The following is a 46,124-nucleotide window of genomic DNA, read 5'->3' as shown; positions in this document are numbered from 1 at the left end:
AACAACTACCTGTACCGGGTCGACATCGACGGCACCAACGGCAGCGTGATCGGCGACAACAAGACGTCGTCAGCGCCGTTCGTGAGCGGAGGCGTCATCTACTACCGGGGCACGAACAACAAGCTGTACCGGGTCAGGACCGACGGCTCCGACGGAGAGCTGCTCCACACCCCGCACCTCAGCTCCACTCCGTTCGTCGCTGACGACGTCGTCTACTTCCAGGGTGACGAGCTGGTTCCCGGAGACCGGCTGTACATGGTCAATCTCACATAGCCCGGGCACCTGGGACCGAGGCGTCACCGAGCACGCTGCCGGTGGGCGTCCGCCACCGGCTTCACGGTGAACGGGGCGCTCTGCTCCTGAGGTGACCAGCCCGGGGTGTCCGCCGGGGTCGATGGCGAGCTTCTCCGCCCGTCTCTCCGTAACGGGCGGCGCTGCGGCGGCTTCCCCTGCTCGGCGAGGACACGACGGGGCGGCTCGGGTCGGGGCTGCTGGCATCCGGCGTCCTCGCGACCGTCATCCGCATGATCCAGGCGGACCTGGCCACGTCCTGACGTCGCGGACGTGGCGGTCCCGAGGATTTCAGGCCTCAGGACGCCGCTCAGCCGGCATCGCTGCAGCCTCCTCGAGTGCGAAGGGTCACGCCAGGCAGCTGCTGCTGGACGGCGAGTCGGCGCCAGTCACGGTCGCGCCTGTGCCGCCGAGTGGCGCGCCCCTGCGACGGCCGCGGGGCCGCGGTAGCGGCGGCCCACCGGACGGGCCCACACCGCAGCGCGACCTCCGGGATCGGGCGACCCGCGCCGCTGCGACGCCCGCGCGGGCGACCCGCGGCGGGCCTATGGTCGCCGGATGAACCGGACCGACCGGCTGTACGCGCTGGTGGAGGAGCTCCGTGCCGTCGCACCGCGCCCGCGGAGCGCGACCTGGTTGGCGGCGCGGTTCGAGGTCAGCACGCGCACGATCGAGCGCGACATCAGCGCCCTGCAGCAGGCCGGCACGCCTGTCTGGGCCGAGCCGCGGCGTACCGGGGGCTACTGCCTGGACCGTGCCCGGACGCTGCCACCGGTCAACTTCAGCCCGGACGAGGCGGTCGCCGTCGCCGTCGCGCTGCACGGAGCCGTGGGGACCCCCTTCCACGCCGCCGGCAGCACCGCGCTGCGCAAGCTCCTCGCGGCCATGCGCGACGACGACGCGGCGGCGGCGCAGGACCTCGTCTCACGGGTGCACCTCGTGGGCGCCGACCCCGACGCGCCGGCCGTGCCGCCGCTGCTCACCGACGCGGTGTCCGCCCGGCGGGTCCTGCGGGTCCGGTACACCGACCGGGACGGCCGGTCCACCACGCGCGACGTCGAACCGGTGGGGTACGTCGGCTCGACGTCCGGCTGGTACCTGCTCGGCTGGTGCCGCCTGCGTGACGGGCTGCGGGCCTTCCGGCTCGACCGCGTCGATCGGGTCACCGCCACCGCGGAGACCGCGCCGCGCCGCACCGTGCACCCGGGGGACGTGCAGGTGCCGGAGGGCGACCTGCGCACGCTGACGTTCCTGTGATCGACGCGCGGCACCGGAACACCGACACCGGGGTGTCGCCGGGCAGGTCCACGGTGGTGCCGATCGCGCAGCCGCGCGACCACCACTCCCCGTCCGGAGGTCCCCGTGAACCTCGTCTCCGTCCGCCTCATCACTGCTGACGTGGCTCGCCTCGTCAGCTTCTACGAGCGGCTCACGGGCCTCGTCGCCGACCGCCCGTCGCCCGACTTCGCGGAGCTGCGCACCGTCGGCGGCACGATCGCCATCGGCAGCGTGCGCACCGTCGATCTCCTCGTCCCTGGTGCCGCGCGCCCTGCGGACAACCGCTCGGCCATCGTGGAGCTCCTGGTCGATGACGTCGACGCGGTGTTCGCGGCGCTGCCGGGCGGCTCGGTCGAGGTCGTCGCCCCGCCGACGACGATGCCCTGGGGCAATCGCTCGCTGCTCGTCCGCGACCCCGACGGGACCCTCGTGAACCTGTTCACGCCCGTGACGGCCGAGTCGGTCGCCCGGTTCGCCGGCACGGCGCGGTGACGGCGAACCTGCGACGCTCCCCCGCACTGCTCACCGCGGCCGACCGGCGCGCTCAGGCCCGCCGGCCGACGGCTCAGTCGCGCGGCAGCACGCCCAGCAGCGTGGAGGTGAGGGCGACCTCGAGCGCCTCGCGCAGGTCGAGGTGGAGCACGGCGAGGGACGGATCGGCGGCGTAGGCCGCGAGGACGCTCGGCGGCGGCGGGACGTACGACGACACGGCACCGGCCATGACGAGGCTCATGAGGCCGAACAGGCGGGCGTCGTCGCCGACCTCGGGCAGGTGCCGGCGGACGAGCCCGGCCAGGGTGTCGAGCAGCGCGAGCGACGCACGCTTGTGCCGCGTCACGACCTCCACCGAGACGTTGTGCTCGAGCACCCCGCCCTGGGCGCCGAAGAGGTCGCACAGCACGGGCCGTGCCGCCAGCGACGCGCTGATGACCTCGGCGAGCCGGTGCGCCCGGTCCTGCGGTGCCGCGTCCGCGTCGATGCCCGCGGCGAGGTCCTGCTCCAGGTCGCGCAGCCAGTCCGCCAGGAAGTCGTCCAGCAGCTCGAGGAGGATCGCCTCGCGGGAGTCGAAGTACCGCAGGACGTTGGACTTCGCGAGCCCCACGCGCCGGCTGAGCTCGTTGAGGGTCACGTCCGCCACGGGCATCTCGTCCAGCATCGCCGCGGCCGTGTCGAGGATCGCGCGGCGCCGGACCTGCCGCTGCTCCTCGCTTCGCGCACGCTGGAACGTCACGGTCCGAGCCTAACTTACGGACCGCCGGTCTCTTGACTAGCAGACCGGCGGTCCCTTACGTTCGCCACAAGAGACCGGCGGTACATTGAGGAGACCCCCATGGACGAGCGCTGGACCGACGAGCACGTCCCCGACCAGGGCGGCCGCGTGGCCGTCGTGACCGGCGCCACCTCCGGCCTGGGCTACGAGACCGCCCGCGTGCTCGCGCAGCACGGGGCGAGCGTCGTCCTGGCCGTCCGCGACGTGGAGAAGGGCAAGCAGGCGGCCTCCCGCATCGGCGGCGACGTCAGCGTCCAGGCGCTCGACCTGACGTCCCTCGCGTCCGTGCGGTCGGCCGCGGCCGACCTGCGCGCCGCGCACCCGCGCCTCGACCTGCTGATCAACAACGCCGGCGTCATGTACACCCCCCGGCAGACCACCGCCGACGGCTTCGAGCTGCACCTCGGCACCAACCACCTCGGGCACTTCGCCCTCACCGGCCTGCTGCTCGACCGGCTGCTGCCCACCCCCGGCTCGCGGGTGGTGACGGTCGCGAGCACCGCCCACCGCCTGCGCGCGGACATCCACTTCGACGACCTGCAGTGGGAGCGGTCGTACAGCCGGGTCGGTGCCTACGGGCAGTCGAAGCTCGCCAACCTCATGTTCACGTACGCGCTGCAGCGTCGGCTCGCGTCGCACGGCACCACCGTGGCGGTCGCGGCCCACCCGGGCATCTCCCGGACCGAGCTGCTGCGCGCCGCACCGGCGGCGATGCAGCTGATCGTCGGCCGCATCGCGGGGCCGTTCTTCCAGAGCGCCGCGATGGGTGCGCTGCCCACCGTGCGCGCCGCCACCGACCCGCACGTCGTCGGCGGCCAGTACTACGGCCCCGGCGGGCGGCGGGAGATCAGCGGCCACCCCACGGTGGTCTCCTCCAGCCCGCAGTCCCACGACGAGGCGGTCCAGGAGCGCCTGTGGACGGTGTCCGAGCAGCTCACGGGGGTGACCTTCCCCCGGGTGTGAGCCCGCGGGCCGGAACGGGCACGACGCGCGGCCCCGCCTCGTCGTCGACGTCGGGATTGTCCGACCGGGCAGACCGGGACATAGTGGGAGCGTGCCCACACCGATCTACGTCGAGACGCACATCCGCGCGAGCCTCGACCGGGTGTGGGAGCTCACGCAGGACACGCAGCAGCACCCCCGGTGGGACGGGCGGTTCAGCCGCATCACCCCGGTCGAGGCCCTGGCGACCGGCGGCTACCGGTTCCGTTACGAGCTGCGCCTGCCGCTGCACACGCTCGCCGGTACCGGCACGAGCCTGGGCGAGCGGCACCGCCCCGACGGCACCCGCACGTCCGCGCTGCGGTTCACCACCCCGGACCGGCTCTCCCCGCTCGGCCCCGGCCGCGGGTACTGGCGCTACGTCCCGACCGCCGACGGCGTGACCTTCGTGACCGGCTACGACTACGAGCCCGGATGGGGCCGGGTGCTGGACCGCCTCGTCGTGCGGCCGCTCGTCGGGTGGCTGACGGCCTGGAGCTTCGACCGGCTGCGCCTGTGGGCCGAGGACGGCGTCGAGCCCGAGCGCTGGCCGCTGTGGTCGGCGCTGGCGGTGTGGCGTCCGGACCGCCCGCGCGCGGGCCGCTGCCTGCGGACGCCCCGGCGGGCGTCGACCGACCGGGACGGACCACGCAGGACCGTGGCGACCGGCGCCCCCACCCCTGCGGCGCCGTCCGTCATGGACGACGCCCCCGCGACGCTCGACCAGCTGGAGGCACCGTGACGTCCGTCTTCGCCCAGGCCCTCGGTGCGGACTTCACGCGCCTGCACCCGATGATGCAGCGGCGGTTCGGCGTCGGGCTCGACGCCGGGTACGCGTGCGTCGGCCGCGGGGTCATGCAGGAGATCCGTCGCGGGCCGTGGTGGACTCTGCCGTTCCTGCAGCTCGGGGCCGTGCGCAACATCCTGGTCCCCGACGTCGGCCACGACGTGCCGTTCACCATCTCCAACTTCCCGTACCGCGACCCGTACGGCCGCGAGACGGTGACGTTCGTGCGCGAGTACCGCCTGCGCGGCCGGACCCGGCGGTTCGACGCCACGATGGTGCTCCACGAGGGCCGGGTCATCGACTACCTCGGGACGCACCAGCACCTGGCCGTCGACCTCGACCTGCGCGTCCTCGACGACGGCTCGCTGCACCTGACGACCCACGGCCAGCGGTTCTACGAGGGGCCCGTCGGGTTCCGCTTCCCGATGCTGCTCAGCGGTGAGGCCCGCCTCCACGAGTGGTTCGACGACGACGAGCAGCAGTTCCACGTCGACCTCGAGGTCCGCAACCGGCTGCTGGGGTTCCTGTTCGGCTACCGGGGCACGTTCACGTGCGAGTTCCCCGACGCCGTCGACGCACCCGGTGAGCTGCGGCCGGTGCGGCACGAGGTGCGGACCTGACGACGTGCTCGACGGCGCGACGTCCGCCCGCAGACCCTGCCCTGCAGGTACGGTCGCGGCGACGAGAGGAGCGCCACGTGGACGTGGACGGTGGCGCGGACGACGCCGAAGGCGTGCTGGACGCGGACCGCGTCGTCGTCGACTGCGGGCTCTACGTCGACGGCCGGCGCGCACCGGGCCGACTGCCGCTGGGGCGCGCCGGCGACGTGGCGCGCGAGAGCGGCGGCTTCGTCTGGCTGGGGCTCGAGGGCCCGACGGTCGCGGACGTCGCGGCGGTGGCGGGCGAGTTCGGGCTGCCGGCGCTCGCGGTCGAGGACGCGGTCAAGGCGCACCAGCGCCCGAAGCTCGAGGTGTACGGCGACGTGGTGTTCGTCGTGCTCAAGCCCGTGCGCTACGTCGACCACGACGAGGTGGTGGACGTCGGGGAGATCGCGCTGTTCCTCGGCGAGCACTTCGTCGTCACCGTGCGGCACGGGCAGGGTGACGTGCTGCGCCGCGTGCGCGAGGAGCTGGACCGCGGCGACGGCCCCGCTGCCGGGTTCGGGCCCGCCGGTGTGCTCTACCGGGCGGCGGACCTCGTCGTCGACGGCTACGAGTCGGCGCTGGGCGAGATCGACGTGGACGTCGACGACATCGAGGCACGCGTGTTCGGGCCGGGGCAGGTCAACCACGCCGAGCGCATCTACAAGCTCAAGCAGGAGGCGGCGGAGGTGCGCCGGGCGGTGCTGCCGCTCGGCCGCCCGCTGCAACGGCTGGTCGACGGCGACGTCCCGCACGTGCCGCCGTCGTCGGCCCCCTACTTCCGCGACGTGCAGGACCACCTGCTGCGGGCCGTGGACGCGGTGGAGGCGGTCGAGCGCCAGCTCGGCGACGTGCTGCAGGCCAACACCGCCCGGGTGACGGTGGCGCAGAGCGAGGTCGCACTGCGCCAGAACGGCGACATGCGCAAGATCTCCGCGTGGGCGGCCATCGCGCTGGTACCCACGGCGATCGCCGGTGTGTACGGCATGAACTTCGATTTCATCCCCGAGCTGCGGTGGCGGTACGGGTACTTCCTCGTGCTGGGGGTCATCGCCGCGGTGTGCGTCGGGCTCCACCGGTCGTTCCGCCGCAACGGCTGGCTCTGAGCGTTCGGGGGTGACGTCGTCGACGTCGGCCCGGGGGCGTGAGGCCCCCAGCACGCTCCTCCGCGGGCAGCCGCTGCCGGATCGGTGGGCGACCGCCAGGCGCACGCCGCGGGCCCGCGCCCTCACACGGATCTGCGCGTCACACCCGCTCCACCGGCATCCCCGGTCAGGGCAGCCGCCCGGTGCGCGACGGCGTGCGCTCCTCGTCGAGCAGCCGGTACACCGACACGTGCGACGCGGACTCGGCGGTGAACGCGGCGCCGCTCCAGTCCGCGTGCCGGCTCTCCAGCTCGAACCCGGCGAGCCGGCCCATGAGGTCGAGCTCTGCCGGCCACACGTACCGGTGCGGGCTGCGGAACAGCTGCGCGTCGCTGCCCTCACCGAACCGGACGTGGTGGGACACCACGCGCTGCTCGAGCACGTCGTATGTGTCGATGCCGAGGTACCCGGGCTCGTCGTGCCACACCGTCGCCCCCACACCGGGCGGGAGCACCCGCAGCTGCGGCACCCACAGCTCGATGACGAACCGCCCGCCGGGTGCCAGGTGCCGGGCGGCGTTGCGGAAGCACTCGACCTGCTCGCCCTGCGTGAGCAGGTTGGAGATGGTGTTGAACACCAGGTAGACGAGCGAGAACCGGCCCGGCGCCCGGACCGTCGCCATGTCGCCCATCACCACCGGGATCGTCGCCTCGTCGACCTTCGTGCGCAGCACGTCGACCATCGGCTGCGACAGCTCGATGCCCGTCACGGGCACCCCGCGCTCGGCCAGCGGCACGGCGACCCGGCCGGTGCCGATCGCGAGCTCGAGCGCGGCGCCGCCGTCCGCGAGCGCGACGAGCCGGTCGACCGTCGGCCCGAGTACCTCGGGCGCGAACATGCCGGTGCCCGGGGTGTCGTAGGACCCCGCGGTGTGGACGTCCCAGATCTGCTGCTCGTCTGCCACGCGTCGACCGTGGCACCGGTCGACGACGCGCGTCCACGGGTTTGTCGGCCAGGTCGGCAGGCGGGTCTGGACGGGCGGCAGCGCACGCACGAGACTCGACCGGACCGGTCGACGACCCAGGAAGGCGGACGACGTGGAGTACACCGCCTCGATCCGCAGCACCCCCGGCAGCCACGAGGTCACCGTCACCGCCGGTGGCCAGGACCGGGCGCTCGACCTCCCCGCGCGCGAGGGTGCGCCGGGCTCGGCCGTCAGCGGCGGTGAGCTGCTCTTCCTGGCACTCGCGACGTGCGCCACCAACGACGTCTACCGCGAGGCCGCCGCCCGGTCGCTTCCCGTGGTCGGGGTCGACGTCGAGGTGGCGGGGTGGTTCGACGCCCCCGGTGCGCGTGCGCGGGACGTGTCGTACCGCGTCTCCGTCGTCTCACCGGCCCCCGAGGAGCAGGTGCGCGAGCTCGTCGCCCACGTCGACGCGATCGCCGAGGTGCACCGCACGCTGCGTACCGGCACCACGGTGAGCCTCGAGGAGGTCCGGGTCAGCAGGCCGCCGGAACCGTCCTGACGGCCCAGTCGGGCTCACGCGCGGTCCCGATCGACGCAGCGCGGGACGGCGTCCTCGGCGGCGCCCCGCCCGACGCGCTGCTGGCGGGCCGTCCGGGCCGGTGCGATGCTCGGGTGACGGCGTGCGCGACCCCGTCCGGGGTGTGACGTCACCGCCCCGGGGGAGGCGCGCATGGCGCAGCGTCCGGGTGTGAGCACTCCCCCGTCGCCCACCCGGCCGGCGCCGGGGGCCTCCCCGACGGGCGACCCGCGCCAGGCCGGCACCGACCCGGCGCGGCGCCACCGGCGACGTCCCCGACCGCCGCACCCGGCAGGGCTCGCGATGGGGACGCTCTTCGCCGTGGTCGCGATGACGCCGTCCCTGCTGCCGCGCGACTGGCTCTACCAGGGGCTCGTGTCGGGGATCTCCGGCGCGCTCGGGTACGGGGTCGGCGTGGCGCTCGCCCGGGTCCTGCGGCTCGTGCCCGCGTGGCGCCGGCTCGTCGCCACGACACGCGGACGGGTCCCGCCGAGGCTCGCGTCCCGGCAGCTTCCGGCCGTCGTCGTGCTCTGCGCCGTGGCCGTGGTCGTCATGCTCGTGGTGGGGGCCGGTTGGCAGCGGGCGATGACGGCGGCCGTCGGCATGCCCCCGCCCTCGACCCTCGACTGGCTGCGAGCCGGGCCGCTGCTCGTGCTCGTCGCCGCGGCGTTCGTCCTGGCGGCGCGCGGGGTGTGGTGGGTGGCTCGCCGCGCCGACGCGCTCCTGGAACGGCGGCTGCACTGGCCGCACGCGGTGGCGTCCGTGGTGGCGACGGTGCTCGTGCTCGGCGGGGTCGTGCTCGTCAACGACGTGCTGCTGCACCGTGCGCTCGGGGCGGTGGACGCCGCGTTCGCCGTCCGCAACACCGACGACCACCCGGGTGTGGAACGCCCGTCGGCGGCCGAGCGCTCCGGCGCGCCGGGGTCGCTCGTGGCCTGGGAGTCCATCGGTCGGGAGGGTCGCCGCTTCGTCGCCGGGGGCCCGGGCACCGACGACCTGCGGACCGCCGTACCGGACGTCGCCCCGACGGCGCCCGTCCGCGTCTACGTCGGCATCGAGAACGCCGGCACCGCTGAGGAGCGCGCCGCGCTGGCGGTCGAGGAGCTCGAGCGCACCGGCGCGTTCGAGCGGCAGGTCCTGCTGCTGGTGACGACGACCGGGAGCGGGTGGGTCAACGAGGCCGCGGTCGCGCCGCTCGAGCTGATGTACGCCGGGAACACCGCGACGGTCGCCACCCAGTACTCGTACCTGCCGAGCTGGCTGTCCTTCCTCGTCGACCGCTCCCGGGCCAGCCAGGAGTCGCGCGCCCTGACCGAGGCCGTCGAGGCGCACCTCGCCGGGATGCCCGCGGACGAGCGCCCGCTGCTGCTCGCCTACGGGGAGAGCCTCGGCTCGTACGGCAGCGAGACGGCGTACACCTCCCTGGCGGACATCCGCGAGCGCACCGACGGGGTGCTGTGGGTGGGACCCCCGGACGCGAACCCCGTCTGGCACGCCCTGGTCGAGCGGCGGGACCCCGGGACGCCCGCCGTGGCGCCCGTCTACGCCAGCGGCCTGTTCGTCCGCTTCGCCGGCGACACCGCCCAGATCACCACGCCGACGACGCCGTGGGAGCCCCCGCGGGCCCTGTACCTGCAGCACGCCGACGACCCGGTGGTGTGGTGGAGCCCGGACGTGCTGCTGTCCGCGCCCGACCGGCTGCGCGAGCAACCCGCCGGCACGGACCGCCCGGCGATGCGGTGGTTCCCCGTCGTGACGTTCTGGCAGCTGACGTTCGACCTGCTCAACGCGAAGTCGGTGCCCGACGGGTACGGGCACAACTACGACGGGCTGGTCCTCGACGGGTGGGTGGGCGTGGTGCCGCCCGAGGGGTGGACGGCCGCCGACACGGAGCGGGTGCGCGCGGTCCTCGCCCCGCCGTGATCGGATGTCCGCCATGAAGCAGCACGCCCCCACCCTGCCGCCGTCGCACATCCGGATCGACGCATGAGCCGCGTCGTGGTGACCGGTGGCAGCGGGAAGCTCGGGCGTGCCGTCGTCGAGCACCTGGCGATGCACGGGTACGACGTGGTCAACGTCGACACCGCTGCCCCGCCGGAGGGCCAGAAGGCGCTCTTCACCCGGGTCGACCTCACCGACCTCGGCCAGGTGACCGAGGCGCTCACCGGCATCGACGACCGGTACGACGGCGTCGACGCGGTGGTCCACCTCGCGGCGATCCCCGCGCCGGGCCTGCGCCCCAGCGGTGCGACGTTCGCGAACAACGTCGTCGCCACCCACCACGTGTTCAGCGCCGCCCGCCGTGCCGGCATCAAGAACGTGGTCTGGGCGTCGAGCGAGACCGTCCTCGGCCTGCCCTTCGAGACCCCGCCGCCGTACGTCCCGGTCGACGAGGAGTACGCGGTCCGCCCGGAGAGCACGTACTCCCTCGGCAAGGCGGTCGAGGAGGAGATGGCCCGGCACTTCACGCGCTGGGACCCGGACCTCAAGCTGATCGGTCTGCGGTTCTCCAACGTGATGGAGCCGGGCGACTACGCCGCGTTCCCGGGGTTCGCGGCCGACCCGCGCAGCCGGATCTGGAACCTGTGGGGCTACATCGACGCCCGCGACGGCGCCCTCGCGGTCCGCCTCGCGCTCGAGAGCGACCTGCGGGGCTTCGAGGCGTTCATCATCGCGTCGACCGACACGGTGCTGGAGCGGCCGTCGGCCGAGCTGGTCGCCGAGTACTTCCCGGACGTCCCCGTGAAGCGCCCGATCGAGGGCCGCGAGACGCTCCTGTCCATCGACAAGGCCCGTCGCCTGCTGGGGTACGACCCGCAGCACACGTGGCGCGACGAGGTCTGAGGCGCTGCGGGAGGCGACGGTGATCACGGTCGTCCTGTTCGACCTGGACGGGGTCGTCCGGCACTTCGACGAGCGCGCCGTCGCCGAGATCGAGGCCTCCCACTCCCTCGCGGCGGGATCCATCGCGGCGTTCGCGTTCTCGGAACCGCACCTCACCGAGGTCACCACCGGGCGCATCACCCGAGCGGAGTGGGTGCGGCGCATCGGCGACCACGTCGGGAACCACGTCGCGGCTCGCGCCTGGGGCACCGCACCGTCTCGCATCGACGACGACGTGGTGCAGCTGGCGGCCGAGCTCCGTTCGCGCGGTCTGACGACGGCGATCCTGACCAACGGCACCGACACGATCCCCGCCGAGCTGCGCGCGCTCGACCTCCCTCCGGCCTTCGGCACGGTCTTCAGCTCCGCCGAGATCGGCCACGCCAAACCGAGCCCTGCGGCCTTCCACCACGTGCTCGAGGCCCTGCGGGTCAGCGCCGACGAGGTGTTCTTCACCGACGACACGCCCAGGAACCTCACGGCAGCGGCGGACCTCGGGATCGTCACGCACCACTTCACGGGTGTTCCTGGACTTCGCGCCGCGCTCGCGGAGGCCGGCATCGTGAACTCCTCGTTCTCGTCGAGCTGAACGTGGCGACCAGACGTCTCGACCGGAGGTCGCCCCCACGGGCGCCGCGTCGCCACCGGCCGGCCGCAGCTCGACGGTCGCCACCTGGAGCACCGCACCCCTGTCGGCTCGCGTCTGGACCTGCACCTGCGCTCACCGCTGACGCCCCCTGATCACGTGGAGACGATCCGCAGCTGCGCGATTCTCAGAGGACCTTGAATCTCGGCGCACACACTCGGTAGTGCAAAGTTCCACCACCTCCAGAGATCGACGTCACCGCCGACGTCGTCATGCGTCGGCGCGGTGGTCCGCTCTCAGCCTCGCGAGAAGGAGCCCGACGATGGTGCGCACGATCATCTCGACCCTGGCGGCATCCGCCCTGCTGGCCCTGAGCCTGTTCGCCGCGGCACAGCCGGCACAGGCCGCCGCTCCCGGCGGGGAGCTGCGGAACAAGGACACCGGACTGTGCGTCGACCGCCGGGAGCACCCCGAGCGGCCGGTGGCGGCGTTCACCACGAGGTGCGACGGCTCGGCCACGCAGCGCTGGGTCTACTCGGCCGCGGACCAGACCATCCGCACCCCGGACGGCCGGTGCCTGGCCACGGGCAGCTCGTCGGGGATCTTCGTCACGGCCTGCGACAGCGGCCTGCTGGTGCGCTGGGGACAGACGTCCGACGGCCGCATCCACCAGCTCGACTGGGGCATCGGCTGCATCGAGGACTTCCGCACGGAGACGCTCACCTGGGGTGGCTGCAGCAACAGCCGCAACGAGGTCTGGTCGTCGCTCGTGACCGTCTGACCCTCGAGGGGCGAGTGCGCGGCACCGGGGCGGATCGCCACGGTGCCGCGCCGCGCGGGGGTAGCCGGCCAGGCCGTCGATGCCGTCGAGCAGCGGGATCGGCCGAACACCCACTCCTCGACGGGCACCGCCGTTCTCGACAGGCCGACGACGAGCTTCGTCGGATCTGCCCGGACCGCGGCGATGCCGGGTCAGTCCTGCACCGGCGTCGGTCCGGCCGTCGAGGGCCACTGCCGTCCCGTGCTCGCCGCCCGGCCCACCGCGCCGCACCGGGTGGGGGCCGGTCTAGGCTCCGGGGCGTGCTGATCTGGATCAACGGTGCATTCGGGGCGGGCAAGACCCAGACCGCGTTCGAGCTGCGGCGTCGACTGGTCGGCGCGCACGTCGCCGACCCCGAGCTCCTCGGCTTCGCCATGCACCGGACGCTCCCGCCCGCAGCGCGCGACGACTTCCAGGACCTCGCCGCGTGGCGTTCGGCCGTCGTCGACGTCCTTCAGCGGGCCGAGGCAGCCCATGGCGGCCCGGTGCTCGTGCCCATGACGATCGTGCGTGACGACTACTTCGACGAGATCGTCGGTGGGCTGCGCTCCCGCGGCGTGGACGTGCGCCACTACGCCCTGATCGCCAGCCCGGAGACGCTGCGCAAGCGGCTGAGCACCCGCATCGCGTTCGTGCGCTCCGGCCTGCGCCGCGAGACCTGGGCAGTGCAGCAGATCCCGCGCTGCGTCTCCGCCCTCGCCCAGGAGCGTTACGCCACGCACGTCGAGACCGACCAGCGGACGACCGACGAGGTCGTCGAGTGGATCGCCGACGACGCCGGCCTCACGCTGGCGGGGCCGCGGCTGCCGCCGTGGCGCTACCAGCTGCGGCGCCTCGAGGTCGGCATCGGCCACATCCGGTAGGGGTGGCGCGCCGCGTCGGTCGTCGGGATCACCACGGACCGGCTGCTCCCCCCGTGGGCGACCTTGCCTGTCCGGCGCTCGGGGCAGGCGCCCGGCCGAGGCCCGGCCCGCGCGTGAGACCGGAGGCGGACTCAGGCGCCGACGCCTCCGCCGACGGGGCCGCTCGACGCGGTCTGGCCCCACACGGCCGTCGCACAGCTGTGGCCGATGCGCACCGCCTGCACGATCGTGCCGGTCGAGACGACCATGGACGCGACGACCAGGACCAGCACGACGGCCCGGAGCACCGCCCCGCGTGCGTCACCCGCCTGGCCCCGGCGCGCCCACCACGTCATGAGGACGAGGCCCGCGGCGATCACGACCAGGCCGATCACCCAGGGCAGGAGCCGCTCGGCCATCTGCGAGTGGACCTCCACGGCACCCGACTCCCCGACACGTCCCTCCAGCGCGACCGCGAGCAGGAGCGGCAGGGCGAACGCCCACCGGCGGAACCGCGGCCACAGCGCCGCGAGCAGCACGGCCACGGCGGCGAGCGGGACGATCACCTCCACCGCGTGCACGACCAGCGGATGCAGCGGCAGTCCAGCAATGGTGTCGAACATCGGTGCTCCCAGCGCGAGCCCGGCAGGTCGGCGCCGTGGTCGCGTCGCACGTCGTTCCCTCACGGTCCCGGCCACCACCGCACGGGTGGCGTCGGGACCTGCGACGACTCTTCTCCCCTGCCCTGGAGGCGCCTCGGCGTCGCCTCGGAGCTTGCTGATAGCCCGGCGTCAGGTGCGCGGCGCCTCGCGGTCGGCACCGACCGCATCCACGAGGGCGGCGCTCACGAGGGGGCGCTCCCGGACCCGACGCCGGCTGCCGTCCGTGCGGCCGTGAGGCGGACCGGGGCCATGACGGCGAGCGGCACGACCAGGACGAGGAGCCCCAGGCTCGTCAGCCGCAGGAGGTCCTGCTCGTTGCCCGCGAGACCGACGAGGACGGGGATGAGCAGCAGGCCCAGGGGGTTGACGGCCTCGCTGAACAGGTAGTCGTACCCGAACACCTGACCCAGCCGCTCGGGCGGCACCTCCCGCTGCACGGCCGACGCCCACACCACCCCGCCGACGGAGAGCCCGGCCCCGGTCACGGCCGCCAGCCCGACCAGCACGGCGATCGGTGCCTCGAGGGCCAGCAGGAGGCCGAGGACGAGCGGCGGGCACAGTGACAGCAGCGCCCACGTGGCGACGCGCGTCGGTCGCAACCGACCGGCGACGAGCGCCCCGACCAACGAACCGGCGGCCAGCGCGCTCTGCAGCCACCCCCAGGCCGCGAGGTTGTCGAACCCGTCGCGCAGGAGGACGGGGCCCGCGACCGTCAGCACGGACCAGCCGACGAAGTGCCAGACGCCCGACGTGACGACGACGAGCCAGAGCCCGCGCGACTGCCAGAAGTACGACCAACCGTCCCGCAGATCTCCCCAGACCCCCGCACCGTCGGCCTCGAAACCCTGCCCGCGCGGCAGCCGCTGCAGCGGCAGCGCCGAGACCAGCAGGACGACGGCCAGGACGAGCCACGCGGCCGTCACGGGCAGCAGGCCGCCCGTGAAGGAGAACAGCGCAGGCCCGAGGATCCCGGCGGCTCCCGTGGTGAAGAGCTTCACCGAGTTCGCCCTCTCGAGGTCCTCCTTCCGGACGATCTGCGGCAGGTACGAGCCCAGCGAGGGGTACTGCAGCGCGGCGCTCAGCTCGATGACGAACGAGACCACGCACAACCAGGCGACGGACTGCACGCCGAAGCCCAGGAGGACCCCCGTCAGCGCGGCCGCGACGACCCAGAGCGCCGTCGTCGAGAGCAGCAGCCCTCGGGTCGTGATGCGGTCCGACAGCCACTTCGAGATCAGGGCACCGACGATCGCGGGCACCGCACCGGCGCCGAGGACGAAAGCGAGCGAGGTCAGGGACCCGCCACCGTCGAGCGTGGTGAGAGTGAGCAGGACGGGCGCGCCGCCGGCTCCGAGCACGTACGCGAAGCGGCTCGCCAGGAAGGCGCCGAGCCCGGGGTTGCGCTTGAGCACGTCGAGACTAGGCATGGGCCTCACCGATCACGTCGAGGGGCACGAGAGAGCGCAGCCGCTCCCCGAGGGGTCGTGCGGGATGCTCGTCCCACCGGCCGGCGAGCCGCGGCCTGCCGGACAGGACGCTCACGACGATCGGGAACCGGTCCGGGTGGCGCGAGACGCCGAGCGAGACGAAACGGGGACGACGGGACTGCTCCCACGCCACAGACCTGTACCACGCCAGCTTGTCCAGGATCACCGGCACGTACCCCGGGTCGATCATGCAGTCCTCCGCACCGATGGAGACGACCTCGAACGCCCGCCGCGTGAGCTCCTGGACAGCCCTGTGCCGCCACGCGCGACGACAGCGCGACAGGGCGGGGTCGCAGGCCTCCACGAGTCCGACGGCGAGCGCGCGGCGGTCCTCGGGCAGGCCGGCCCCGGTGACGAGACGTCCGTCGCGCACGTCGTAGAGGGACGCACAGCGGACGGCACCGCCGGCGTCGGACGCGGTGACGACAAGTCCTCTCTCGACGAGACGCCGGAACGTCGCCTCGTGCTGGACGCCGTGGGGAGTGATCCCGCGCGCGTACACGCCGGGGACGACCAGGCCGTAGTAGATGCTGTCGAACAGCTCCCGCGACGCCGCGACCCGCCGACCGGACAGCACGGACACGACGAGCCCCAGCCTGTCGATCGTCGTGGTCTGGTCGCGGAGCTGACGTCGCCGGGATCGGTGGGTCGACAGGGTCGTGTCGCTCGCGACGACGTGGAGCGCACCGCAGACAGGCACGAACCCGCTCTCCAGGAGACGGGCGGCACCGTCCGGTGACGACGGCGTCAGCAGGACCTGCCGCAGACGGCTGAGCTCGACGGCCACGTCGACGAGCTCGTCTCCGTCCCCGAGGTCAGAGAACGGCGTCACGCCGGCTCACCGCCTGGAGACGGGCGCCGAGCCAGTCCCCGAAGTCCCGGACGTCCTGGACGAGCGCAGGGCTGCGGCCCACCAGCTCCGTCGGCGTGAAGAGCAGTCTCCGGGCGAGCAGGTCGGCTGTCGGGAGTGCCTCGTGCGAGGGCGCCGGGTGCAGGCCGCGCAGAGCGGGCTGCGCATAGGCGGGTGCGATCGGCAGCAGCCCCAGCGGGACGCGCCTGAGCCGCGCGAGCTCGGCGACGTCTGCGGCGTCGAGCGGGCAGTCGGCCCGCAGCACCAGCGGGGTGAAGTACGAGTGCCCGGCTGGAGCCGGAGAGCGGGAGCCGAGCAGCGCCTCGTCATCCCGGAAGCGGTCGTGGACCGCGACCGCCGACGCGTGGGCCGCCGGTCGGTGCTCGCGCACGGACCGGAAGTGCCGGTCGATGTCGACCACCGGCAGCGGGAGCTCGGTCAGCCGCGGGCCCAGGCGCCCCCATCGTCCCTTCTCCGCGTACATCCCGAGCGCGCGGTCGACCTCGTCGATGAGCTCGGGGCGCGACAGGGCGAGCACACCACCGTGGAAGGGGTGCGCCGCGGGCTTGCGTGATCCCATGCTGATCACGCACGCCGCAGCGGTGGAGGCGGAGGGTGTCGGCGCCGGGTTCACGGACAGGTCGAGGATCGTCCGTTCGTGGATCTCGCCTGCACCGACGTCACCCCACCAGGGCCGGACCGTGACCGTGACCGTGTCGGCCGACGCCGGAGCGCCGGCGAGCTGCGCCGTCATGTCCCGGTAGCGGGGCGTCAGCCCTGCGTCGAGGACAGCCTTCGTCAGCGTCCAGCAGCTCAACGCGGGCAGGTCGACATCGTCGCCCGCCTGCGACATCGCGCTCAGTGCGGCGGCGAGCGCCATCGTCCCGTTGGCGAGCACGACGAACCACTCGTGCTGGGTCAGCTCGCGCAGCTCCGGCGGACAGCGCCGCACACAGGTACGGGCCACGTCTCACTCCCTCATCACGGTCGCGTCGACGACGCGCAGGAGCAGCTGGACGAGCGCGTACGCCTCGACGAGGCTGCGCGGATCCCCGCGGGGCGCGAACTCGGAGAGGCTGAGCGTCTGCAGACCGGCGGCCGAGCGGCAGAGCGCCTCGACCGACGCGAGGGTGGGCCCGCCCGGGAGCGGGCACGTCACGCTGGACATCTCCCGCGGATCGACGACGTCGACGTCGAGCGCGATATGCAGCTCGGTGCCCTCCTCCGCTGCGAACGCCGAGGCCGCGGCCTCGGAGCGCAGTGCGAGGTGCCTGCCGCAGTCCTGCGGTGGCTCGGGCGATAGACCTCGACGGCCCCACTGCCCCACGAGGAGCGACCGCTGGTCGTCGAGCAGGCGGCCGATGACGTTGGCGTGGTTGAGGGCACCGGTCTGGTACGGGTTGCGGTCCTCGTGCGCATCGAGGTGAAGGAGGCGACCTCGCTGCGTCGCCATGACCTCGTACGTCCACGAGTCGTCACCGGACAGGACGACGAGCAGCCGGCAGGTGCGTCGGATGCGCTCGAGCCGCGCCGCGAGGGTGGCGTTCGGCCGGTCCTCGTCACCTGCGTCCGGACCGACGTCACCCGCGTCGGCGATCCTCAGGCCCCGGCACAGCGTCCTGTCACGCTCGAGGTCGAACCACCCGGACGTCCCCGGTGAGCGGTGGGCCAGGACGGCGCTCACCCGCCGGACGAGCGCCGGCCCGTCACAGGCACGCGAGCCGGCGAGGCTTCCCGCGCTCGACGGGATCCCGACCACCACGACGTCGTAGCGACCGGCGGGGTCCCATCCCTCGACACCGCAGAACGTCTGCCCCTGCGCGTTCACGCCGACCCTGCGTCCTGAGCCTGGAGCGCGGTCAGGGTGTACCTCGCCGCGGACAGGTCGTCGTCGACCGGTGCGTAGACGTCGCACGGGTCCCCCTGGGCCAGGATCAAGCGCTCGAGAACGACGTACGGGTGGTGACGGAGCCGGAGCTCGTGCAGCCGGAGCACCGCCCGCTGACGGTCGCTCGTCGTGCTGCGGGCGACGGCACGCAGCTCGTCGCGCAGCGTCTGCGTCCCCCCGCTGTACCGCTCGAGGTACCCGGTGCGGAACTCACGCTTGATCCGTCGGACGACGGGGTCGACGTAGAGCGGGTCCGTGTCCGGCAGGACGTCCGTGTCGAAGTGGTGCCCGCAGCGCTCCTCGTACAGCGACCGCAGCGGGGTCCCGGGGAACAGGATCAGGTCGTGGCCGTAGTGGTTCACGTCGAACGCGTCGAGGAGCCCGCTGCGCAGGAAGAAGGAGAGGTTGCGCGCGAGGCCTGCGAGCGTCTGGTCCGGGTAGAACATGATGTAGTCGATCCCGACCGCGATCCCCGCGTCGGTGAGCAGACGCACGGCGTCGATGCTCTGGCGGACCGTCGCGTACTTGCCGAAGTTCCGCTTGTTGAAGAACACGAGCTCGTCGTCGTCGCCCGCCTCGATGCCGAGCTCGACCGCGCGCAGGCCCCTCCCCCGGAGCTCGGGCAGGTCGGCACGGAGCGAGAGCACGTGCCCGACGGTCGCCTGGACGCTCCACGTGACGTCCTCGAACACGTCCGAGACTGCGCTCGAGAACGCACGTGCGCGGGACTTGCTGGTGAGGAAGTCCGCGTCGAGGAAGTAGATGTGCTCGAAGGGCCGTCGAGCGCGCTCCCACCGCAACCACTCGACGACGTCGGCGGGAGACGCACTGCGGTAGGGCTCGTCCATCGCCGCTATCGAACAGAACGTGCAGGCGAGAGGGCAGCTGCGGCTGGTCACCAGGGACACGCCGCGGCGCCGTCGGCCGCCGCTCTCCGTGAAGTACATGACCTCGTCCGCGCCCACGCCCACCCGTGCGGTGAACGGGTTCCCCCACTCGCTCGGGGGGACGAGCCGCGCGGGTGAGTGCAGCTCGGGGCCGTCGGGCGTCATGCAGGCGACCCCGGGGACCTCGGCGATCGAGGAGCCGTTCGCCAGCCGCTCGAGGATCGCCACCACGGCTGCCTCACCCTCGCCGACGACACAGGCGTCGAACGGCGGTGAGTGCCGCGGCAGGAACTCGCGCCAGGCGAGGCTCGCGTGCGGACCTCCGGCGATCACGAGCGCAGTCGACGCGAGCGCGCGGGCGCACGCCGCGATCTCCACCGCGGCGAGGACGTCCATGCTCATCACCGTGAGCCCGACGAGCACGACGTCGTCCCAGTCCAGCTCGTGCAGCTGTCTGCGGGCCTCCTCCAGCTCCATGCGCGAGAGGTCGACGACCTCGCACCGGAAACCGTCCAGGCGGCTGTCGACGTAGGACGCGATCGCGAGCAGCCCCAGGGGTGGGACGGGGTTGTCCGAGACGTCCGAGGGTGCGGTGAGCAGCACGACGCGCTTCATGGCTGACTCCCTTCGACGGGTGGGGGCCACTCCTCGGCGGCTTCGAAGGCCGAGCGCGCCTGCTCGCTGCTGCCCGCCGGTTCGAGGAACTCGGCATGCCGTCGGTCCCCCTGCCCGAGCACCGACCGGGCTCGCAGCTCGTCGTACGCGCTCCGCCCGAGGCGCAGGGTCTGTCGACCGTTGTCCAGGTAGACGTAGGAGACCTGACTCATGACCACGGTCTCTGGCCTCGGGCGGAGATGCTGCATGTCGGACATCCTCAGACGGCGATCGTGCTCCGGCCGAAGATGAAGGTGTAGTCCTCCGACGACTCGTTGATCGTGTCCTCGGTCAGACGTGCTTCACGCTCGGCATCGGCGAACAGCTGCTCGAGGTCGTCGTGGGTGAGCTGCACCTGCGCGACCTCCGGGCTCGTGACGGACACGTGACTCTCCTTTCCTCCTGGGCACCTCGGACGGGCGCCCATGTCGTGGTGGCCCCGCCACACCCGGTTCGCGCACCGCAGTGCGGGGGCCGGCGGCGTCGGAGCGACAGTCACGCCACGCGCGCGCCCGTGGTGTGAGGCGAGCGACGGAACGTGGGGACGGCGAACGAGGTCGCACAGCGCTGCTGGTCGACCTGCCTGGCGAGGTACGTGACCACCGGCACGACGATCAGGTTCACCACGAGCGCGTTACGGAGGAACGGGAGCCCCGCGACCCACGAGTCGACGAGGCCCCCGAGACCGGCGGAGTAGAAGTGACCCCGCCCGACCAGCCACACGCCCGCGTTCGTCCAGAGGTAGAACCAGAACGACGAGAACGTCGCGAACCCGATCGACACCGCGCCCCCGACCCGCCCGCCCCGCGCGAGGTGATGACCGACGTACCCGGTGACGAGCCACGCCGACAACGTGAACAGCTGGACGTCGCTCACCCCGAGGAACAGGTCGGACGCCGCGGCGGCGACGAGCGGGACGAGCGCCGCAGCAGGGCTCCTCACCAGGATCACGGCCGCGAAGGACATCGCTGTGAGGAGCTCGACGCCAGGCAACCCGTGGCGCACGTTGAGGATGCGCCATCCGGCGGCGATCACCACAGCGAGGACAAGGACGAGGACGCGCCTCACTCGATCGCCTCCAGTCGCCACTCGATGGTGGCGCCGACCTCGACGCTCACCGACCCGGCGCCGACGGTGGAGGCCACGCCGTCCACGTACAGAGCCCAGAACTCGTCGTCCGCCGGGGCGTAGCCGGCGACCCCGGTGACGAAGGCGTTAGCACCCTCGCCCTGGACCGCGTAGTCGATGCCGCTCTTCTCGAGGACCTCCAGGGCGGAGAGGTCGCCGTCACTGCGCAGGTGCACCGACATGCGCTCCTCCTGCTGGGCGACAGGAGCCGGCGACGAGCGCGACGTCTCTGCAGCAGGTGCCCGGGCGCAGCCTCCCACCAGGGCCAGGGTGAGCACGGGCAGGCACACGAGCCCGGCCAGCACCCGCGCGGGGAGGCGCCGGGTCCCGGACGGCCGAGTCAGCACGCGAGTCATGCGGATGTCCTTGCCTCGGAGACAGGTCACCCAGTCGCGGCGCGACAGCTCGGACGACCAGCACGAAGACGAGCATCGTGCGCGGTCGTGCACGGCAGAACCGTCGGCCGGGGTGGTGCGAGAGTAGTCAAGCGCTGCCGTGACAAATCGGGACGTTGGTCATGCGTCGGACATCCCACGCGGATCGTGCGAGTACCCGCAGCGCGACGGCGATGAGCCGACCTCCGATGACGTCCGTGGCCCCGGCGCCGACCGCCAACCCCACTCGCTGGTGATGGGCCGCCTGCTCGTCATCCTCGCCCTCAGGCTCCTGACCTCGGGCCCCTGCCTCGGAGCCGGTCGCCTCGGTGAGGGGTGTCTCGCGTCGAGATGCAGGACAGATCGACCGGGGATGAGCGTCGTACTTTGACCGGCTGCTGGTCTCGACCGGTCACCAGTCAATGTGTGCAGCTGCCCAGTAGGTGCCAGGCTCGGCGATGGTCGCGCGGGTGTGCGAGCCCGTGCGATGGACTCCGGTGATCTGGTCTGTCTCGACCCGCCGCTCTCGCTGCCCCTGTCGGGATCAAGGCCCGGTGTGCTCCGACATGCGACCGGAGACCCGTGGCCCACGTGGCCACCCTCGTGGGACTGGCCCGGCGGAACACGCTCCGGGCAGCTGCCGTCGAGCGACCCGCCTGAGTCCCTCGAGCCCCGGAACCCTTCTCCGCTAGCGATCGCCGACCCAGACCGCGTTCGAGCTGCGGCGTCGACTGGTCGACGCGCACGTCGCCGACCCCGAGCTCCTCGGCTTCGGGTTCCAACGGACGCTCCCGCCCGCAGCGCGCCACGACTTCCAGGACCTCGCCCCGTGGCGTTCCGCCGTCGTCGACATCCTCCAGCAGGCCGAGGCCGCCCACGCCGGCCCGGTGCTCGTGCCCATGACGATCGTGCGTGACGACTACTTCGACGAGATCGTCGGTGGGCTGCGGTCACGCGGGGTGGACGTGCGCCACTACGCGCTCGTCGCGAGCCCGGAGACGCTGCGCAAGCGGCTGAGCACCCGCATCGCGTTCATGCGCTCCGGTCTGCGCCGCGAGACCTGGGCGGTGCAGCAGATCCCGCGCTGCGTCGCCGCCCTTGCCCGCGAGCGCTACGCCACGCACGTCGAGACCGACCAGCGGACGACCGACGAGGTCGTCGAGTGGATCGCCGACGACGCCGGCCTCACGCTGAACGCGCCGCGGCTGGCGCCGTGGAGGTACCAGCTGCGGCGCCTCAAGGTCGGCATCGGCCACATCCGGTAGGCGCGCCCGAGGGCTCGACGTGCCGGTCGCGCGCGTCGCCCCGACCAGGCAGAGCAGAGCGTTGCAGCCGGCGATGGGACGATCGCGCCATGGACCTCGAGGAGCAGCGCGACGTCGTCGCCCAGGAGCTGGACGGCGGCAACGTCACCACCGTGGTTCGTGTCGGTGACACCGTCCGGCGGACGGCCGGCCCGTGGACGCCGGCCGTGCACGCACTGCTCGCGTGGGTACGGGAGCGCGGCGTCACGTGCGTGCCGGCGCCGCTCGGCCTCGACGACGACGGTCGGGAGGTCCTGGGCTGGATGCCCGGCGAGGTCGTCGGGTGGCCCGTGCCGGACTGGCTGTGGACAGCGCGGACCCGGGCGCAGACCGGAGCGATGCTGCGCGCCGTCCACGACGCGACCGTCGGGTTCGACCTCGACGACCGCGTCTGGCACTCCCCGACGCACCATCCCGTCGAGGTGGTGTGCCTCAACGACGTCGCGCCCTACAACATGGTCTTCGACGGGACGGAGCTGGTCGGGCTCATCGATGTCGACATGGCCTCGCCGGGCCCCCGGGCGTGGGACCTCGCGTACCTCGCGTACCGGCTGTGCGGGTGGTGCGAGGACATGCGGGCACCGGACGACGTCACCCCGCTGGACCGCCTCGCGCACCTGCTGTCGAGCTACGGGCAGGACGCTGCTCCTGCGATCGAGGACGTCCTGACGACCATGGTCACCCGGCTGCACGACCTGGCGGACTGGACCGACGAGCACGCACGCGTCGCCGACCGGCCCGACCTGCACGACCACGCCGCGATGTACCGGCGGGACGCGGCGCGAGTGCTGGAGCAGTAGGCCGAGCCGGGACGGGTCGCCGAACCGTCGGCCCCCGAGCCCGGAGACCCCTTCTCAGGACATCACGTCGGGCCCCGGACGTGAGGCGTCGAGCCTGCACCGCGACTCCCCGACGGGTCGTCGGGCGGTCACCAGCAGCCCTCGAGCTCGTCGACGCTGTCGGGCTCGCAATGTCACGGGTCGTGCCCCCTGCGCGGTTGCGCCGGACGTTCGCGACGCCACCGCCGAGCTTTGTTCACGACGTACGTGCGAGGCCGCCGTCCATACCTACCGGTCGGTATGGACAAACGGGTAGGTTGGAACCAGACATCGGCGTCGGCAGGAGGTCACGCATGGAGATCGTCGGGGCGGTCCTCGAACGGTCGGGCAGCCCGGCCCCCTTCGCCGAGTCGCGACCGTTCACGGTCTCGCGGCTCGAGCTCGACGACCCCGGCCCGGGCGAGGTGCTCGTGCGCATCGAGGCCGCGGGCGTGTGCCACTCCGACCTGTCCGTCGTCGACGGCAACCGCGTCCGTCCCACGCCGATGCTGCTCGGGCACGAGGCCGCCGGGATCGTCACCGCGCTCGGCACCGGTGTGACGGACCTGTCCCCGGGCGACCGCGTCGTGCTCACCTTCCTGCCCCGGTGCGGCGACTGCCCCGGCTGCGCCGCCGACGGACGGCTCCCCTGCGTGCCCGGCAGCGCCGCGAACGCCGCCGGGACCCTCGTCGGCGGCGGCACCCGGCTGCACCGCGACGGCGCACCCGTGCACCACCACCTCGGCGTCTCGGGGTTCGCGTCGCACGCGGTGGTCAGCCGCACCTCGCTCGTGCGCGTCGACCCCGACGTCCCCCCGCAGGTCGCGGCCCTGCTCGGCTGCGCGGTGCTCACCGGCGGCGGTGCGGTCGTCAACGCCGGCCGACCGCGGCCCGGCGAGCCCGTGGTCGTGGTCGGGCTCGGCGGCGTCGGGATGGCGGCGCTGCTCGTCGCCGTCGCGCTCGGGCACGACGTGACCGGCGTCGACACGGTGCCGGACAAGCTCGCCACGGCGCGGGACCTCGGGGCGAGCATCGCGTGCACGCCCGCCGAGCTCGTCGAGCGCGGGTTGCGCGCCCCCGTCGTCGTCGAGGCCGCCGGCTCCGCGCGCGCACTCGAGACCGCGTTCGCGGCGACGGCGCCCGGCGGGACGACCGTCACCGTCGGACTCCCCTCCCCCGCCGCGCGGGCCGCGCTGTCCCCCCTGACGCTGACCGCGGAGGCGCGCACGGTCGTCGGCTCCTACCTCGGCTCCGCGGTGCCCGAGCGTGACGTCCCCCGGTACGTCGACCTGTGGCGCTCCGGCCGGCTGCCCCTCGAACGGCTCGTGTCCTCGCACATCGCGCTCGACGACCTCGACTCCGCCATGGACCGCCTCGCGGCCGGTGGCGAGCTCCGCCAGCTCCTGACCTTCGACGAAGGGACCACCCCGTGACGACAGCGCGCACCACGACAGCCCTCGTGACCGGCGCCGCCCGCGGCATCGGCGCCGCGACCGCCCGCCGGCTCGCGGCCGACGGCCACCAGGTCGCCGTGCTCGACCTGCGCGAGGCCGACGCCGAGGCGACCGCCGCCGCGATCCGCGAGGCGGGTGGCACCGCGCTGGCCGTGGGCGCCGACGTGGCGGACGAGGACGCGGTCGCCGCCGCGGTCGCGCGCGTCGCGGACGAGCTCGGGCCGCCGACCGTCCTGGTCAACAACGCGGGGATCCTGCGCGACAACCTGCTGTTCAAGATGTCGGTCGACGACTGGGACGCCGTCCTGTCGGTCCACCTGCGCGGCGCGTTCCTCGTGAGCCGGGCGGTCCAGCAGCACCAGGTCGCCGCCCGCTGGGGGCGCGTGGTCAACCTGTCGAGCACGTCGGCGCTCGGCAACCGCGGCCAGGCCAACTACGCCGCCGCCAAGGCCGGCATGCAGGGCTTCACCAAGACGCTCGCGATCGAGCTCGGGCCGTTCGGCGTCACCGTGAACGCCGTCGCGCCCGGCTTCATCGAGACCGACATGATGCGCGCCGTCGCCGAACGGACCGGTATGGCGTACGACGACCTGCTGGCCGCCGCGGCCAAGGAGGTCCCGGTGGGCCGGGTCGGCCGGCCCGACGACGTCGCCGCCGCCGTCTCGTTCTTCTGCTCGGAGGACGCATCCTACGTGTCCGGCCAGGTGCTCTACGTCGCCGGAGGGCCGCGCACATGACCGCCATCACCGTGAGCTCGCCCGAGGACCTCGGTGCCGCCGTCGGGCAGTCCGCCACCGGGGAGTGGCGGGTCGTCGACCAGGGCCGCATCGACCTGTTCGCCGACGCGACCGACGACCACCAGTGGATCCACGTCGACCCCGCCCGCGCCGCCGCCGAGTCGCCGTTCGGCGGGCCCGTCGCGCACGGCTTCCTCACGCTCGCGCTGGTCCCCGCGCTCACCGACGGGCTGCTCGACGTGGGCGGGACCGCGATGGTCGTCAACTACGGGCTCGACCGCGTGCGCTTCCTCCAGCCCGTGCTCGCGGGGTCGCGCGTGCGGGCGACGACGGTGGTCGACGGCGCCGAGCCGACCCCGCAGGGCGTGCGCGTGTCGTCGACCGTGACCGTCGAGATCGAGGGTGCGCCGCGCCCGGCGCTCGTCGCGCGGACCATCGCGTTGTTCGTGCCGGCCTGACCGGCGGTGCCGCCGCCCGGGTCGTCAGGCGAGCCGGGCCCGGGCTCAGCCCACCCGCTCCAGCACCATCGCCATCCCCTGGCCCCCGCCGACGCACATGGTCTCGAGCCCGAGGGTCCCGTCGCGCTCCTGCAGGCCGTTCAGCAGCGTGCTGGTGATCCGCGCGCCGGTCATGCCGAACGGGTGGCCGACCGCGATGGCGCCGCCGTGCACGTTGAGCCGGTCGAGGTCGACGCCGAGCTCGCGCGCGGACGGCAGGACCTGCGCGGCGAACGCCTCGTTGAGCTCGACGAGGTCGATGTCGCCGATCGAGAGCCCTGCGAGCGCGAGCGCCCGTCGGCTGGCCTCGACCGGCCCGAGACCCATGAGCTCGGGTGACAGCGCGCTGACGCCCGTCGAGACGATGCGCGCGAGCGGGGTCAGGCCGAGCTCGTCGACCACGCGGTCGCTGACCACGACGAGGGCCGCGGCGCCGTCGTTGAGCGGGCAGCAGTTGCCGGCGGTGACGGTGCCGTCGGGCCGGAACACGGGGTCCAGGGCGGCCAGGGCCTCGACCGTGACCCCTGCGCGAGGACCGTCGTCGCGCGACACGACCGTGCCGTCCGCGAGCGTGACCGGCGTGATGTCCCGCTCCCAGAAGCCGCTCGCGAGCGCGGCCTCGGCGCGGTTCTGGCTCGACGCGGCGTACTCGTCCTGGTCGCGGCGGGTGGTGCCCGTGCGCTGGGCGACGTTCTCGGCGGTCTGGCCCATCGCGACGTAGACGTCGGGCAGCTCGCCGTCCTCGCGCGGGTCGCGCCACGTGCTGCCGCCCTTCGCGGACCGGGCCGTGCGCTCGACCGCCTCCGCGAACACCGGGTTGGTCAGGTCCTCGCCGGGGATGAAGTCGCTCGACCCGCGCGCCAGGGAGCTGACCGACTCGACGCCGGCCGAGACGAACACGTCGCCCTCGCCGGCCTTGATCGCGTGGAACGCCATCCGCGTGGTCTGCAGGCTCGACGAGCAGTACCGGTTCACGGTCGTGCCGGGCACGGTGTCCAGCCCGAGCAGCACGGCGACGACCCGCGCCATGTTCATCCCCTGCTCGCCGCCGGGCAACCCGCAGCCGAGCAGCAGGTCGTCGACGCGCGTCGGGTCGAGCCCTGGCACCTGGTCGAGCGCGGCGCGGACCATCGCGGCGGCGAGGTCGTCGGCTCGCACGCTGCGCAGCGAGCCCTTGAACGCGCGGCCGATGGGTGAGCGGGCGGTGGCGACGACGTAGGCCTCGGGCATGGCGGGCGGTCCTCTCGTGGACGACGACGGGGCGGACGGGCGTGCGGTCGGTCACGCGGCGAGGCGCGCCGTGATGTGCCGTGGCGTGCCGGTCAGACGAACGCGCTGACCCCGGTGATCGCCCGCCCGACGATGAGGTTGTTCATGTCGCGCGTGCCCTCGAACGAGTAGACGGCCTCCGCGTCGGCGAAGAACTTGGCGACCCCGTGGTCGAGCACGATGCCGTTGCCGCCGAGCAGCTCACGGCACCACGCGACCGTCTCGCGCATGCGGGTCGTCGCGTAGCCCTTGGCGAGCGCCGCGTGCTCGTCGCCCTGGCGTCCCTGGTCCTGCATCCGCGACGCCTGCAGGCACAGCGCGATGCACGCGGTGATGTTGCCGAGGCACTGCGCGAGGCGGTCCTGCACGAGCTGGAACGACGCCAGCGGGCGGCCGAACTGCTGACGCTCCCCCGCGTACCGCACCGCCGCCTCGTACGCGCCGACCTGCACGCCCACGGCCTGCCAGGCGACCTCGGCGCGCGTGAGCCGCAGCACGAGCGCGACCTCGCGGAACGAGTGGATGTTCGGCAGCCGGTCGGCCTCGTCGACGCGGACGCCGTCGAGCGTGATGTCGGCGTTCTGCACGATCCGCAGGGCCTGCTTGCGCTCGATCTTCGTGGTCGTGAACCCGGGGGTCCCGCGGCGCACGAGGAAGCCCTTGACCTGGTGGTCGGCGACGTCGCGCGCCCAGATGACGACGACGTCGGCGAACGTCGCGTTGCCGATCCACCGCTTCGCGCCGTTCAGCACCCAGGTGTCGCCGTGGCGCTCGGCGGTCGTGCGCAGGCCCTTCGAGGAGTCGGAGCCGGACAGCGGCTCGGTCAGGCCGAACGCGCCGATGAGCTCGCCACGGCCCATGGGCGGCAGCCAGTGCGCGCGCTGCTCGGGCGAGCCGCCGATCGCGATCGAGCTCATCGCCAGGCCGCTCTGCACGCCGACGAACGTCGCCGTCGACGGGTCGACCCGCCCGAGCTCGAGCGCCGCCCAGCCGCGCCACACGGCGCTGTTCTCGAACCGCTGCGTCTCGGGCCAGCTCGCGCCGAACATCCCGAGGTCGGCGAGCCCGGGGATGATCTGCGTCGGGAACTCGGCGCGGTCCCAGTAGTCGGTCGCGATGGGCCGGACCTCGCGCTCCATGAAGTCGCGCAGGCGCAGCGACGCCTCGAGCTCGACGGGCGTGAGCTCGTCCTGGAAGCCGTAGAAGTCGGCGGCGAGCCGGTCGGTGCCGGGCACGAGGTACGCGCCGGCGTCGGTCGCAGCGGCGGCGGCCGGCCGGTCGACGCCGTGGTCCGTGGCAGCGCGGTCCGTGGCGGCGTCGTCCGTCGTGGCGTGGTCCGGCGTGGCGGTGTCGGTCATCTCGGCCCTCGATCGTCGTCGATCGGCGCGCCGCGCCCCGGTGCGCGCGCGTCCCGCCGCCAGCGTTGCATCATTCCCCAGAATGTTGCAACCCCCTGCCGATCCGGGGCTAGAGTGCGGCGCATGACGGTCCCCACGCACCGGAGCTCGCTCGCGCGGGTCGGCACCGCGGTCGCGCCGTCCCGGTTGTCCGCGCGACTCGAGGACGGCGCGCACGAGGACGCCACCCGGGCGTTCCGCCTCGCACGCGAGACGTTCATCGCCGGCGAGCGCATCGACATGGGCGGGCTCGCGACCCGCCTCGGCGTCGACCGGACCTCGCTGTTCCGCTGGGTCGGCAACCGCGACGCGCTGCTGTCCGAGGTGCTGTGGTCGCTCGCCGTCCCGACGCTCGAGCAGGCCGACGCCGCGACCCAGGGGCGTTCCGGCGCCGACCGGGTCGTCGCGATCCTCACCTCGTTCGCGCACGACCTCATCACCGCCGACTACTTCCGGTCGTTCCTGCGCCGGGAGCCCGCGCGGGCCCTGCGGCTGCTCACGACCAACGACAGCCAGATCCAGCGCCGGTACGTCGCCGTCGTCGAGCAGCTGGTCCGCCAGGAGCTCGGCGACCGGCCGTTCGGACGCGACATCGCCCCGGCCGACCTCGCCTACCTGCTCGTGCGGGTCTCGGAGTCCTTCACGTACGCCGACCTGATCACGGGCGACGCACCGAGCGCCGAGCGCGCCCGCGCCGCGTTCGACCTCGTCCTGCGCCCCGAGGAGCCCCGATGACCTACGGCCACCGCGCGCCGTTCCCGACGCGCTGGAACGACAACGACCAGTACGGGCACGTCAACAACACCGTCTACTACGAGGCGATGGACACCACCGTCAACGCCTGGATGGTCGGCGCCGGCCTCGACCCCCTGCGCGGTGACCGGATCGCGCTGTGCGTCTCGTCGTCGTGCGAGTTCCGGGCGCCTGCGTCGTTCCCCGAGCCGCTCGCGGTCGGCCTGCGCGCCGGCCGCGTGGGGACCACGAGCATCACGTGGGAGCTCGGCATCCTGCGCGAGGACGAGCCGGAGCCGATCGCGACCGGGCAGTTCGTGCACGTGTTCGTCGACCGGGACTCGCGCCGCCCGGCGCCGATCCCCGAGGGGATCCGGGTCGCGATCGAACGGGACCTGGTGGTCTGACGTCGAACGACATGCCATCGTCGTCCGTGTGCAGGCAGTCAGCGGGTGCCACCGACGCTTCCAAGCCCGCAGGCAACGCCGCGCGACGACCGCCTAGGCAAAGAAAAACCCCCGGTGCTCTGAAGCTGAACCTCAAAGCGCGATCCGGGGGACTTCTGCTCGCTAGGTTACCAGCGTGACAGGAGCAGCTCAAGGCGCCCCTCACGTTCACAGCGGCCTGGACCGCGGGATCTCCTCCCCGAGGTTCGCCACGTTCGAGCGTGCAGCGGAAGGTGACGCGAACCTCGCGCGCGACCTCTACGTCTGGAACCGCGACCTGGCGGTCGCGTTCCTCGCCGACATCGCCATCCTCGAAGTCGCCCTCCGCAACGCAATCCACGACGCCGCAACGGCCCAGTGGGGTACGCACTGGTACAGCAACCCTGCGGTCATCTTCGACGACCGCAGCACACGACAGCTCTCGACCGCGTGGAACCAGCTTCCCAAGAGCGTCCAGCGGCGGCCCCAGGACCCCGACGTCCCCGGACGGCTCGTCGCACAGTGCATGTTCGGCTTCTGGACCAACCTCCTGGATGCCGGCGGCTACCGCGGCAACGACCCTCGCCGCTTCAGCACCGACTACGACATCCTCTGGAACGCCGCACTGAAACACGCTTTCCCCGGTGGGCGCCTCGAAGCACGCCACGAGCGCGCACGCATCCTCGCCCGTTCGACGAGCGCTGCCGCTGCCGAGGAGGAGCCGGCATTCACTCGAGGCTGGGTCCACGGCGTCTGCAAGAGCGTCAACGACCTCCGGAACCGTGTCGCGCACCATGAGCCGCTGATCAACGGCGTGCCTCTGAACGGTCAGGGGAGGCGGATGAGCTCGGACGAGGCGCACCGAAGATGCCTGATGCTCGCCCGGATGGTGGATCGGGACCTTGCCGCGTGGCTCGTCGCGAACTCGACGGTCCCTGCGGTCCTCGGCTGTCGGCCCCGCCCGGCGCCGAGATCTGCGCAGGCGGTGCCGCCCACGTAGACCTCGGTGGGACCCGTCCTGCGGTCTGGCTGCACGTCGCAGGCGAGCGGGGCCAGGGTATGGAAGCGCCAGGCCATTCGTCCCGCTCGTCTGCTCGGTCATTGCGTCCTCCTCGTGGAGCCGGTGCGCTGTCCAGTCAGACGCTGGACCGCGTACGAACTCGTCGGAATCCCGGCATCCTGCTCCGCCCGCGGTCATACCGACTGTCCGGTATGCTCGCCGAACGCGGGCGACGCTGCCTGCCCGAGCCATGAAGGTGGTCGCCGGTGTCCCAGCTCGTCCCGGACGTCCTCCCCGGTCTCGACGTCGCACGCCTCGACACGTGGCTCCGTCGCACGCACCCCGACCTCGCGACCGACGAGCCGCTGCGCGCGACCCTGTTCGCCGGCGGCCGCAGCAACCTCACGTACGGGATCGACGGCGCGCGGATCCCGCTCGTGCTGCGTCGGCCGCCGCTGGGCCACGTGCAGGAGACGGCGCACGACATGGCCCGCGAGCACCGCGTGATCCGCGCGCTCGGCAGCACCCGCGTCCCCGTGCCCGCGACCGTGGACCTCGTCGACGACGTCGACGGCGCTGCCGGGACCGGGACGCCGTTCTTCGTCATGGAGCGGGTCGAGGGCGAGGCGCTGCGCGACCCCGCGCAGAACGCCGCCTGGTCCCCCGCCGAGCTCCGGGCCCTGAGCCTCGAGCTCGCGGAGCTGCTCGCCGAGCTGCACACCCTCGATCCCGCGTCCGTCGGGCTGGCCGACCTCGGCCGGCCCGACGGCTACCTCGAGCGCCAGCTGACGCGCTGGGGTCGGCAGTACGACGGCTCGCGCTCGCGCGACCTCCCCGCGCTCGACGCGCTGCAGGAGCGCCTGCGCGAGCGCGTGCCCGCGACGGTCCGCACCGGGCTCGTGCACGGGGACTACCGGCTCGACAACGCGCTCGTCTCCCGCGCGGGCGGCGTGCACGTGGCAGCGGTGCTCGACTGGGAGATGGCCACGCTCGGCGACGCCGCCGTCGACCTCGGGATGCTCGGCCTGTACTGGGACATCCGTCGGATCGCGCCGCCCGACGGCCTGACCGCGAGCGCCGTCGACCCCGCCGCGGGCTACCCGGAGTTCGCCGAGCTCGCCGACGCGTACGCGGCCCGGTCGGGCTCGTCCGTCCCCGAGCTGTCCTGGTACCGCGCGTTCGCGGCGTACAAGCTCGCGGTGATCCTCGAGGGTGTGCACGTCCGGTACCGCGCGGGCGAGACCGTGGGCGAGGGCTTCGACGCGATCGGTGCCCTCGTCCTCCCGTTGGCCGACGAGGGCCTCGCGTGCCTCGACGGCGCGAGCTGAGAGCAGCGGACGTGGACTTCGCCTACGACGAGCGGACCCGGGACCTGCGCACGCGCACGCGCACGTTCCTCGACGAGCACGTCCTGCCCGCCGAGCCAGTGCTCGACGCGCAGGTCGCCGCGACCCCCGACGAGTGGGGTCCGCGCCCGGTGGTGCGCGAGCTGCAGGAGACCGCGCGGGCGCAGGGCCTGTGGAACCTGTTCCTGCCGGGGCCGCGCGGCGCCGGGCTGACGAACCTGCGGTACGCACCCGTCGCCGAGCTGCTGGGCCGCAGCCCGCGCCTCGGCCCCGTCGCGACCAACTGCGCCGCCCCCGACACCGGGAACATCGAGCTCCTCACCGAGTTCGGGACCCCCGAGCAGCAGGAGCGCTGGCTCGACCCGCTGCTCACCGCGCAGACGCGCTCGGCGTTCTGCATGACCGAGCCCGGCGCCGCGTCGTCCGACGCCACCCAGATCGCGACCCGCATCCGCAGCGACGGCGACCACCTGGTGGTCACGGGTCGCAAGTGGTGGTCGACGGGCGCGATGAACCCCGACGCGACGCTGCTCGTCGTCATGGGGGCGACCGACCCCGAGGCGCCGCGGCACCGGCAGCAGAGCATCGTGCTCGTCCCCCGCGACACCCCCGGCGTGCGGGTCGTGCGCCCGCTGACCGTGCTCGGCTACGACGACCGCGACCACGGCGGGCACGCCGAGATCGCGTTCGAGGACGTGCGCGTGCCCGCGTCGGCGCTGCTCGGCGGTGAGGGCGACGGGTTCGCGATCGCGCAGGCCCGGCTCGGACCGGGCCGCATCCACCACTGCATGCGGGCGCTCGGCATGGCGGAGCGCGCGCTCGACCTGGTGCGCGAGCGCGCCGCGTCCCGGTCCCCGTTCGGCCAGCCGCTCGCCGAGCAGGGCGTCGTGCGGGAGTGGGCCGCGGAGTCGCGCATCCAGGTCGAGGCGCTGAGGCTGCTCGTCCTCAAGACCGCCTGGCTCATGGACACGGTCGGCAACCGCGCGGCGATGACCGAGATCCAGGCGATCAAGATCGCGGTCCCGCGCGCGGTGCAGCAGATCGTGGACCGGGCCATCCAGGTGTTCGGTGCGGCGGGGCTCAGCGAGGACCAGCCGCTCGCCGCGATGTACGCCGCGGCACGGTCGCTGCGGATCGCCGACGGGCCCGACGAGGTCCACCTCGCCTCGCTCGGGAAGGCCGAGCTCCGGCCGCGCCCGACCTGACGTCCCGCCCGCACAGCACCACCCCCGCACCACCCCCGTGTAGTCGCCGCCGAAGTCACCGCACGCGAAGGGACCCCGAGATGACCCCCGAGCTCGACCCGATCCTGACCGGCCCCGGGCACAGCACGATGTCCGTCGCCGCGATCCTCGCCGAGACCGCCCGCCGCCACCCGGACCGGGTCGCGTTCTACCTGGGTGACGCCGCACTGACCTACGGCCCGCTGTGGGACCGCACGCGCGCGTACGCCGGTGCCCTGCGGGACCGTGGCGTCGGGCCGGGTGACCGCGTCGCGATGCTCGTGCCGAACGTGCCCGACTTCGCGCGCGTCTACTACGCGGTCCTGTCGCTCGGCGCGGTCGTCGTGCCCGTGCACCTGCTGTTCAAGGCCCAGGAGATCGAGTACGTGCTGCGCGACAGCGGCGCGACGCTGCTCGTCGCCGCGGCCCCGATGCTGGGAGAGGCGCTGCCGGCCGCCGCGGCGGCCGGGATCCCCGCAGTGACGGTCCTGGTTCCCGACGCGCACGCCGCTGCGGTCCCGGCCCCGCGCCTGGAGGACGAGGCCGACGCCGCGGCGCCGGTCGTCACGTACGCGTCGGTCAACCCGCTCGCGCCGGCCACGGTCCTGTACACGAGCGGCACGACGGGCCGGCCCAAGGGCGCGGTCGCCTCGCACCTGACCCTGATCGAGCAGGTGCACGTCACGCTGCTCGACACCACGGACCTGAACACCGACGACGTCGTGTTCGGGGGTCTGCCGTTCTTCCACACGTTCGGCCAGTCCGCCGTGCTCAACACCGCGTTCCGGCGCGGCGCCGCGATCGTGCTGCTGCCCCGGTTCGACCCGGACGAGGCGCTGGCGCTGCTGGTCAAGCACCGCGCGACGGTGTTCACCGCCGTCCCGACGATGTTCCTCGGCATGGTCCAGGCCGCCGCACGCACGCCCGACCGCCCGCCGCTCAAGTACGCGGTGTCAGGCGGCGCCGCGCTGCCGGTCGCGCTGCTCGAGGCGTTCGCGGACACGTTCGGCGCCGAGGTGCACGAGGGCTACGGCCTGACGGAGACGGCGCCGACGGTGTCGTTCAACTACGTCGGCGAGCCCATCCGCCCCGGCACCGTCGGCCGGCCGCTGTGGGGCGTCGACGTGGAGGTCGCGGACCCCGAGGTCGAGGACCGGATCGTGCTGCTCGGCCCGGGCGAGCTCGGCGAGCTCGTGGTGCGGGGCCACAACCTGTTCAAGGGCTACCTCGGCAACCCCGAGGCGACCGCCGAGGCCGTCGTCGACGGCTGGTTCCGGACCGGCGACCTCGGCACCGTCGACGCCGAGGGCATCGTGACGATCGTCGACCGCAAGAAGGACATGATCGTCCGCAACGGCTACAACGTGTACCCGAGCGAGGTCGAGGACGCGATGGTCCGCCACCCCGCGATCGCGCAGGCCGCGGTGTTCGGCATCGCCCACGAGACGCACGGGCAGGAGGTCCACGCCGCCGTCGTCCTCATGCCCGGCCTCGCGGCGACCGCGCAGGAGGTCGTCGACTTCACGCGCGAGCGGATCGCCGCCTACAAGTACCCGCGCGTGGTCCACCTCGTCGAGACGCTGCCGCTCGGCGGGTCCGGCAAGGTGCTCAAGCGGGAGCTCGTCGCGCAGTACTCGGTGCCGGCCGGGGAGCCGGTCGCACGCTGACGTGCTCCGGTACCGTCACATTGCGACGATGAGACGGTACCGGCGCAGTGCGCAGCATCGCGTCGCTCGCGGTGCCAGCGCTGGCGCAGGCAACGGCGGACTCCCCGGGCCCGACGTGCGGCTGCCATCGTCGACGCACGGCAGTCTGCACACCTGCACACGTCGCATCAACGGTCTGTCAAAACCATCACGGTTCCGTTATAGTTTTGCCATGGAACGCGAGCCTCTCGCCCGGGACGAACTGTGGGAGATCGCGACGACCCAGCGCGGCTTCGTCACCGCCCAGCAGGCTGCCGACGTCGGCGTCACCACCGGCGCGCTCCAGATGATGGTGCAGCGCGGGACGCTCCTGCGCGCCGCCTTCGGCGTCTACCGCTTCCCGCTCTACCCGAGCGACCAGCACGATCACCTGATGCTCGCCGTCCTGTGGACCCGCGCGTCGGAAGCGTGCCTCAGCCACGAGACTGCCCTCGACCTCTACGCGATCAGCGACGTGAACCCACACGCAGTCCACGTCACCATCGGTCGCCGTCGACGGTTGCGACGACAAGGGGGCGACGACTACGTGATCCATCACGAGGACCTCTCCCCGGACCAGATCGGCTGGTGGGAGCAGATCCCGACCGTCACCCCGGCGACGGCGATCCGCCAGTGCCTCGTCGACGGCACGCCCACCTACCTCGTCCGGCAGGCCATCGAACGCGGCTTCGCCGGCGGACTCCTGCGAGCCTCCGACCGCGACGAGCTGGCCGCAGCACTGGAGGTGAGGCATGAGCGGTGACATCCGGCCGTCACGCATCGCTGCGATGCTGCGCGTGCTGACACCAAGCAGCCGATCTGCCGACGCGGTCGTGGCCACCCACGATCGTCGGTCACGCGCACTGGGACCGGGACTTCGCCCGTGCTGCAGCATCGGCGGCGCTCGAGTGCACGCTCGATGATGCGGTGCGGGATGCCAACGCGTGGATCCGCGAGATCGCGGCATCCTGACCCGCTCACCGTGAACGGGGTGACGGAGCCTCGGCCGTTCGAGTCGCCCTTCACCGACCATGCGCCGGCCGGCCCCGACTTCGTCTTCCAGCCCTCCCGCGGCCACAGCCCGCTCAGCCCTCCGGGATCCCCTCGTTCTCCAGCGCGACCGCCTCGCCGTCGTACACGACGACGTCCCCGTCGCCGGTGTCGGTCGTGTACACCTCGCCGACGTAGTCCTGCACGCCGCCCTCGACGACCGTGATCCCGACGCCGCCGAACGCCCGGCGGCTTTCCTTCCCGAACTGCAGCGGGACGATCCCGTTGCCGACGACCTCGCCGGACTCCAGAGCCTCGACAAGGCTCTCGCGCGTGGGGTCCTCCCCGGCGCGCGCGAGCGCCTCGGCGAACGTGTACGCCACCGACATCCCGAACACGGTGTTCCCCGTGAACGGCGCTCCGTCGTTGTACTCGTCGTTGACCTTCTGGAACAGCTCGACCCACGGGTCGTCGGCGCTGAACGGGAGGTAGTTGGTGCTGACGAAGCCCTCGAGGAGCGCGGGCCCGACGTCCTCGCCGAGGTAGCCGACCAGCGTCGGGTAGTCGCCGCCCGACGACGAGGACAGCCACTGCGCGCGGTAGCCCATCTTCGCGGCGGTGCCGAGCGCGAGCGCCGTGAAGCCGTTGACGGTCGCGAGGAAGTTCACGGTGCACCCGGCGGCCTGCATCGCGCCGATCTGCGCGGTCACGTCCTGGTTGGACACCGAGTACGTCTGCGTGCTCGCGAGCTCGTCGAGCACCGTCGTCAGGCCGACGGTGAAGTCGGTGCCGAAGTCGTCGTCCTGGCCGAGCACGCAGTAGACGGCGTCGTCGTACGTCTGCTGGGCGTGGTGGGCGAGCACCTTGCCCTCGGTGATGTAGTCCGCGTTGTAGCCGAACGTCCACGGGTAGGTCTCGGGCTGGTCCCAGCTCGGGCTGCCCGACGCGACGAACAGGTCGGGGACCCCGTTCTCGTTGAGGTAGTCGAGCACCGCGGAGTGGGTCGGGGTGCCGAGGCCGTTGACGACGGCGAGCACCTCGTCCTCCTGGACGAGCTCGCGCACGACCGTCTGCGTGGTCGCCGGGTTGTACGCGTCGTCCTTGACCACGTACTCGATGCTGCGGCCGTGGATCCCGCCGTTGTCGTTGAGGTAGTCGAAGTAGGCGGACGCGGCCGCGGAGATCGACGAGTAGCCCGCCGCCGCCGGTCCGGTGAGCGGCGTGTGCGTGCCGATCGTGACGGTCTCCTCGTCGACGCCGGGGGACGCGGTGGGCGTGGAGCAGGCGGCCAGCGGCACGATCGTCACGAGCGCGACGAGCGTGCCGGCGGTGCGCCGCGGGTGGCGGCGCATGGGCAAGGTACGGAGCAGCGACATCGTCGTCATCCCTCGGTCGGTGTGCGGACGGGTTCTCCAGGGCGGGTGGCGGTGGGGCCGACGGGCCCGGGGCGTGCGGCCGGGCCGGTGGGGTCGTCCCCGCCGGTGGGGACGGGCCGTGCGGCGGTGGGCCCGGGTGCCGGGGGGCGTCGACGGGCCCGGCGGCGGGCGCGGGCGGTGGTGAGCGCGCCGGCCAGGCCGCCCGGGGCGCCGGCGACGAGGAGGATGAGCAGCAGGCCGAAGATCAGCAGCGCGAGCGTGCCGTCGAGACGCTGCGTGACCTGCGACGGGAGCGGCAGCGCGTCGGTCAGCGTGCCGACGAGCCACGGCAGCAGCACCAGGAGCACCGCGCCGAGCGCGGCCCCGAGCAGGCTGCCGAGCCCGCCGACCACGACCGCGACGAGCAGCAGCAGCGAGAGCGACACGGTGTAGGCGCCGGGCGAGACGGACTGCGTGACGAACGTGAGGACCGCGCCGCCGAGCCCGGCGGTCACGGAGCTGACGACGAACGCCAGCACCTTGACCCGGGCGGGCGCGATCCCGGCGAGCGCGGCGGCGACCTCGTCGTCCCGCACCGCGCGCATGCGCAGCCCGGTGCGCCCGTCGCGCACCAGGACGAGCCCGGTCACGGCGACGGCCGCGACGGCGAGCGCGACCCACGCCTGCCACTGCTCCAGGGCGATCAGGGTCCTGAGCGGGCCCGGGACGCCCTCGAACTGCGTCCGGATGCCGCGGTCGCCCTGCAGCGCGCCGACGCTCGCGGCCGCCGCGGGCACCGCGACGACGAGCGTGAGCGTGAGCCCGGCGAGGTACGGGCCGTGCAGGCGCGCGCCCGCGAGCCCGAGCAGCAGCCCGAGGACCCCGGCGGCCACCGCCGCGGCGACGGTCGCCGCGAGGAACCGCGGGAGGCCGCCGACACCGGCCGTGGTCAGCGCCTGCGACGTCAGCGCGTACCCGTAGCCGCCCGCCGCCATGAGGGCGGCGTGCCCGAGCGAGAGCTGCCCGCTGAGCCCGACGAGGACGGTCAGCCCGGCGGTCGCGCACAGGTAGGCCGCGGCGATCGCGAGCTGGTAGTTGCGGTACGGGTCGAGCAGGAACGTCAGGCCGATCGCGAGGACGAGCCCACCGACCGCGAGCAGGAGCGTGCGACGCGCGCTCATGCTCGCCTCGCCTCGGCCTGGGCGAACAGGCCGGACGGTCGCATGAGCAGCACCACGACGAGCAGCGCGAGCACCGCGACGGGGGCCAGCGTCGCCCCGAGGTACCCGGTGACGAGGCTCATGACGACCCCCACCGTGAGCCCTGCGAGGAGCGCACCGCCCGGTGAGTCGAGCCCGCCGACGACCGCGACGGTGAACGCGTAGACGAACAGCATGTCGGCGGCGTGCGGGTTGAGGCCGAGCTCCTTGGGCACCGCGAGCAGCGCGGCGAGCGACGCGGCGGCCGCGGCGAGCACCCAGCCGACCGTCCGCATCCGTGCGACGCGGACGCCGAGCAGCCGGGCCACCTCGGGCGCGAACGCCGCGGCGCGCAACTGGAGGCCGAGCGTCGTCCGCACGAACAGCAGCCGCAGGACCGCCATGAGCCCGAGCGCGACGACGACGACGAACACGTCGTACGGCGAGAGCAGCGGGACCCCGCCGACGCGCAGCGGCCGGTCGCTGAACGGTGCGGGGACGGGCTCGTGCTGCTGACCGAACGCGATGCCGAGCAGCGACTGCAGCACGATCACCAGGCCGATCGCGAGGATGACCCCGGACAGCGGCGAGCGGGGCGACGCGAACCGCAGGACCCCCCGCTCGACGACCAGCCCCACGAGGCCGCCGGCCAGCACGGTCGCGACCAGGCCCCACCAGTAGCTCCCGGTCACCCCGGTGACGGCGACGCCGACGTACACGCCGACGATCGCCATGGCGCCGGCGGCGAAGTTGACGATCCTGGTGGCGCGCCAGATGAGCACGAGCGACAGCGCGAACAGCGCGAACAGCGTGCCCCGGGCCAGCCCGGTGCCGAGCAGGAACACGAACCGGTCCATCAGAACCCCAGGTAGGCGTGTCGGAGGGCCTCGTCACCGGCGAGCTCGGCCGCCGGCCGTGAGGCGACGACCTCCCCGAGCCCGAGCACGAGGCCGTGGTCGGCGACGGACAGCGCCCCGGCGACGTTCTGCTCGGCGAGCAGGACGGTGAGCCCGGTGCGGTCGCACAGCTCGCGCAGCACGCGCATGATCTGGGCGACGACGAGGGGCGCGAGGCCGAGCGACGGTTCGTCGAGCAGGAGCACGCGGGGCCGGGCGACGAGCGCGCGGGCGATCGCGAGCATCTGCCGCTCGCCGCCGGAGAGCTGGTGGCCGAGGGTCGTGCGGCGTCGCTCGAGGGGCTCGAAGAGCGCGTACATCTCGGCGAGCGCGGCTCGCAGGCCGGCGGGGTCGCGGCGCCAGAGCCCGCCGAGCCGCAGGTTCTCCTCGACGGTGAGCTCGGTGATGACACCGCGACCCTCGGGCACCTGGGCGAGCCCGCGGCGCACGCGGTCCTCGACGCCGACGCGGGCGAGGTCCCGCCCGTCGAGGTGCACGGTGCCGGCCGACGGCGCGAGCAGCCCGGACACGGTCCGCAGCAGCGTGGTCTTGCCGGCGCCGTTGCCGCCGACGAGCGCGACGACGGTGCCGTCGTCGACGTCGAACGAGACGCCGTGCAGGACGGGCGCGCCGCCGTAGCCGACGACGAGGTCCCGCACGCTCAGGGCTGCGCTCACGGGGCGCTCACCTCGATCCCGAGGTACGCCGCGGTGACGGCGGGGTCGCGGCGGACGTCGTCGGGCAGGCCGTCGGCGATGACCCGCCCGAAGTCGAGCACGACGACCCGGTCGCACAGCCCCATGACGAAGTCGACGTGGTGCTCGACGAGCAGGACCGCGCACCCGGTCGCGGCGACCCGCCGCACGACGGCGTCGAGCTCGGCGATGTCGGCGGCGCCGAGCCCGCCCGCGGGCTCGTCGAGCAGCAGGAGCCGGGGCTCGGCGACGAGCGCGCGCGCGAGGGCGACCTTCTTCTGCTCGGGGTAGGGCAGCGCACCGACGGGCAGCGCGGCGCGGTCGGCGATCCCGAGGTCGTCGAGCGCCCGGAGCGCGCGGGCTGCCAGGTCGGGGGTGGCCAGTGCGCCCACCTCGACGTTCTCGAGCACGCTGAGCCCGGGGAACAGCCCGAGACCCTGGAGCGTGCGGGCGACGCCCGCCCGGGCCAGCCCCGAGGGCGCGCGGGGCGCGGGGCGGCCCGCGACGGTGATCGCCCCGGCAGCCGGCCGCACGAGTCCGCTGACGGCGTTGAACACGGTGGTCTTGCCCGCGCCGTTCGGCCCGATCAGGCCCACGACCTGGCCGTCGGCGACGTCGAGGTCGACGTCGGTGAGGGCCGCGAGGCCGCCGAAGCGCACGGTCAGTCCGCGGACCTGCAGTCGCATCGCACCCGCGCGGGCGGGCGCTTCCCGTGGTGGCATCGGCACTCCGTCGTGTCGGCGTGGTGCGACAGTACAGGAGAAACCGACTGGCCGGTATGTATCAGGTTCGACGCTTTCCCGGACGCCCGCCCGGTACCGCCGTCACGCGTGCGGGACGCCCGCGATCATGCCGCCGTCGACCACGAGCTCGATGCCCGTCACGTACGCGGACTCGTCCCCCGCGAGGAACAGCACGGCGCCCACGACGTCGTCCGGCACCGCGGGCCGCCCGAGCGGGATGCGCTGGAGCGTCACGTCGAGCCGCTCCGTCATCGGCGTCAGCACGAAGCCGGGGTGCACCGAGTTGACCCGGATCCCGTCGGGACCGAGCTCGACCGCGAGGGACTTGGTGAGCCCGCGCACCCCGAACTTCGACGCGACGTACCCGTGCAGGCCCGCGTCGCCGCGCATCCCCTCGACCGAGGAGATGTTGATGATCGACCCCTTCCGGGCCGCCTTCATGACGGGCACGGCCGCGCGCACCCCGAGGTAGGTCCCCGTGAGGTTGACCGCGATCACGGCGTCCCACTTCTCCCGGCCGTACCGCTCGATCCGGCCCGCGTTCGCGATCCCGGCGTTGTTGACCAGCACGTCCACCCCGCCGAGCCCGACCGCGGCCTCCACCGCGAGCGCCCAGCTGCTCTCCGACGTCACGTCGAGGTGCACGAACAGCGCGCGCTCCCCGAGCTCGTCCGCGAGCGCAGCCCCCTCCTCGTCGAGCAGGTCCCCGACGACGACGCTCGCGCCGCAGCCGTGCAGGGCCCGCACGTACGCGGCACCGAGGCCGCGTGCCCCGCCGGAGACGAGGGCCACACGTCCGTCGAGCCGCGTCATCGTCGTCCCCTCTGCGCTCGGTCCGGGCCCGGCCGCGTCAGTCCTGGACGCGGACCACGAGGCGGCCCGTCGTGCTCCCGCCGGCGAGCCGGGCGACCGCGGCGGCCGCGTCGGTGAACGGGACCACGTCGCTGACCTGCGGCACGACGGCCCCGGTGTCCGCGAGCCGCGTCAGCTCGGCGTGCGCGGCGGTGACGAGGTCCGGGCGGGTGCGCGCGTAGAGCCCCCAGTGCAGGCCGTGCACGGTGTAGTTCTTCACCAGCAGGTGCGCCGCACGGATGTCCTGGATGGTCCCGCCGGCGAACCCGACCACGACGATCCGCCCCTCGAACGCGACGCACTTCGTCGAAGCGACGAACGCGTCCCCGCCGACGGGGTCGTACACGACGTCGGCCCCGGCACCGCCGGTCTCGGCACGCACCGCGTCCGCGACGTCCTGCACGGACCGGTCGACGACGACGTGCGCCCCGGCGCGGCGTGCGGCGTCGGCCTTGGCGGCGTTCCCGACGACCCCGATGACGCGGGCACCGGCCGCGGCGCCGAGCTGGACCGCCGCGGTGCCGACCCCGCCTGCCGCGGCGTGCACGAGCAGGGTCTCCCCCGGCTGGAGCGCCGCACGCCGGTGCAGCCCGAACCACCCGGTCTGGTAGGCGATCGTGAAGGCGGCCGCCTGGGCGTCGTCGAGCGCGTCCGGCGCCGGGAAGACCTCGTGGGCGTCGAGCACCGCGAGCTCGGCGAGCACCCCGATGTGGGAGCCGACGACGCGCTGCCCGACGTCCACGTGCGTGACGCCGGCGCCGACCGCGAGGACCTCTCCGCACAGCTCGATGCCCGGCACGAACGGCAGCGGCGGGCGCACCTGGTACTCCCCGCGCGCGAGCAGCACGTCCGGGAAGTTCACGGCGACCGCCCGCACCCGCACGAGCACCTGCCCGTCGCCCGCGACGGGGTCGGGGAGGTCGACGAGCCGCAGGACGTCCGCGGGCTCCCCGTGGGCCGTGACGTGCCAGGCGCGCACGGCGGTCAGCCCTCGGCCGCGGAGGCGGCGTGCGGCCGGGCCACAGGTGCTGACCCGGCCGCCCCGGCCGACGCGGCCGAGATCGAGACGAGGAACAGGTCGGTGAGCTGGTTCGCGAGCACGGTCTTGTCCTCCGGGCCTTCGGGGCGGTACCAGTGGGAGAGGTAGTGCACGTCCGAGAAGAAGTGCGCGACGAGCACCGCGACGGGGACGTCGGTGCGGTACAGGCCCTCGGCCTGACCGGCCTCGATGAGGCCGGCGAAGGTGTCGTGGTACGCGCGGCGGCGGCGGGTCACCTCCTGCTGGCGCGGCGCCGAGAGCATGTGCGCGCTGCGGAAGAACACGGTGCCCTCGAGCAGGTGGTCGACGGACGTCTCGATGACGTCGACGCACACCGCGCGCAGGGTCTCGGCGGTCGGCTCGCCGCGCCCGACGATCGCGTTGAGGTGCTCGGTCTGCAGCGACAGCAGGCGCTCGTAGATGCCGAACAGCAGGTCGTCCTTGGACTGGAAGTAGTGGTAGAGCGCGCCCTTGGTCACGCCTGCCGCCTCGACCACCTGCTGCACGGAGGTGTTCGCGTACCCCCGGGACGCGAAGAGCTCGACCGCCGCCCGGGTCACGTCGTCCACCACGCTCGTCTGCTTCATCCGCACATCCTCACCCCATCGGCGCCACGGAGGCGCCACCGTCGATCACGAGCGTCTGACCGGTCACCCAGCCGGCGTCGTCGGACAGCAGGAACGCCGCGGGGCCGGCGACGTCGACGGGCTCGCCGATCCGGCGCAGCGGGTAGCGCGCGGCGACCTCCTGCTCGCGACCCTCGTAGAGGGCGGCGCCGAGCCTGGTCCGCACGACCGCGGGAGCCACCGCGTTGACCCGGACCCGCGGGGCGAGCTCGACAGCGAGCTGCGCGGTGAGGTTCATGAGCCCGGCCTTGGAGACGCCGTAGAGCGCGATGCCGGGGCTGGCCGTGAGACCGGCGGCCGACGCGGTGTTCAGCACCGACGCCCCCTCGCCCGTCCCGAGCCCGGCGGCGACCGCGTCACGCGTCCACTCGAGGGCCGCGACGACGTTGACGGCGAGGATCTTGTGCACCGCCGCGAGCTCGATCTCCAGCGCCGGGCCGTAGACCGGGTTGATGCCGGCGTTGTTCACGAGGTGGTCGAGGCGCCCGAACCGCTCGACCGTCGCGGCGATCGCCGCGGTGCGGTGCTCGGGGTCGTCGACCTTCCCGGCGACGCCCAGCACCCGCTCGGCTCCGCGGTGGGCCGACAGGGCGGCGACGGCGGCGTCGAGCGCGTCCTGCTTGCGGCCCGTGAGGACCACGGACGCGCCCTCGGCGAGGAGCCGCTCGGCGATCGCGAACCCGATGCCGCGGCTCGCGCCGGTGACCAGGGCGACCCTGCCCTCGAACCGCTGCATCGCACGCCTCTCCGTGAGGTCGGGTCACAGACCGACCGTCCGGTATGTGATCTGCGAGCGTACACGACAGCGAGGGCGAGCTGGTCGTCACCGTGACGGCCCACCGTTGAGGGCCCTGCTCGGCGAGGGGGCACGATTCTCGAGCGATCGTGCATCTCGACAACCGTCGCGCCCTTCACCTGAGGACCTCGAGCCCCGGATCCCCCCGCCAAGTCGCGCCGCTCGTGACCGTGGGCCATGATCCCGGTGCTGTCGAATCACCAGAAATCCGACCCTCCGGACCCCTCCCCCCTTGGAGTGCCCATGCTCGCGCTCGTCGCTGCCGCGATCTTCGCCCTCGCCCTGCTCCTCGACCTCGTCGAGGCGAACGTCGGGGACGCCCTGACCCCCCAGACGCTGATGTTCCTCGGTCTGTTCTTCGCCGCACTGCACCTGGGAGGAGTCGGCGGCGCGTCGCCGGTGAACGGCGGCTGGCGGGGGCGTGGGGCGAGCTACCGCCGGCGGTAAGAGCTCGTACCACCCGCTCCCGTCATCACGCCGGAATGCACCAAGAGGTCACGACGCGCTCCGTGCGTTCGTGGCCTCTTGGTGCACACGGCAGGAGCTCGTCGCGACCCGCGGCGATGAAGACCGCGACAGGATGTCGACGCGGCGGGTGTGGGCTGGCCGTGGGTCGGCAGCCGGTCCTACTCAGCCTCCTGTGCCTCGATCAGGTCGAGGTCGCGGACGCAGAAGCGGTGGTGCTCGAAGGTCTCGTTGAGCACCGTGCCGAGGCACTGCCGCACCGAGCGTCCCCGGGCGTACGGCGGCCAGACGTCGTCGTCGGGCACCGGCGCTCGCGCTGCGAGCTGCACAGCGGTGACCTCGTCGAGCCAGGCCTCGAGCTCTGCGGCCTGTGCGTCACGCACGCTCACGATCTCGTCGAGGGCCGGGTCGAGCGAGAGGTCAAGCCCGTGCGCTCCACGGTGGGGCTCGTCGGTCGTCCCGATGCCCATCGGCGTGAACAGCTCCGTCGAACCCAGGCAGCAGCGGCGGAACCACGAGTCGTGGACGAAGACCAGGTGGCGCATCGTCTGCACCGCCGACCACTCGTCGTTCACGCTGCGGCGCTCGATGCCGGGCGTACGGCGGATCCGCTCGATCGTGGCGGCCCAGCCGGCACGGAGCTGACGCGATGCCTCGCGCAGATCGGCAGGCTCCTCGGAGCGGATCAGCACCCGCACCGGATGACGCCGGTCGAGCTCTGCCTCGACGTACTCGCTGACCTCGACGCCGTTCACCACGAGGTTGGTGACGAACCCGTCGATCACGGCATCCTGCATGACGACGCCGATCAGGCGTGCCCCGGTCAGATCGCACTCGCGGAACTCCGCACCGTGCAGATCCTCGTCGATGTACCGCGTCATGCTCCGCACACTAGGCCCGAGCACCGACAAGCCAGCCCCGACAGGACCCGTCGGAGGACGAGCATCACGAGGACGACGGCGACGACGTCGAGACGTGGGTGGTCGATGATCCCGGGCAGGGGCCACGACTGCCCCTCGGCACGGTCCTGGCACGGATGGGCGCCGAGGGCACTCGGCGCCGCCGTCGGTCAGAGCACGGAGGACCCGCCACGCTGTCACAGGCACCGTCGCCGTCGTGGACGGTGCGTTTCGCTTCGCGCCGTCCGCCGTTCGCGACACCCTGCGGTCGAGGTGGCCCGACAGCACGTTCGTCGGGGCGAGCGGCAGGCGCGCTGAGGTGTCCGCCGGTCAGATCACCGTGTTCGAGCGAGGATCCGATCGCACTCGTCGCGCTCGACATCGACGGGAAGTGGATCTGCGTCGACTGGCGGGCGCCCGAGGTTCTCGCCGAGGTGGTCTCGTGATCATCTCGATCCCCGGATTCGCCGCCGGCTCCACGGTGATCCTCGCTGAGTGGGCGTGGGCACTGCCGATACTGCAGAGGGGATGTCAGCAGACACGCATGTCGCAACCCTGTGAGAGGCGGCCGGGCGTCATGAGCGGCGATGGCCTCGTTCGCGAAGCCTCGACCGTCTCACCAGACCATCACTCGGACTGCCAGTCCCTTGGCGGATTCAATCGGTCGTCGCAACACCTCGAGATCGTGGAGGTGTTCGATGGTTCGTCGGCAGCAGGCAGCGGACCGGGCAGAGCGCCCGAAGT

Annotated in this window: 51 protein-coding genes; 27 read left to right on the top strand and 24 right to left on the bottom strand. The window is 73.2% G+C overall.

Going from position 1 to position 46,124, the window contains the following annotated elements; genetic code table 11:
- The 3 genes from BMZ16_RS00245 to BMZ16_RS00235 form a co-directional block, all read left to right on the top strand.
- Nucleotides 1–273, top strand: a 273-nt coding sequence (locus BMZ16_RS00245; protein WP_177199534.1) for a DUF5050 domain-containing protein, incomplete at its 5' end; no start/stop codon positions are given.
- 576 nt (nt 274–849) lie between these two features.
- The gene (locus BMZ16_RS00240; RefSeq protein WP_089797406.1) at nt 850–1,548 is read left to right on the top strand and encodes a helix-turn-helix transcriptional regulator; all 699 of its coding nucleotides are present in this window, start codon (nt 850–852) and stop codon (nt 1,546–1,548) included.
- A 105-nt stretch (nt 1,549–1,653) separates the two neighbouring features.
- On the top strand, nt 1,654–2,061 hold the full coding sequence (locus tag BMZ16_RS00235) for a VOC family protein (protein ID WP_089797404.1): 408 nt from the start codon (nt 1,654–1,656) through the stop codon (nt 2,059–2,061).
- Between the two features lie 73 nt (nt 2,062–2,134).
- Here BMZ16_RS00235 and BMZ16_RS00230 read toward each other — a convergent pair whose 3' ends face one another.
- On the bottom strand, nt 2,135–2,800 hold the full coding sequence (locus BMZ16_RS00230; RefSeq protein WP_089797402.1) for a TetR/AcrR family transcriptional regulator: 666 nt from the start codon (nt 2,798–2,800) through the stop codon (nt 2,135–2,137).
- Between the two features lie 99 nt (nt 2,801–2,899).
- Here BMZ16_RS00230 and BMZ16_RS00225 point away from each other — a divergent pair, with 99 nt between their 5' ends.
- From BMZ16_RS00225 to BMZ16_RS00210, 4 genes are all read left to right on the top strand, one after another.
- Nucleotides 2,900–3,802 carry an SDR family NAD(P)-dependent oxidoreductase gene (locus BMZ16_RS00225; RefSeq protein WP_089797400.1) on the top strand — a complete coding sequence of 301 codons (903 nt, stop codon included), beginning with the start codon at nt 2,900–2,902 and terminating at the stop codon, nt 3,800–3,802.
- A gap of 91 nt (nt 3,803–3,893) precedes the next feature.
- Nucleotides 3,894–4,562, top strand: coding sequence for an SRPBCC family protein (locus BMZ16_RS00220; RefSeq protein WP_177199533.1), 669 nt, complete (start codon nt 3,894–3,896; stop codon nt 4,560–4,562).
- Nucleotides 4,559–5,227, top strand: a complete 669-nt coding sequence (locus BMZ16_RS00215; RefSeq protein WP_255366268.1) for a DUF4166 domain-containing protein — start codon at nt 4,559–4,561, stop codon at nt 5,225–5,227. Before BMZ16_RS00220 ends, BMZ16_RS00215 begins: the two co-directional genes overlap by 4 nt.
- 77 nt (nt 5,228–5,304) lie before the next feature.
- Nucleotides 5,305–6,354 carry a magnesium and cobalt transport protein CorA gene (locus BMZ16_RS00210; RefSeq protein ID WP_218143285.1) on the top strand — a complete coding sequence of 350 codons (1,050 nt, stop codon included), beginning with the start codon at nt 5,305–5,307 and terminating at the stop codon, nt 6,352–6,354.
- Nucleotides 6,355–6,520: 166 nt separating this feature from the next.
- On the opposite strand, the gene BMZ16_RS00205 is transcribed toward BMZ16_RS00210, so the two are convergent.
- Nucleotides 6,521–7,297: a class I SAM-dependent DNA methyltransferase gene (locus tag BMZ16_RS00205; protein WP_218143284.1), complete on the bottom strand. Its 777-nt coding sequence runs from the start codon at nt 7,295–7,297 to the stop codon at nt 6,521–6,523.
- A gap of 133 nt (nt 7,298–7,430) precedes the next feature.
- Here BMZ16_RS00205 and BMZ16_RS00200 point away from each other — a divergent pair, with 133 nt between their 5' ends.
- The 6 genes from BMZ16_RS00200 (at nt 7,431) to BMZ16_RS00175 (ending at nt 13,029) form a co-directional block, all read left to right on the top strand.
- Nucleotides 7,431–7,859, top strand: a complete 429-nt coding sequence (locus BMZ16_RS00200) for an OsmC family protein (protein ID WP_089797398.1) — start codon at nt 7,431–7,433, stop codon at nt 7,857–7,859.
- A 189-nt stretch (nt 7,860–8,048) separates the two neighbouring features.
- Nucleotides 8,049–9,800: an alpha/beta hydrolase gene (locus tag BMZ16_RS00195; RefSeq protein WP_177199532.1), complete on the top strand. Its 1,752-nt coding sequence runs from the start codon at nt 8,049–8,051 to the stop codon at nt 9,798–9,800.
- 63 nt (nt 9,801–9,863) lie between these two features.
- A complete protein-coding gene (locus BMZ16_RS00190) occupies nt 9,864–10,721 on the top strand; it encodes an NAD-dependent epimerase/dehydratase family protein (RefSeq protein WP_089797394.1) in 858 nt (285 codons plus the stop codon).
- Between the two features lie 19 nt (nt 10,722–10,740).
- On the top strand, nt 10,741–11,349 hold the full coding sequence (locus BMZ16_RS00185) for an HAD family hydrolase (protein ID WP_089797392.1): 609 nt from the start codon (nt 10,741–10,743) through the stop codon (nt 11,347–11,349).
- 319 nt (nt 11,350–11,668) lie between these two features.
- Nucleotides 11,669–12,127: a ricin-type beta-trefoil lectin domain protein gene (locus BMZ16_RS00180; protein ID WP_089797390.1), complete on the top strand. Its 459-nt coding sequence runs from the start codon at nt 11,669–11,671 to the stop codon at nt 12,125–12,127.
- Between the two features lie 299 nt (nt 12,128–12,426).
- A complete protein-coding gene (locus BMZ16_RS00175; RefSeq protein ID WP_089797388.1) occupies nt 12,427–13,029 on the top strand; it encodes an AAA family ATPase in 603 nt (200 codons plus the stop codon).
- 131 nt (nt 13,030–13,160) lie between these two features.
- Here the strand turns inward: BMZ16_RS00175 and BMZ16_RS00170 are convergent, their stop codons facing one another.
- The 10 genes from BMZ16_RS00170 to BMZ16_RS00130 all read right to left on the bottom strand — a co-directional run bounded on the left by BMZ16_RS00170 (nt 13,161) and on the right by BMZ16_RS00130 (nt 20,920).
- Nucleotides 13,161–13,631, bottom strand: a complete 471-nt coding sequence (locus BMZ16_RS00170) for a hypothetical protein (protein WP_089797386.1) — start codon at nt 13,629–13,631, stop codon at nt 13,161–13,163.
- A 221-nt stretch (nt 13,632–13,852) separates the two neighbouring features.
- Nucleotides 13,853–15,097 carry an MFS transporter gene (locus BMZ16_RS00165; RefSeq protein ID WP_089797384.1) on the bottom strand — a complete coding sequence of 415 codons (1,245 nt, stop codon included), beginning with the start codon at nt 15,095–15,097 and terminating at the stop codon, nt 13,853–13,855.
- Entirely contained in the window at nt 15,090–15,989 is a 900-nt protein-coding gene (locus BMZ16_RS00160) for a hypothetical protein (protein ID WP_089797382.1), read from the bottom strand. Before BMZ16_RS00160 ends, BMZ16_RS00165 begins: the two co-directional genes overlap by 8 nt.
- On the bottom strand, nt 15,973–16,974 hold the full coding sequence (locus BMZ16_RS00155) for a hypothetical protein (RefSeq protein WP_143082687.1): 1,002 nt from the start codon (nt 16,972–16,974) through the stop codon (nt 15,973–15,975). Before BMZ16_RS00155 ends, BMZ16_RS00160 begins: the two co-directional genes overlap by 17 nt.
- A 3-nt stretch (nt 16,975–16,977) precedes the next feature.
- Nucleotides 16,978–17,835, bottom strand: coding sequence for an arginase family protein (locus tag BMZ16_RS00150; RefSeq protein WP_177199531.1), 858 nt, complete (start codon nt 17,833–17,835; stop codon nt 16,978–16,980).
- Nucleotides 17,832–19,397: a B12-binding domain-containing radical SAM protein gene (locus BMZ16_RS00145; RefSeq protein WP_089797376.1), complete on the bottom strand. Its 1,566-nt coding sequence runs from the start codon at nt 19,395–19,397 to the stop codon at nt 17,832–17,834. Before BMZ16_RS00145 ends, BMZ16_RS00150 begins: the two co-directional genes overlap by 4 nt.
- Complete coding sequence (locus tag BMZ16_RS00140; protein WP_143082686.1) at nt 19,394–19,609, bottom strand: hypothetical protein; 216 nt, start codon at nt 19,607–19,609, stop codon at nt 19,394–19,396. The genes BMZ16_RS00145 and BMZ16_RS00140 overlap by 4 nt, the downstream gene beginning before the upstream one ends.
- Before the next feature lie 47 nt (nt 19,610–19,656).
- A complete protein-coding gene (locus BMZ16_RS19070) occupies nt 19,657–19,821 on the bottom strand; it encodes a hypothetical protein (RefSeq protein WP_177199530.1) in 165 nt (54 codons plus the stop codon).
- A 110-nt stretch (nt 19,822–19,931) separates the two neighbouring features.
- On the bottom strand, nt 19,932–20,504 hold the full coding sequence (locus tag BMZ16_RS00135) for a DUF6580 family putative transport protein (RefSeq protein ID WP_369822476.1): 573 nt from the start codon (nt 20,502–20,504) through the stop codon (nt 19,932–19,934).
- Nucleotides 20,501–20,920 carry a DUF4430 domain-containing protein gene (locus BMZ16_RS00130; RefSeq protein WP_089797370.1) on the bottom strand — a complete coding sequence of 140 codons (420 nt, stop codon included), beginning with the start codon at nt 20,918–20,920 and terminating at the stop codon, nt 20,501–20,503. Before BMZ16_RS00130 ends, BMZ16_RS00135 begins: the two co-directional genes overlap by 4 nt.
- Before the next feature lie 917 nt (nt 20,921–21,837).
- On the opposite strand from BMZ16_RS00130, the gene BMZ16_RS00125 reads away from it, so the two are divergent.
- The 5 genes from BMZ16_RS00125 (at nt 21,838) to BMZ16_RS00105 (ending at nt 25,709) form a co-directional block, all read left to right on the top strand.
- A complete protein-coding gene (locus BMZ16_RS00125) occupies nt 21,838–22,203 on the top strand; it encodes a hypothetical protein (protein ID WP_255366267.1) in 366 nt (121 codons plus the stop codon).
- 89 nt (nt 22,204–22,292) lie between these two features.
- Nucleotides 22,293–23,042 carry a phosphotransferase gene (locus BMZ16_RS00120; protein WP_089797366.1) on the top strand — a complete coding sequence of 250 codons (750 nt, stop codon included), beginning with the start codon at nt 22,293–22,295 and terminating at the stop codon, nt 23,040–23,042.
- A gap of 332 nt (nt 23,043–23,374) precedes the next feature.
- Complete coding sequence (locus tag BMZ16_RS00115; RefSeq protein WP_089797364.1) at nt 23,375–24,493, top strand: alcohol dehydrogenase catalytic domain-containing protein; 1,119 nt, start codon at nt 23,375–23,377, stop codon at nt 24,491–24,493.
- Complete coding sequence (gene fabG / locus BMZ16_RS00110; protein WP_089797362.1) at nt 24,490–25,251, top strand: 3-oxoacyl-ACP reductase FabG; 762 nt, start codon at nt 24,490–24,492, stop codon at nt 25,249–25,251. The genes BMZ16_RS00115 and fabG overlap by 4 nt, the downstream gene beginning before the upstream one ends.
- Nucleotides 25,248–25,709, top strand: a complete 462-nt coding sequence (locus tag BMZ16_RS00105; RefSeq protein WP_089797360.1) for a MaoC family dehydratase — start codon at nt 25,248–25,250, stop codon at nt 25,707–25,709. Before fabG ends, BMZ16_RS00105 begins: the two co-directional genes overlap by 4 nt.
- 45 nt (nt 25,710–25,754) lie before the next feature.
- On the opposite strand, the gene BMZ16_RS00100 is transcribed toward BMZ16_RS00105, so the two are convergent.
- Nucleotides 25,755–26,978 carry an acetyl-CoA C-acetyltransferase gene (locus BMZ16_RS00100; RefSeq protein WP_089797358.1) on the bottom strand — a complete coding sequence of 408 codons (1,224 nt, stop codon included), beginning with the start codon at nt 26,976–26,978 and terminating at the stop codon, nt 25,755–25,757.
- Nucleotides 26,979–27,070: 92 nt separating this feature from the next.
- Nucleotides 27,071–28,375 (bottom strand): acyl-CoA dehydrogenase family protein, encoded by a 1,305-nt coding sequence (locus BMZ16_RS00095; protein WP_369822475.1) that lies wholly within the window; start codon nt 28,373–28,375, stop codon nt 27,071–27,073.
- A 123-nt stretch (nt 28,376–28,498) separates the two neighbouring features.
- Here BMZ16_RS00095 and BMZ16_RS00090 point away from each other — a divergent pair, with 123 nt between their 5' ends.
- The 7 genes from BMZ16_RS00090 (at nt 28,499) to BMZ16_RS00060 (ending at nt 35,588) form a co-directional block, all read left to right on the top strand.
- The gene (locus BMZ16_RS00090; RefSeq protein ID WP_089797356.1) at nt 28,499–29,149 is read left to right on the top strand and encodes a QsdR family transcriptional regulator; all 651 of its coding nucleotides are present in this window, start codon (nt 28,499–28,501) and stop codon (nt 29,147–29,149) included.
- Nucleotides 29,146–29,553 carry an acyl-CoA thioesterase gene (locus BMZ16_RS00085; RefSeq protein ID WP_089797354.1) on the top strand — a complete coding sequence of 136 codons (408 nt, stop codon included), beginning with the start codon at nt 29,146–29,148 and terminating at the stop codon, nt 29,551–29,553. Before BMZ16_RS00090 ends, BMZ16_RS00085 begins: the two co-directional genes overlap by 4 nt.
- 175 nt (nt 29,554–29,728) lie before the next feature.
- Nucleotides 29,729–30,571 (top strand): Abi family protein, encoded by an 843-nt coding sequence (locus BMZ16_RS00080; RefSeq protein ID WP_218143283.1) that lies wholly within the window; start codon nt 29,729–29,731, stop codon nt 30,569–30,571.
- Nucleotides 30,572–30,837: 266 nt separating this feature from the next.
- The gene (locus BMZ16_RS00075; protein WP_089797352.1) at nt 30,838–31,899 is read left to right on the top strand and encodes a phosphotransferase family protein; all 1,062 of its coding nucleotides are present in this window, start codon (nt 30,838–30,840) and stop codon (nt 31,897–31,899) included.
- A gap of 11 nt (nt 31,900–31,910) precedes the next feature.
- Entirely contained in the window at nt 31,911–33,122 is a 1,212-nt protein-coding gene (locus tag BMZ16_RS00070) for an acyl-CoA dehydrogenase family protein (RefSeq protein ID WP_089797350.1), read from the top strand.
- 80 nt (nt 33,123–33,202) lie between these two features.
- Nucleotides 33,203–34,807, top strand: coding sequence for a long-chain-fatty-acid--CoA ligase (locus BMZ16_RS00065; RefSeq protein ID WP_089797348.1), 1,605 nt, complete (start codon nt 33,203–33,205; stop codon nt 34,805–34,807).
- 211 nt (nt 34,808–35,018) lie between these two features.
- Complete coding sequence (locus BMZ16_RS00060) at nt 35,019–35,588, top strand: type IV toxin-antitoxin system AbiEi family antitoxin domain-containing protein (protein ID WP_089797346.1); 570 nt, start codon at nt 35,019–35,021, stop codon at nt 35,586–35,588.
- 322 nt (nt 35,589–35,910) lie between these two features.
- Here BMZ16_RS00060 and BMZ16_RS00055 read toward each other — a convergent pair whose 3' ends face one another.
- The 9 genes from BMZ16_RS00055 to BMZ16_RS00015 all read right to left on the bottom strand — a co-directional run bounded on the left by BMZ16_RS00055 (nt 35,911) and on the right by BMZ16_RS00015 (nt 43,956).
- Nucleotides 35,911–37,191, bottom strand: a complete 1,281-nt coding sequence (locus BMZ16_RS00055) for an ABC transporter substrate-binding protein (RefSeq protein WP_255366266.1) — start codon at nt 37,189–37,191, stop codon at nt 35,911–35,913.
- Nucleotides 37,192–37,196: 5 nt separating this feature from the next.
- On the bottom strand, nt 37,197–38,351 hold the full coding sequence (locus tag BMZ16_RS00050) for an ABC transporter permease subunit (RefSeq protein WP_089797342.1): 1,155 nt from the start codon (nt 38,349–38,351) through the stop codon (nt 37,197–37,199).
- Nucleotides 38,348–39,226 (bottom strand): branched-chain amino acid ABC transporter permease, encoded by an 879-nt coding sequence (locus tag BMZ16_RS00045; protein ID WP_089797339.1) that lies wholly within the window; start codon nt 39,224–39,226, stop codon nt 38,348–38,350. Before BMZ16_RS00045 ends, BMZ16_RS00050 begins: the two co-directional genes overlap by 4 nt.
- Nucleotides 39,226–39,942 (bottom strand): ABC transporter ATP-binding protein, encoded by a 717-nt coding sequence (locus BMZ16_RS00040; RefSeq protein WP_089797337.1) that lies wholly within the window; start codon nt 39,940–39,942, stop codon nt 39,226–39,228. The genes BMZ16_RS00045 and BMZ16_RS00040 overlap by 1 nt, the downstream gene beginning before the upstream one ends.
- On the bottom strand, nt 39,939–40,646 hold the full coding sequence (locus BMZ16_RS00035; RefSeq protein WP_177199529.1) for an ABC transporter ATP-binding protein: 708 nt from the start codon (nt 40,644–40,646) through the stop codon (nt 39,939–39,941). Before BMZ16_RS00035 ends, BMZ16_RS00040 begins: the two co-directional genes overlap by 4 nt.
- Before the next feature lie 138 nt (nt 40,647–40,784).
- Nucleotides 40,785–41,516, bottom strand: coding sequence for a glucose 1-dehydrogenase (locus tag BMZ16_RS00030; protein WP_089797335.1), 732 nt, complete (start codon nt 41,514–41,516; stop codon nt 40,785–40,787).
- A gap of 37 nt (nt 41,517–41,553) precedes the next feature.
- Nucleotides 41,554–42,534, bottom strand: coding sequence for an NADPH:quinone oxidoreductase family protein (locus tag BMZ16_RS00025; protein WP_089797333.1), 981 nt, complete (start codon nt 42,532–42,534; stop codon nt 41,554–41,556).
- A 5-nt stretch (nt 42,535–42,539) separates the two neighbouring features.
- The gene (locus BMZ16_RS00020; RefSeq protein WP_089797330.1) at nt 42,540–43,181 is read right to left on the bottom strand and encodes a TetR/AcrR family transcriptional regulator; all 642 of its coding nucleotides are present in this window, start codon (nt 43,179–43,181) and stop codon (nt 42,540–42,542) included.
- A 10-nt stretch (nt 43,182–43,191) separates the two neighbouring features.
- The gene (locus BMZ16_RS00015) at nt 43,192–43,956 is read right to left on the bottom strand and encodes an SDR family oxidoreductase (protein WP_089797327.1); all 765 of its coding nucleotides are present in this window, start codon (nt 43,954–43,956) and stop codon (nt 43,192–43,194) included.
- A 303-nt stretch (nt 43,957–44,259) separates the two neighbouring features.
- On the opposite strand from BMZ16_RS00015, the gene BMZ16_RS00010 reads away from it, so the two are divergent.
- Nucleotides 44,260–44,463: a hypothetical protein gene (locus tag BMZ16_RS00010; RefSeq protein WP_089797325.1), complete on the top strand. Its 204-nt coding sequence runs from the start codon at nt 44,260–44,262 to the stop codon at nt 44,461–44,463.
- A 179-nt stretch (nt 44,464–44,642) separates the two neighbouring features.
- On the opposite strand, the gene BMZ16_RS00005 is transcribed toward BMZ16_RS00010, so the two are convergent.
- A complete protein-coding gene (locus BMZ16_RS00005; protein ID WP_089797323.1) occupies nt 44,643–45,362 on the bottom strand; it encodes a DinB family protein in 720 nt (239 codons plus the stop codon).
- Nucleotides 45,363–45,822: 460 nt separating this feature from the next.
- Here BMZ16_RS00005 and BMZ16_RS19470 point away from each other — a divergent pair.
- On the top strand, nt 45,823–46,124 hold a 302-nt coding region (locus tag BMZ16_RS19470; protein WP_218143282.1), incomplete at its 3' end, for a hypothetical protein.

The sequence above is a fragment of the Cellulomonas sp. KH9 genome (genome assembly GCF_900114185.1).
Classification (GTDB): domain Bacteria; phylum Actinomycetota; class Actinomycetes; order Actinomycetales; family Cellulomonadaceae; genus Cellulomonas.
This window is presented reverse-complemented; position numbering and strand designations above follow the sequence as displayed.

Coding starts and splice junctions, on each gene's coding strand:
- BMZ16_RS00240 (WP_089797406.1), top strand. CDS start 850: ATGAACCGGACCGACCGGCTGTACGCGCTGGTGGAGGAGCTCCGTGCC.
- BMZ16_RS00225 (WP_089797400.1), top strand. CDS start 2,900: ATGGACGAGCGCTGGACCGACGAGCACGTCCCCGACCAGGGCGGCCGC.
- BMZ16_RS00190 (WP_089797394.1), top strand. CDS start 9,864: ATGAGCCGCGTCGTGGTGACCGGTGGCAGCGGGAAGCTCGGGCGTGCC.
- BMZ16_RS00180 (WP_089797390.1), top strand. CDS start 11,669: ATGGTGCGCACGATCATCTCGACCCTGGCGGCATCCGCCCTGCTGGCC.
- BMZ16_RS00170 (WP_089797386.1), bottom strand. CDS start 13,631: ATGTTCGACACCATTGCTGGACTGCCGCTGCATCCGCTGGTCGTGCAC.
- BMZ16_RS00165 (WP_089797384.1), bottom strand. CDS start 15,097: ATGCCTAGTCTCGACGTGCTCAAGCGCAACCCCGGGCTCGGCGCCTTC.
- BMZ16_RS00145 (WP_089797376.1), bottom strand. CDS start 19,397: ATGAAGCGCGTCGTGCTGCTCACCGCACCCTCGGACGTCTCGGACAAC.
- BMZ16_RS00140 (WP_143082686.1), bottom strand. CDS start 19,609: ATGAGTCAGGTCTCCTACGTCTACCTGGACAACGGTCGACAGACCCTG.
- BMZ16_RS00130 (WP_089797370.1), bottom strand. CDS start 20,920: ATGACTCGCGTGCTGACTCGGCCGTCCGGGACCCGGCGCCTCCCCGCG.
- BMZ16_RS00125 (WP_255366267.1), top strand. CDS start 21,838: ATGACGATCGTGCGTGACGACTACTTCGACGAGATCGTCGGTGGGCTG.
- BMZ16_RS00120 (WP_089797366.1), top strand. CDS start 22,293: ATGGACCTCGAGGAGCAGCGCGACGTCGTCGCCCAGGAGCTGGACGGC.
- BMZ16_RS00115 (WP_089797364.1), top strand. CDS start 23,375: ATGGAGATCGTCGGGGCGGTCCTCGAACGGTCGGGCAGCCCGGCCCCC.
- BMZ16_RS00105 (WP_089797360.1), top strand. CDS start 25,248: ATGACCGCCATCACCGTGAGCTCGCCCGAGGACCTCGGTGCCGCCGTC.
- BMZ16_RS00100 (WP_089797358.1), bottom strand. CDS start 26,978: ATGCCCGAGGCCTACGTCGTCGCCACCGCCCGCTCACCCATCGGCCGC.
- BMZ16_RS00095 (WP_369822475.1), bottom strand. CDS start 28,375: ATGACCGACACCGCCACGCCGGACCACGCCACGACGGACGACGCCGCC.
- BMZ16_RS00090 (WP_089797356.1), top strand. CDS start 28,499: ATGACGGTCCCCACGCACCGGAGCTCGCTCGCGCGGGTCGGCACCGCG.
- BMZ16_RS00085 (WP_089797354.1), top strand. CDS start 29,146: ATGACCTACGGCCACCGCGCGCCGTTCCCGACGCGCTGGAACGACAAC.
- BMZ16_RS00065 (WP_089797348.1), top strand. CDS start 33,203: ATGACCCCCGAGCTCGACCCGATCCTGACCGGCCCCGGGCACAGCACG.
- BMZ16_RS00060 (WP_089797346.1), top strand. CDS start 35,019: ATGGAACGCGAGCCTCTCGCCCGGGACGAACTGTGGGAGATCGCGACG.
- BMZ16_RS00055 (WP_255366266.1), bottom strand. CDS start 37,191: ATGTCGCTGCTCCGTACCTTGCCCATGCGCCGCCACCCGCGGCGCACC.
- BMZ16_RS00050 (WP_089797342.1), bottom strand. CDS start 38,351: ATGAGCGCGCGTCGCACGCTCCTGCTCGCGGTCGGTGGGCTCGTCCTC.
- BMZ16_RS00045 (WP_089797339.1), bottom strand. CDS start 39,226: ATGGACCGGTTCGTGTTCCTGCTCGGCACCGGGCTGGCCCGGGGCACG.
- BMZ16_RS00035 (WP_177199529.1), bottom strand. CDS start 40,646: ATGCGACTGCAGGTCCGCGGACTGACCGTGCGCTTCGGCGGCCTCGCG.
- BMZ16_RS00030 (WP_089797335.1), bottom strand. CDS start 41,516: ATGACGCGGCTCGACGGACGTGTGGCCCTCGTCTCCGGCGGGGCACGC.
- BMZ16_RS00020 (WP_089797330.1), bottom strand. CDS start 43,181: ATGAAGCAGACGAGCGTGGTGGACGACGTGACCCGGGCGGCGGTCGAG.
- BMZ16_RS00015 (WP_089797327.1), bottom strand. CDS start 43,956: ATGCAGCGGTTCGAGGGCAGGGTCGCCCTGGTCACCGGCGCGAGCCGC.
- BMZ16_RS00010 (WP_089797325.1), top strand. CDS start 44,260: ATGCTCGCGCTCGTCGCTGCCGCGATCTTCGCCCTCGCCCTGCTCCTC.
- BMZ16_RS00005 (WP_089797323.1), bottom strand. CDS start 45,362: ATGACGCGGTACATCGACGAGGATCTGCACGGTGCGGAGTTCCGCGAG.